Origin of the sequence: Paraburkholderia ribeironis (genome assembly GCF_900019265.1) — a bacterium.
Taxonomy (GTDB): Bacteria; Pseudomonadota; Gammaproteobacteria; order Burkholderiales; family Burkholderiaceae; genus Paraburkholderia; species Paraburkholderia ribeironis.
Genome location: NZ_CYGX02000026.1, coordinates 1 through 50,296 on the forward strand (window position 1 = coordinate 1; position 50,296 = coordinate 50,296).

Consider the following 50,296-nt stretch of genomic DNA (forward strand, 5'->3'; position numbering starts at 1 on the left):
TTTGCCTGACCGCAGACTCCCGAAAGAATCCGCCGTCGCATTCCGCATCAAGCGCCCACACTTATCGGCTGTTAGTTTTTAAAGATCGATCCGCTACCCCGCCGCACCCGGCTCAACCACCACCTGGCACTGCTTCGGTCTGCGTCGCTGCATCAGCAGCAGAGAAGCGAGATTATGGAGAGCCGATGTCAGGCCGTCAAGCCCATTTGTGAAATTTCTTTTAAACAACACAACCCGCGCGAGCGTGGATTGATGTCAGCGCATGCGCTCCCATATACGTATATATAGATATAGCGAAAGCGTGGGAACTGATCCCGTCTGGTGCAGACGAGGGAGATCCTCCGCAATATGGACGGCGCGCGCCAAGGACCGCGCAAACCGAGCGTGCGAGCCGCCATGGCGGACTCGCAACCGGCTTGCGTGATTAATTGATGTGCCCCCGTGAGCGCGAAGGCGCAAGCTCGTATATAATGCGAGCCGCGCGAATTTCGCATATTTCTATCGGCCCGCTTCGAGCGGGCTCATCTTTTTGCTCCCCAGAGCACAGCCAAACAACCGCGTTGAGTCACTCAGGTGATGTTGAGCCATGCTCGAAACGCCTGACGGTAGCGTCCTGCGTCTCATAGCGAAGCCTCTAGAGGAAAATACGTGAACCCTTTTGATCGCGAAGATTCGCAACACGAAACTGCCAGCTACACCGCCAAAGCTCCATCCGGCCGCGCGGCCAAAGGCAAAGGCGCCGGCAAAGCGATCCCGGTGGCGGCCGAGTTGCCGCCGCAACAAGCCGAAGAACGTCAGCGCCTGATGCGCGCGCTGATCCAGTTGGGTAAAGAGCAAGGCTACCTGACTCACGCGCAGATCAACGATCACCTGCCCGACAACTTCACGCAAACCGCGGCGATCGACAGCATCGTCAGCGCGTTCAGCGACATGGGCGTGCAGGTCTACGAGCAAGCTCCCGACGCGGAAACGCTGCTGCTCAACTCGAACACCCCCACCGTGGTGTCGGACGATCAGGCCGACGAGGAAACCGAAGTCGCGTTGTCGACCGTCGATTCCGAATTCGGCCGCACGACCGACCCGGTGCGCATGTATATGCGCGAAATGGGCGCAACCGAACTGCTGACGCGCGCTGGCGAAATCGCGATTGCAAAGCGCATCGAAGACGGCCTGCACGAAATGGTGCAGGCGATCGCCGCTTGTCCGCTCGCGATCTCCGCGATTCTGGCGAGCGCCCAACAGGTCGCCGACGGCGAGTTGCGCATCGACGAACTGGTCGACGGCCTGAATGAAGACACGGTCGCCGCGGAAGAACACGCGAGCGCGGATGCGGATGCCGACGAAGACACGGACGCCAGCGAAGACGACGCAGAAGATGAAGACGACGACGTCGGCGCGGCCGACTCGTCGGCCGCGGACGAAGCGCGCCTGAAGCAACTCACGAGCGACTGCCTCGAAATCTTCGCCCAGGTCGGCATACTGTCCGATCAGATGAACGCATCGCATACGCGCGGCGACGTCACCTCAAAAGCCTATCTGCGCGCACGCGAAGAAATCCAGCAGCACCTCGCGAAAATCCGCTTCACCGCACGCACGATCGACCGTCTGTGCGGCGACGTGCAACACCAGGTCGCACAAGTGCGCGCGATCGAGCGCAACATCCTGCAAATCGTCGTCACGAAGTGCGGCATGCCGCGTGAGAAGTTCATCGAGTCGTTTGCCGGCCACGAAGCCGAACTCGGCTGGACGGAACGCGCAGCGCGCGGTGCGTCGGCATACGGTGCGGCGCTGGAGCGCCATCTGCCGGCGATCCAGTCCGAACAGCAGAAACTGATTGAAATTGAAGCCACGGTTTCGCTGCCGCTGAAGCATCTGAAAGAGATCAATCGCCAGATGGTCGCGGCCGAATCGAAGATGCGCAAGGCCAAGAGCGAGATGATCGAGGCGAATCTGCGTCTCGTGATCTCGATCGCGAAGAAGTACGTGAACCGCGGCATGCTGTTCCTCGACCTGATCCAGGAAGGCAACATCGGCTTGATGAAGGCCGTGGACAAGTTCGAATACCGTCGTGGCTGGAAGTTTTCGACGTACGCCACATGGTGGGTCCGCCAGGCCGTGACGCGTTCGCTCGCCGACCAGGCTCGCACGATCCGCGTGCCGGTGCACATGATCGAGACGATCAACAAGCTCAACCGGATTTCGCGCGAAATCCTCCAGCAGACCGGTCAGGAAGCGCATCCGTCGGTGCTCGCCGAACGCATGGATCTGTCGGAAGAGAAGGTGCGCGGCATTCTGAAGATCGCCAAGCAACCGGTGTCGATGGAAACGCCGGTCGGCGACGACGGCGATGCCACGCTTGGCGACATGATCGAAGATTCGGCGGCATCGTCGCCGGCCGATGCCGCGATGCAAGCCGACCTGCGCGCCGCCATCGACGACGCGCTCGACTCGCTGTCGCCGCGCGAAGCAAAGGTGCTGCGCATGCGCTACGGCATCAACACGAAGTCGGACCACACGCTCGAAGAAGTCGGCAAACAGTTCGACGTTACCCGCGAGCGGATTCGACAGATCGAAAGCAAGGCCATGCGCAAGCTGATGCATCCGAGCCGCGCCGATCGCCTGAAGTCGTTCCTCGACCGCTAAATCAGCGATCGCGCTTGCCGTGCGCTCTGCACGGCAAGCGCAACTCCCTCCTCAAGCAAGCAGCGAGATGATCCCGCCGATGGTCATTCCCGCTGCCAGCCAACGTCCAGCCGTGTAGAACGCATCGCGATCTTCATGCGACTGATCCGGCCGCTCGAGACCGAGCGTGCCGTACGCAAACGACTGCACTGCCGAGGCGCCCGATTCCGGCGCGCTCTCTCCCGCTGAATCGCTGCCCGCGCCGTCCTGCGCCGTCGTACTGCCATCCTGAGCCGCCGCTGCCGCGCCCTCGGCGGAAATTTGCACCGCGTCATCCTGCGCGGATGTTGCAGACGTCGCGGTCTGCGCGACGGCGTCGTTCGCTGCGGATGCGCCGCTCGTCGTCGCGCGATCCGGTGTCGGCAATGTCGGCGACATCGCACTGTCGATTTGCATAGCTACCTCCGTTCGTTTCCCTCGACGCATGCGCTGCGCCATCCGTCGGCTACGGCAATTCAAGCCGCTGGGTATGTCACTTTGTTCGCGCCGTACACGGCGATTCGACGCACCGTCGGTCACCAAACCTATCGACGCCTATGAGCCCGAACTTGAGAGCCTGTAAGGGGCGGTAAGCGCAATCCGCTTCACTCGCTGGTTCGCGGCGTCGGAGAGTTATCTGCATGAAAATAGCGGCGCGCCGCCGCGGCTAAAGAACGCCTGCAACTGATTCAGAGCATGGACCGGAAAACCAATTCGCTCAATGAGTTGGGTAAATCATGCGCAAGTTGTCCACAGACTTGTGCCCAGTTTCTGTGGACAAGCCGAACAGCACGGCAACAATCGGCCGAGCGCCGCCCGTTGCTGCGTCGTGAACGTGCGTCAACCTGGACCGGAAAGACTTTCGAGCGCCACTTGCATTCTTCGCACGCCGGTTTCGATATCCGCCACACCAGGCGCGGCGAAGGACAGGCGCAGTGCCGCCGCGTCGATATTGTCTTTGTAGAAGGCGACGCCAGGCACGAACATCACATTGTGTTCGATACACGCGCGCAGATAATCGGACGCATTGTGTCCGGACTTCAATCGCGCCCACACGAACATGCCACCGGCCGGACGATGAAACGCGATGCTGTGCGCCATATGCGCATCGAGCGCATCGCATAGCGCCCGGCACTTCACGCCATACGCATCGACGATACCCGGCAGATGACGCTCCAGCGCGCCGCTCGCGAGGTAGGCCGCGGCAATCGCCTGGGTCCACGGCGAGCTGCACAGGTCGACGGTCTGCTTGGCGACCACGCAACGCCGCAGAATCTCCGCATGCGCGACCATCCAGCCGACGCGCAGGCCCGGTGCGACGATCTTCGACAGGCTCGAGAAATGCACGACCCAGTCGCGTGACCCCGGCACCTGATCGCTCAATGCAAGCAACGAAGGCAACGCGGCGCCGCTGAAACGCAGGTCGCCGTAGGGATCGTCCTCGACGACCACGAAGCGATAACGCGCCGCCAGTTTCAGCAGCGCGGTGCGGCGCTCGAGCGACAGGGTCGCGCCAGTCGGATTGGCGAAGGTGGGCACCGTGTATAGCAGTTTCGGCGCAGCGCGCAGCGTGCCGGCTTCGAGCAGCGCGGCGAGCGCCGCGACGTCGAGCCCATGCTGATCGACAGGCACCGTCACCACGTCAGCCTGTTGCAGCTTCAGCGCCTGCAACGTCGCCGGATACGCGGGCTGTTCGACCAGCACCACGTCGCCCGGCGCGACCATCACGCGAAGCAGCAGATCGAAGCCCTGTTGCGAACCGGTCGTCACGAGCAGATCGTGCGGCGCGCACTGCGCGCCGCGGCGTGTCATCAGGCTCGCGAGTTGTTCCTTGAGGATGGCAAGGCCGTCGGTCGGACCGTATTGCAGACACTGTGTGATCTGTTGCGATGCACGCGCCGCCGCCGCGTCGAGCCCTTCACGATCGAACAGATCGCTGGCCGGATAGCCGCCGGCAAACGAGATCATGCCGGGCTGCGCCAGATACTTGAACAGCTCGCGGATTGGCGAGCCGGTCGGCGCTTCGAATGCGGAATTGAACTTGAACATGGTGGCGGGCCGCTTATCTGTCGATGTCTCTTTCTAAGGAAGTTCGGCGTCGATTGTGGCCATCGCGCGAATGGGTGGCAAAAGCTATCTACGCACTACGTATTGCGTTTTTTGCACCACTCCGACGCGTCGTTACACCACGTTCTTCTCCACGATCGGCCGGTTTTCGAGTACGCGCGCAAAGCTCAACGCACCCAGATCGAGTGTCGTGTAGCGGCCCTGCAGAATCAGTTCGCTGATGCCACGCCCCGTCGCCGGACCTTGCTGCAAACCGTGCCCGCTGAACCCATTGGCGAAAATGCAGTTGTCGACGTCAGGGTGATAACCGATGATCGCGTTCTGATCGAGCAGGTTGTACTCATAGTAGCCGGACCAGCAATTCTGCACGCGCAGCGCTTCGAATTGCGGCACGCGATGCGCGAGCGTCGGCCAGATCACATCGTCGAATAGCGCATGATCGACTTCGTCGAGCGGCAGATCGTCGGGGTCATGATCCGCCGAAGGCGACGTGCCGCAAATAAACGAATTGCCTTCGGGCCGAAAGTACACGCCTTTCGGATCGATCAGCAACGGACACCGTTCGAGCCGTGCGGGCGACGTGACATTGAAAATACTGCGCCGCCGCGCGTAGACCGGCAAATCGATGCCGACCATCTGCGCGACTTTGCGCGACCACGCGCCGGCGGCGTTCACGACCACGTCGCACGCATAGCTTTCGCCGTTCGCGGTCCGCACCTGCGTGATACGGTTGCCATCGCGATCGAGCGCGGTGACGTCGGCGGCGACATAGCGCGCGCCGAGCGCGTGGGCCTTCTTGCGTAGCGCCTGCACCAGACCGTAACCGTCGAACCAGCCCTCGCCGCTTTCGCCATACGCGCCGGCGACGAGGTCCTCGGTGTTGAGCCAGGGAAAGCGCGCCTGCAGTGCGTCCTTGTCGAGCAGACTGATATCGGCGCCGAGGCGCTTTTGCAGCGCGTGATTCTCGCGCAGGGTGGCTTCACCGGCGGGCGTCGCGAGGAACAGGTAGCCGCCTTCGTGAAGATCGATCGACGGCTGCATGCCGTCGATTTCGAGCCGTTCGCCGATCGAGCGCAGAAACTCGATGCCGAACAGCGACATCTGAATGGACAGCGGCGTGGAGAATTGCTGACGGATCGACGCCGCCGACAATGCCGACGACGAACGCGCATAGGTCGGATCGCGCTCTATCACCGTGACGCCGACTGTCGGGTCGGACAGCCGCAGAAAATACGCAATCGAGCTGCCGATCACCCCACCGCCGACGATCACGACTTTGGAACTCACGTCTCACTCCACGGGTAACGTGGCCGCTCTGAAACGCCGGGCGGCGCAAACGGATTGCTAAAGCGGATTGCCGAAGAGCGCTGGCGCGCACGGCGGCAACGTCAACAGCAACAAGCAACAACAACGGCAACGGCAACAACAACGGCAACGGCAACAACAACGGCAACGGCAACGGCAACAACAACGGCAACGGCGCGCGTGCGCGCCGCCACCATGCACGAAATCGCGCTAACGCGCCTAGCCGATATTGAAGTCGATGCCCTGCGCGAGCGGCAACGCCGACGAGTAGTTGACCGTGTTGGTCGCGCGACGCATATAGGCCTTCCACGCATCCGAACCCGACTCGCGGCCGCCGCCGGTTTCCTTCTCGCCGCCGAACGCGCCGCCGATCTCCGCGCCGCTCGGTCCAATGTTGACGTTGGCGATGCCGCAGTCGCTGCCCGAGTCCGACAGGAAGCGTTCCGCCTCACGCAGGTCGGTGGTGAACACGCACGACGACAGACCGTGATGCGCCGCGTTGTTCGCCTCGACCGCATCCGCGAAATCCGTATAGCGCAGCACGTAGAGAATCGGCGCGAAGGTTTCCTTCAGTACTACCGATGTTTGCGACGGCATTTCGACGATCGCCGGGCGCACGTAGTAACCGCCCTCGTAACCCTTCACCTCGACGCGCTCGCCGCCGAACACCTTGCCGCCTTCGGCCGTGGCCTGCTGCAACGCCTCCTGCATGCGGACATAGGCTTGCTTGTCGATCATCGGCCCCATCAGGGTCCCTGTTTCGAGCGGGTTGCCAATCGGCACCTTGCTGTACAGCTGCTTCAGACGCTCGATGGTCTTGTCGTACACGCTCTCGTGCACGAACAGACGCCGCAGCGACGTGCAACGCTGCCCCGCCGTGCCCACTGCCGAGAACAGGATGCCGCGCATCGCGAGTTCGTGGTCGGCGGTTTGCGCGACGATGCCCGCATTGTTGCCGCCAAGTTCGAGCAGCGAGCGTCCAAAGCGCTTCGCCACTTCGACGCCGACTGCGCGGCCCATTTCCGTACTACCCGTCGCACTGACGATCGACGCACGCGGATCGGTCACCAGCTTCGCGCCGACGTCGCGTCCGCCGTTGATCAGCGCGGTCAGGCCGGCCGGCGCATCGCCGAATTCCTTGAGTGCGTCGTTGAGAATCTGATTGACGGCAAGCGCAGTCAGCGGCGTCTTTTCCGATGGCTTCCAGATCACCGCGTTGCCGCAGACCAGCGCGAGCGCCGCATTCCACGACCACACCGCAGCCGGAAAATTGAACGCCGAGATCACGACGCAGGTGCCCATCGGGTGCCATGTCTCCGCCATCCGGTGACCCGGACGCTCCGACGCGATCGTCAGGCCGTACAGCTGGCGCGACAGACCGACCGCGAAGTCGCAGATGTCGATCATTTCCTGCACTTCGCCCATGCCTTCCTGCAGGATCTTGCCGGTTTCCAGCGTGATGATGCTGCCGAGCGACTGCTTCTTTTCCCGCAGACGGTTGCCGAGCAGCCGCACCAGTTCGCCGCGTCGCGGCGCCGGCACGTTGCGCCACGCGGTGTAGGCGGCTCTCGCCTGGGCGAGGGCCGTGTCGACGTCCGCCACGGTGCTGCTGGCCACACGGCCGATGAGCTCGCCGGTGATCGGCGAATGAACCGCGAGATCGCCGGCCTGCGCCGCGTGGGCGATACCGAGGTCGGCGAGGATGGTGGAAGCGTCCATGTGAACCCCTTTAATTTCCGATACGAAACAAGAGTAAGTTCGGAAACTATACACGCGGGTTTTTGTGGCGACAAGGCTATTTGCCCTGGGCCGCGTGCCCAAGACCGTGGACGGGCTTGCTGCGTCTAATTTGTAAGTGTGAAGGAATCGTCGCTTCCGGCTAGCGCCCGCGCTCGGCTGGCACGCTGCGGCGCGAAGCAGGCGCAGTCAGGTTCGTTTCTTATTGGAAATGCGGTTCGCGGCTATCGACGCTCTGAATACTGCCTGACGCGCGCCAACGCGCATTGTCAGCGTTGCGTTCACACACCGGCCATCAATCTGTCGACCAGCTCCCGCGCGAACGGCGGCAAGTCCTTCAGGCTGCGCACGCAGATCTTGAGCTTGCGTTCGGCCCACGGATCGTTCAATCCGACGATCGCAATCTGCGTCGTCTTCCTGTGCCGCAGCGCGGCCGACTCCGGCACGATGCCGATACCGACCGCTTACCGGCTCGCCATGATGCTGCGTGCCTTCAGAATCACTGGCATATCGACCATCTTGCCGTCCACCGCGACCGCTGCGCCGTTGCTGGCCTGCACCGCTGCCAGCACACGTTGCGCCCACGCCTTGTCCGCGTCGCTCCACGCATAGGCGCGATGCACCGCTTCGATCTGCTTCGGATGAATGCACAGCTTGCCGCCGAAACCGAAGCGCCGACCGCGTCGCGCATCGGCTTCGACGGCATCCGTATCGGTGATGGTGGTCGACACGCCATCCACCGGCGCGCCGATGCTGGCGAGCCGTGACGCCAGCATCGGCGCGCGGAATAGATGCAATTCCTCGCCATCGCCGTCGATGCCGAGATCGATCTGAAAATCGAGCGTGCCGAACACGATCCGCTGCACGCGCGGCGCGGTGCACAACACCGACAAGTTCGCCATGCCGCGCGCCGTCTCGACGATCGGCAGCACGCCCAACGCAGGATGCGCGTGCGCCAGCACAGTCTCGATCTGCTCACGAGTCTCGGCCTTCGGCAACACGATTCCGGCGACACCTGCCTGTCCGGCCAGCGCGGCGATGTCGTCGTTGAACCACGCCGTATCCGAGCCGTTGACGCGCACCCACGCGGCGCGTGATGCCTCGCCGGATACAGCGGCCAGCACGGCCGCCCGCGCCGCCGGTTTGTCGTCCGGCTGCACGGCGTCTTCGAGATCGAGAATCACCGCGTCCGCGCCGGCAGCGTGCGCTTTCTCGAACCGCTCGGGCCGATTGCCAGGCACGAACAGATACGAACGAGGCAGCGCGGCGCTCATGCGTCGACCGTCGCGTTGGATTTTTCGTCGCACACCGCTGCGAACACCGCTTCAACCTGTGCTTGCCCCGCGATCTGCCACGCGCGATCGAGCAGGAGCGCCGCCTCGCCTTCGGTGGCCGCGCCCGAAAACGCCGCCAGCCGATGCAGCTTGGTCGCGATCTCGTCGCGCGAAAGCGTGTTGCCCGGGTCGCCCTTCGGTTCGTCGACGCGGCCGTCGAAGACGCGGCCGTCGGTGGTCGTCACCGTCACCTTGCCGATCCAGCGCGCGGGATAGGCGGCATCGACTTCGGCGTCGAACGCCATCGTGACCTTGTCGCGGAACGCCGCAATCGAAGCCGCGTCGAAGCCCTGCTCGAATTCCGTCACGCCCGCATAGCCGTGCTGCGCGACGAGCGCCAGCACCGTGCCCATGTTGAACTTCGCCTGATGCACGGTGCGCGGTGTGACGACCGCGCCGAGCACGTCGATCGCGCCTTGATGAACGTGCGCGACGACCTTCGCGATATCCGTCGGTGCGAGACGGTGTGCCTGCACCACGGCGAGCAGCGCATCCGCGGCGGGATGCGTATGACGGCACGCCGCGTGATACTTGAACGATGTCTCCACGGTCGCCCAGCGGTTGCCCAGGCGGTCGACGAGGCGCGCCGGATCGGCGTCGCTCGACATGCCGGCCGCCATCCCTTGCGCGCCTTCGAGAATGTGCGTCGCGCCCTTGAAACCATCGGCGGCGAGTTGCGCGGCCATCAATCCGTTGGCGGCTGCCATCGCGGTGTGCAGTTGCTTGGAATCGGCGGCGTCGCGCAGGAACTCCCACAGACCGCTTGCCTGCGTACCCGCCGAGCCGAACGCGTCGAGCATCTGCGACGGCGACAGACCGAGCAGCCGGCCAGCGGTGGCCGCGGCCGCCACCGTGCCGACCGTACCGGTGGTGTGAAACACCTTGTAGTGCGAACGGCCAAGAAACTCGCCGATGCGGATGCCGACCTCGTAGCCTGCGACCGCCGCCGCGATAAAGTCGCGTCCCGACGCGCGCTGGGCTTGCGCCAGCGCGAGCGCGACCGGAAACACCACGGTCGCCGGATGAAACACCGAGCCGTTGTGCACGTCGTCCTGTTCGGCAAAGTGCGATGCCGCGCCGTTGATCATCGCCGCGAAATACGGCGTGGTGCGGCTGCGGTCGATCAGCACTTCGCAGGGCCCGCCGTTCGCCGCGCCGCCAGCCTGGCGCGCGAAGCGCGCGATCGTTTCGACTGGCCGCGCACCCTTGCCGGCCAAGGCCGAGCCGAGCCAGTCGACGTACAGGTTGACGGTGCGCTCGACCACCGCGGGTGGAATGCTGTCGAAATCGAGTTGCGCGGCGAAGGTGGCGAGCGTGAGACTGGGATGATCGTTCATGTGAGTGTCGCGTCGGGTTTGTTCAGATTGCCGGCATGGCGTCGTTCACACGCCGGCACGAAAAAGGCGGTTCAGATCGTGCCGGACGCACGCAACGCGTCGATGCGCGTGCTGTCATAGCCGAGTTCGCGCAGGATTGCTTCGGTGTGCTGACCGAGCGCGGGCACCGGGTCCATGCGCGGCTCGAAGTCGGTGGGCAAGCCCGGCGGCAGCAATGCGGGCACCGCGCCCGCCGCCGTGCCGACTTCCTGCCAACGCTCGCGCGCCTTGAGTTGCGGATGCGCCCACACGTCGGCGAGCGTGTTCATCTGCGCGTTCGCAATGCCCGCCTGGTCGAGCCGCTCGATCACTTGCGCGGCGCTCAGCTTCGCAAACGCCGCGACGATCACCGCGCGCAGTGCCTCACGCGCGGACGTGCGTTTCGAGTTCGAGGCGAAGCGCTCGTCGATCGCGAGTTCCGGTTGTTCGAGCACGCGCTCGCAAAACAGCTTCCATTCGCGCTCGTTTTGCAGACCGAGCATCACCGTTTTGCCGTCGCCGGCGGGGAACGGTCCGTACGGATAGATCGTCGCGTGCGCCGCGCCCGCCGACGCGGGCGGCGCTTGACCGTCGATCGCGTAGTAGAGCGGATAGCCCATCCACTCGACCATGCTCTCCAGCATCGATACATCGATGCGGCAGCCGCGCCCGGTGCGGCCACGCAATAGCAGTGCGCTCAAAATGTTCGAATACGCGTACATGCCGGCGGCGATGTCCGCGATCGAGCAGCCCGCCTTGGCGGGCGCGCCCGGCGAACCGGTGATCGACAGAAAGCCGGATTCGCTCTGGATCAGCAGGTCGTACGCCTTCTTGTCGCGATAGGGACCGTCGGCCCCATAGCCCGAAATATCGCAGACGATCAGCTTCGGATACTTCGCGCTCAACGCGTCGTAGCCGAGACCGAGCCGTTCCGCTGCACCAGGCGCGAGGTTCTGCACCAGCACGTCGGCGTCGGCGACCAGCGCGTCGAGAATTTCCGTTGCAGCGGGCTGCTTCAGGTCGAGCGCGAGGCTTTCCTTCGAGCGATTGGTCCAGACGAAATGCGACGACAGTCCATGCACGCGTTCGTCATAGCCACGCGCGAAATCGCCGACGCCAGGGCGTTCGATCTTGATCACCCGCGCGCCGAGATCCGCCAGTTGACGCGTGCAGAACGGCGCGGCGATCGCGTGTTCGAGCGTGACGACCTTGATCCCGTCGAGTGGTCTCATGTGCATGTCTGCCCGAAAATCAGAACGAACGCGGCAACCCGAGGATGTGCTCGGCCACGTACGACAGAATCAGATTGGTCGAAATCGGCGCCACCTGGTAAAGACGCGTTTCGCGGAACTTGCGTTCGACATCGTATTCGCACGCGAAGCCGAAGCCGCCGTGAAATTGCAGACATGCGTTGGCAGCTTCCCACGATGCGTCGGCCGCGAGCAGCTTCGCCATGTTCGCCTGCGCGCCGCACGGCTGATGCGCATCGAACCGGCGCGCCGCCTCGAAGCGCATCAGGCTCGCCGCCTCGACGTTGATGAACGAGCGCGCGATCGGAAACTGCACACCCTGGTTCTGGCCGATCGGACGGCCGAACACAACGCGCTCTTTCGCGTACTCGGTGACCTTGTCGACGAACCAGTATCCGTCGCCGATACATTCCGCGGCAATCAGCGTGCGCTCCGCGTTCAAACCGTCGAGTATGTATTTGAAGCCCTGCCCTTCCTCGCCGATCAGGTTCTCGGCGGGGATCTCGAGGTTGTCGAAGAACAGTTCGTTGGTTTCGTGATTGACCATGTTCAGAATCGGCTGCACGGTCAGGCCGTGGCCGATCGCTTCGCGCAAGTCGACGATAAAGATCGACATGCCCTCCGATTTCTTCTTCACATCCGCGAGCGGCGTGGTGCGCGCGAGCAGAATCATCAGGTCCGAGTGTTGCACGCGCGAGATCCACACCTTCTGGCCGTTGATCACGTAGCGGTCGCCGCGCCGCTCGGCGGTGGTCTTGATCTTGGTGGTGTCCGTGCCGGTGGTCGGCTCCGTCACGCCCATCGATTGCAGACGCAGATCGCCGCTCGCGATCTTCGGCAGATACTTGCGCTTCTGCTCCTGCGAGCCATGACGCAACAGCGTGCCCATGTTGTACATCTGCCCGTGACACGCGCCCGAGTTGCCGCCGGCGCGGTTGATCTCTTCCATGATGACCGACGCTTCCGTGAGCCCCAGCCCCGAGCCGCCGAAATCCTGCGGAATCAGCGCGGCCAGCCAGCCGGCCTTGGTGAGCGCCTCGACAAACTCTTCCGGATAGCCGCGTGCTTCGTCGATCTTGCGGAAGTACTCACCGGAAAACTGCTGGCACAGATCGCGCACTGCTTCGCGAATGTCCTGGAAGGAATCATGCTGCGTGGTTTGCATAATCGAATCTCTTGGAGTTCTAACGACGTTCAGGCAAGCGCGGCCGTGGCGCGCATGGTCAGATAACCTTCGTGGTCTTTGGCCCACAGGTCGATGGTCTTGCCTTCGGTGGACGGCTGGCCGCACACGGTGAATGGCTGGCCGGCGAACGTGGGGCGCAGCGCTCGGAACGCGAAGCTTTGCAGCGTGGCCTCCGGTTGTTCGCGGCGCACCAGATCGACCAACAAGGTGGCGATCAGCGGACCGTGAACGATCAGGCCGGGATAGCCCTCGACCTGCGTGACGTACGGGTAGTCGTAGTGAATGCGATGGCCGTTGAAGGTCAGCGCCGAATAGCGGAACAGCATCACCGCGTCGGCGTCGATGGTGCGGCGCCACGTTTCGCCCTCGGGCGCGGGCGCTGGCTGCTGCGGTCGCGCGCCTTCCTGCGGCGCGTCGCGATAGACGATGTCGTGCTCTTCCTCGAGCTTCAGTTCGCCGCCCGCTTCGATCGTGTGCTGCACCGTGACGAACACGAGGCGGCCCGAACGGCCGGTCTTGTCTTCGATATTGGCGATGGTCGACGTGCGCGTAGCGTGCTCGCCCACTTTGAGCGGCGCATGAAAGGTCAAGCGGCCGCCGGCCCACATGCGGCGCGGCAGCGGCACCGGCGGCAGAAAACCACCGCGCTTCGGATGACCGTCCGCACCGATCTCGGACATCGGCGCCACCGGCAGAAAATACAGCCAGTGCCATAACGGCGGCACCGTGGTGCCGCTTTCTTCGCGATCGAGCGTGGCGGCCATTGCCGTCAGCGGATAGGCGGTGATGTCGTCGTGAGCCACCGCCTCCCTGTTGAGCCAGTCGTCGAGTTTCTCTGAGGCGGTGGACATGGGCGAAGTCTCCGGAGATGCGTGTTGAACCTGTCAGTGCCCTACTATGAACGACGCGCGACGTTGCGCGAAGTTTCTATTTTCGAAGCGGGCCTTCGATTTTGCTTAAGGCGCGCGGCTTGCCCGTGCGGCGGGCGTGGCGGCTAGGCTTCGCCGCGCAGGTGGGCCGACGCTTCGTCTTCGATGCGTTGCCAGATTTCGATCGCCATCGGCTTTTCGCCTTCCTCCATGAGGTGGCCGACGAGTCCGATGGCCCGCGCCATCACGCCGAAGCCGCGCACGATGCGCCACGGAAAGCCGAACTCGCAGCAGATCGCGCCGATCGCGCCGGTCGCATTGATCGGCAGCGACTTGCCCGACACGCGCTCGGCCTCGGCGCCGATCAGTTGCATCAGCCGCACGTAAGCACCGGACATGCCATTCTCGGCAGCGAGCTGGAACAGACGCGGTGTGCGCGGATCAACCGGCTTGTGCAGCGGATGACCAAGCCCCGGCACGCTGGCGCCGCGAGCGCGATAGGCGGCAACGGTGTCGCGTGCGATTTGTTCGAGATCGGCGTGCGCCGCGCCACCCTGTGCATCGGGCAGCGCTTCGGACAACATCCGGCACGCGCCCTCCATGCTGCCGACGAACACCGAGCCGAGTCCGCACAGCCCCGCCGCCACCGCCGCCTGCAACGATTCCGGCGCGCCCGCGTAGGTCATGCGCGCGGCGATCGCGCTCGGCGTCATGCCATGCTCGACCAGCGTGATCAGAATCGCGTTGAACATCGCGGACTGTTCGCGCGTCGCGGCCTTGCCCGTCAGTTGCAGAAACGCGAAGTCGCCGAGGTTCATGTGGCCCAGCACTTCGTTGGGCAGGTCTTTGCCGCGCACGACGATGCGATCGGGCGTGCTATAGGCGATGTCCGTGCGGATCAGGGGTTTGGGTGTTCTGGCCATGATGAGCGTGAATCCTGTGATCAGTGATCGATTCGATGAGAAGCGTTGCGCGACACAGCGCGCGCCGGTCGAAACCTCAGTGCAATTCCGCGTGTCCGTTGTTGAGTACCACCACATCGCGCTCCAGCGCACGCGAGCGAAAATTGACCACGCCGTCGTCGAGCCAGAGTTCCGTGCGGATCGTTTCGCCCGGATAAACCGGCGCGGTGAAACGCGCGTACAGCGATGCCAGTTTCTCGGGCCGGCCCGCGCAGGCCGTCTTGAGCACCGCATGGCCCGCCACGCCCCATGTGGCCAGTCCGTGCAGGATCGGCCGCTCGAAACCAGCCGCGCGTGCCACGGCCGGGTCCGCATGCAGAGGATTGTCGTCCCCGGATAGCCGATAGATCAATGCCGTTTCCGGACGCGTTGGCAGATCGCAGAGCGCATCCGGCGCGCGCTCGGGCATCGGCGGCGGGCCCGGCAACGGTTCGTCCGAGGGCTGCCCGTTGGCGCTGAAGCCGCCGTCGCCGCGGCAAAAATTCAGTTGCTCGACGGTGGCGAGCAGCTCGCCACTGGCCTTGTCGGTGACGGTGCGCTCGATCAGCACCAGCGCGCCCTTTCCCGGCCCTTTGTCGACGATGCGCGCGACCCGCGAGCGGCCGACGATGGTCGCCGCAACTGGCAACGGCCGATGAATCCGCAGCCGCTGCTCGCCATGCAGCAGCTTCACCCAGTCGATCCCGGTGCCGGGATGACGGGCCCAGAAGCCCGGATAGCCGAGCACGACGGCGAAGGTCGGCGGCACTCGCAGCGCCTTCTCGTAGACGAACGGCAAGTCGTCGGGATCGAGCGGATCGTTGCCGTAGCCGAGACCGAGGCTGTAGAGAATCGCATCGCGTTGGGTGTAGGTTTGCTCGATGTCCTCGAACGGCCAGTTGCGCAGCGTGTGATAGTCGATCGTCATGATGGGCTCAGGCAGCGGGCCACTGGAACAGCGGCGTGGTTTTGTCCTTGAAGCGCTGTACGGCTTCGCGATGAAAGTCAGTCGAGAACGCGATACCCTGGGCAGCCGATTCGAGTTCGAGCATGCCGCGCAGATCCGCGCCCAACGACTGGTTCAACGCACGCTTGGCGAGCCCGAACGCCACCGGCGACGCGCTCGCGAGACTGCCGGCGATCTGCATCGCACGCGCGTGCAAGCTGTCCTGCGCGACGATTTCGAACACCGCGCCGATGCGTTGCGCTTCCTCCACCTGAATCTCGCGCGCCGTGAACACGAGGTCTTTCGCGCGGGCCATGCCGATCACGCGCGGCAGCGTGTAGAACGCACCGCAATCCGGTACCAGGCCTACTTTCATGAACGGCATGCAGAAACGCGTGCGCGGGTGGCGAGCACGAAGTCGGCGGCGAGCGCGAGGCTGAAGCCCGCGCCGTAGGCAACGCCATCCACCGCGGCGATCACCGGCCGGTCCAGATCGAGCAGCATGCCGACCCAACCGTGCAGATCGTCGAGGCGGTTGCGCCCCTCCTCCGCGCTTTGCACGTTCATGCTGCGCAAGTCGCCGCCCGCGCAGAAGTCATGGCCCGCACCGCACAGCACGACCGCGCGGATCGACCGGTCCTGGCGGATCGCGTAGACCGCCTCGCGCAGCGCGATACGCATCGACATGTCCAGCGCGTTCTTCTGCTGCGGGCGGTTCAACGTCAGTGTCGCGATGCCGGTATCGGCATCGACGTCGTACAGCAACGTGTTATCGCTCATACCATCACCTCCGCCTGATCGAGACTGGCCAGCGCGAGATCGAGCGCCTTCAGCAGGTGCGATGCTTCCACGCCGGCGAACTCGACATCGCCGCGCGCTAGAAACGCGCTGATATGGCGCTCGCACGCTTCGTGCGTCGCGGGCAAACCGGTGAAGCCTTGCTCCAGCCAATCGACCGAGCGAAGCGGCCGCGGATGCCAGTCACCGTTGACGATCGCCCGCATCACCAGCCCGTCGCGCACCAGCAGACTCAACCAGATCAGGCCCGCCGGCGCTTTTTCGCGGCCTCGGCCGATGCGGTCGCCAGCGCGCATCAGCGGACCGTAACGCACGTCTTCGCTCTTTTCGTAGAACCAGGCATCGCTCGTCAATTCGCACGCGAACTCCTGCGCGAACTCCCTTTCCTGAGGCATCAGCGCGCCACCCTGCAGCGGCGCGCCGCCGAACGCGCGCCACATGCACGCATCGACCCATGCGATCAGCTCCTCATGCGTGATCGCGCGGCCGAGCTCCTTTTCCAGAAACGTATAACGCGAGCCGAGATCCTTGTGCTTCTTGTCGCGCGTCTTCTCGGGCGCGAGTGGCATGGCGCGCGCAGCGATGTCCGTGTTGATCGCCTTGATGTTCAGCAGAATGCGGAATGTCAGCACGCCACCCTCAATCTTCAACGACGTCGCGACCAGTTTGCGGCCGTCGATTTCGACGTCGTTCAGCGGACGATACGACGCCGACAGATCGAACACGTCGCGCAGGCTGTCCGCGACATGGCCGAGTATGGTCGGAAAGGCAGCCGCCGCGGTGGGCGGCACGCCGGGCACGCTGGTGGGCAAATAGAGCGCGAGAAACGCCGAACCCTTGCCCGCGTAGATCGCGCCACCGCCGTTCACGCGGCGCCGCGTCAGCACGCCGTTGCTGCGGCAGAACGCAAGATCCAGCACCTGTTGCGGGTCTTCGTTGACGCCGATGGTGACGCTGTCCTCGCTGAAGATATTCAGGTACACGGTGGGCGGCGCGGTCCCTTCGGCCACCGCGCGCTCCACGGCCGGCGAAACCGAAATCGAAAAGTCCGCATAGCTGTCGTGGCCGACGATAAAACGCCAGGGCGTGCGGTTCGCTTCACTGCTCATGCTGTGCTCCTTTGATCGGTGACGAGATGTGTGCCTTCGAGCTTCACGACCGCCTCGATGGCATCCGCGCTGATGAGGGTCTGCTGTTTGAAGCGCATGGCGATCGCGTCGATCGCGGCGGGCGCAGGCGTGCCTTCGACCTGCAGGCTCAGACGGTCGCCACCATGCGCATTACGCGACACCACCAACCGGTATGCGCCGCTCAGACCCTCGACGCCGAGCAGCACGGCGCGCAACTCGGACGGATAAATCTTCACGCCCTTGATCTTCAGCATCGAATCGGCGCGGCCGAACACCACGCGCGGCAGCGACACCGTGCGGCCGAACACTGGCTCGGTGTGGCGCAACACCGTAAGGTCGCCGGTGCGATAGCGCACGAGCGGCTGGAGTTCCTTCGTCAGATGCGTGAGCACGAGTTCGCCGCGCTCGCCGTGCGCGACCGGTTGCCCGCTGTCCGGATCGATCACTTCCGCGTAAAGCAATTCCTCGAACACGTGCACGCCCGTCCCGCCCGGGAAGGTTCGCGCCACCGGCAAACATTCGGACAACGAAAAACTGTCGATCAGCAGCGTGCCGGGCATTGCGTCGTGCACGCGCTGATATAACGCCTGATTGCCGGTAAACGCTTCGCCGCCCGCAAAAAACACGCGCGGCACCGGACAACCCGCTTCGATCAGCTTGAGCGCATGCGATGGATTACCCGCCAGCACCGTCACGCCGCAGCGCCGCGCAATGTCGGCGGCACGCTCCGTTTCGCCGGGACCGTGCGGAATGCACGCGACACCGCGCGCTTCCATCTGGCTCTGATAGAACAGCCCCGCGACGAACAGGTGATAGCCGAACGTGACCATGCACACATCGCCGGGGCCGATGCCGCACGCGTCGAGATGTTGGCCGCACGCGGCTTCGATCGCGCGCAGGTCGGCGGCGCTGTTCAGGATCGGCACCAGCGCGGCGCCCATCGGCGTGAGGTGCACGCGGACCGGCGGCACGTGCGGCGCAAACGCGCCGTAGCCGGGGCGGCCCATCTCGGCGACCAGATCGGCACGCGACATCAACGGTGTGCGCGCGGCAAACTCTTCGGTACTCATCACGTGAGAAGGCAAGCGTCCTGCGTAGAACGGATGCCGCCGCAGCCGCTCCAGTTGCGCGTTCAATCGATCGAGCATGTCTGCTGCTCCTGTTCTGTTTCGATGGCTCTCGTATGACCCGGTGCATTGCGCATGTCGACGCGGAGGGCACCGCATGCGCGGCCTATGGGCAGCCGCGCTCAGGCCCGCTCGAAGATCGCCGCAATACCTTGCCCGCCGCCGATGCACATCGTCTCCAGTCCATAACGCCCTTGACGGCGCTCCAATTCGTGCAGCAGCGTGGTCATGATCCGCACGCCGGTTGCGCCGATCGGGTGCCCGAGCGAAATGCCGGAGCCGTTCACGTTCAGCCGCGACTCGTCGTGCCAGCCCCAGCCCTTCAACACAGCCAGCACCTGGCAGGCGAACGCTTCGTTCAGTTCGACCAGATCGAGTTGCTCGAACGACAAACCGGTTTTCTGGAGCAGCTTCTGCACGGCAGGCACGGGGCCGATGCCCATCGTCGCCGGCTCGCAACCAGCGGCGGCCCAGCCGACCAGATAGCCGATCGGCGTGAGACCCAACTCGGCAAGCTTGTCTTCGGCGACGATCAGACAGGCCGCCGCCGCATCGTTCTGCTGGCTCGCGTTGCCTGCCGTCACGGTGCCGTCCTTCATCAGCGGCCTCAATTTCGCGAGCGATTCCATCGTCGCGTCGGCACGCACGCCTTCGTCGCGCGTGAAGTTCAGCGCGTCGCCCTTGCGTTGCGGCACCTGCACGGGCACGACTTCGCGGGAGAACTTGCCCGACTCCCACGCGGCCGCTGCGCGTTGATGACTGCGCAGCGCATACGCGTCCGCTGCTTCGCGCGTGATGCCGTACTGCTTCGCGAGATTCTCGGCCGTCTCGATCATTCCGGAGATGTAGCCAAAGCGCGCTTCAGGCTGCGAACGTTCACGGCCGCGCTCGAGCCGGTCATGCAGTTTCACCGAGCCCGCACGCGAACCCCAGCGCATATCGGTGCTGTAGTACTCGATGTTGCTCATGCTTTCGACACCGCCCGCGATCACCGCATCCGCGGCGCCGCTTTGCACCATCATCGCGGCTGTGACGATGGCCTGCAGTCCGCCACCGCAACGCCGGTCCAGCTGCATGCCGGGCACGTGCACCGGCAGTCCCGCTTCGAGCGCGGCCCAGCGGCCGACGCATGGCGTTTCGCTGTTCGCATACGACTGCGCGAACACCACGTCTTCGATACGTGCCGGATCGATGCCGCTCTGCGCCAGCGTCGCGCGAATCGCGGTGGCCGCGAGGGCTTCGACCGATACCGGTCGCAGGCTGCCACCGAAGGTGCCGACAGGAGTCCGAACCGGTGCGACGATCGCTGCTCGTTTCATGAGAATGTCCTTGTAAGTTGGGATGTTATGAGGAAGTCGCCTCACGCCGCGCGCTGCCGCCATGCGATGCGGCGGCGAGCGCGTCGCGCGCTTCGGGCGGTGCGATGTCGAGCATGCGCCGCACGCGCTGCGTTAGCGAAAGACCGCGCAGATCGGCCACGCCGTATTCGGTGACCACCACGCCGACATCGCTGCGCGGCGTGCTGACCGGCCCCGATAGTTGCGCGACGATCCGGCTACCGTGCCGCGAGCGGGCGGGCAATGCGACGATCGGCAAGCCGCCGCGCGAACGGGCCGCGCCACGCAGAAAGTCGACGGCGCCGCCGACCGACCCGAGGTATTGGCCGCCGGCCACTTCGGCGTTGACCTGACCGGTGAGGTCCACTTCGATCGCCGAGTTGATCGCGACGAAGCGGTCGATCGCGGCCAGCACGCCGATATCGTGCGTATAGGCTGTCGAACGGAATTGCACGGCGCTGTTGCGATGCGCGAACCCATAGATCTTGCGGGTTCCCATCATCGTGCCCGCGATGCTCACGCCGCGATCGGCGCGCTTCTTCGCGTTCGTGATAACGCCGCGCGCCATCAGACTCGCGACCGCGTCGCCAATCGCGCCGCTATGAATGCCGAGATCCCGCCGGTCCGCGAGATGCGCGAGGATCGTCTCGGGCAATGCGCCGAGACCGAGTTGCAGCGTCGCGCCGTCTTCGATCAGCGTCGCCACGTGCCGCGCAATACGGGTTTCAATGTCGCCCGGCGTCGTGCGCGGCGTTTCGAGCGGCATGCGATCGGTGTGAATCAGCGCGTCGAAATCGGTCTTTCGTAGCGCGCGCTCGCCATAAGTCCACGGCGCCGCGTGATTCACTTCGGCGATCACCACGCGCGCCGAATCGATCAGCGGCACCAGATATTCGTGCGCGATTGAAAGGCTGTAGTGGCCTTCGGCATCGGCCGGCGCGACTTGCAGCAACAGCACGTCGACCTTGAATGGGCCGCTCGCCAACGTGCGGCCGAACGCGGAGTAATGCGCGGGCACGATGTCCAGATGACCCGCTGCGGCCAGCTGCCGATTCGTGCCCGAACCGCAATACGCGCTCAGATCGATCACGTCCGCGTGCCGCGGTTGCAAGGTCTGCGACCACGACGCGCCGACGAACACCCTGAAGCGCCCGCCGATCGACGTCCGTTGCTCGACCAGCGCCTCGGTCAGCGTGCAGGGTTCGGCGCCGCCTTGCCCCCAGCAGACCGTGTCGCCGGGACGCACATAGCGTGCGAATTCGAGCCGCGCGGGGTCGAGTTCGAGCGCAGCGCGCATGCTTACACCGGGTCCCAGCTGAACACGTCGGCGGACACGTCGAGCGAGTGGAACGCCGAGCGCAGTGCCGGCATCGCATGCTCGGCGATGCTCGCGGGCGTCCAGCCTTCGCCACGATGGACCGACCGTACCGGGCGCGGCTGGCTCATCACGAAGATTTCATTGTTACGCACCGCGAAAATCTGGCCATTCACTTCGCGTGCGGCATCGCTCGCGAGGTAGACCGCGAGCGGCGCGATCTTCGCGGGCGTCATCTGTTTGATCTTCGCAACGCGCGCTTCCTGCTCCGCCGAATCGACCTTGATCGAACTGATCATGCGGCTCCACGCGAACGGTGCGATACAGTTCGAACGTACTCCGAACTTTTGCAGGTCGAGCGCGATCGATTTGGACAGACCCGCAATGCCGAGCTTCGCCGCGCTGTAATTGGCCTGCGCGAGATTGCCGATCAATCCCGAGGTCGACGTCATATGCACGAATGCGCCGCCGCCCTGTTCCTTGAAATGCGCCGCTGCGGCGCGCGATACGTTGTATGTCCCGTACAGATGCACTTTGAGCACCGCGTCCCACTCGTCGCTGCTCATCTTGTGGAAGAAGCGGTCGCGCAGAATGCCCGCGTTGTTGACCACGCAATCCACGCGGCCGAACACATCCAGCGCGTTTTGCACGATATGTTCGGCGCCTTGCGCGTCGGCGACGCTATCGGTGTTGCTCGTCGCGCGACCGCCGAACGCCGCGATTTCGTCGACCACGCTTTGCGCCGGACCCGCATTGCGGCCCTCGCCCTCGAGCGTCGCGCCGATGTCGTTGACCACCACCTGCGCGCCCTCACGCGCCATCAGCAGCGCGATATCGCGGCCGATTCCGCCGCCCGCGCCGGTTACGATCACCACCTTGCCTGCCATCATCTGCTGCGTCGTCATGCGTGTCGCTCCTCGCTGTCTCGTAATTGCACGGTTTCCGATCTGATCGTGAACCGATTTCGACGCAGCTTGACGCATCGCTCGCGCGAGGACAATTTGGATATGCCGAAACCCCAATTCGGCTAGCATTAACCCGTAGTTCGCCTAATGTCGTAAAGCGGGCGACGGCGCAATAATGGCCTTGCCCTCCATCGGACTCCTCCATGCATTTCGATCTCGTCGATCTCAAGCTCTTCATTCACATTGCTGAAGCAAGCAGCCTGACCCGCGGCGCGGAACGGGCACACCTGTCGCTACCGGCGGCCAGCACGCGAATCAAGAATCTCGAGGAGCAGGTGGGCGTGAAGCTGCTGAGCCGCACGAGCCAGGGCGTCACGCTCACCGCGCCGGGCGAAACGCTGCTGCTGCATTCCCGGCGCGTGTTCCAGCAACTCGAGAAACTGACCGGCGATCTGCAGGAATACGCGGAAGGCGTGAAAGGCCACGTGCGCGTGTTCGCCAACACCACCGCGATGAGCGAGTTCCTGCCTGCGGTGCTGCGCACGTATCTCGTGAATCACCCGGACGTGTATGTGGACATGCACGAACGTCTGAGCCCGGATATCGTGAAGGCGGTGCAGGAAGGCACCGTCGATATCGGCATCGTCGCGGGCAACGTGCGCACCGACGGGCTCGAAGTGATGCCTTACCGGCGCGATCGGCTGGTGCTGGCGACCGCGTTGAGCCATCCGCTCGCGCAACACAAGAAGATCGATTTCGGCGCGACGCTCGACTACGATTTCATCGGACCGCCCGAAGCGAGCGCGATCCATGGTTTCCTCAAGCGGGCATCGGCCGACCTGCAGCGCGCGATGCGCTGGCGGATTCAGGTGAGCAACTTCGAAGCTGCGTGCCGGATGATCGAAGCGAACATCGGCATCGGCGTGTTGCCCGAGGGCACCGCGCGACGCCACGCGCAAACCATGGCGCTGCGCATCGTGCCGCTCACCGACGAATGGGCGGTGCGCAAGCTGCAGATCTGCGTCGCCGATCGCCAGGCGCTGCCGCTATTTGCGCGCAAGCTCGTCGACTTGCTGGTGGCCGACGGCATCGGCCGGCTCGAATAGCGTCGGCCATCGGCAACCTCGAGTTCAGCCTTTGCAGTTAGCGCTCCGCAGTTAGCGCTCCGCAGTTAACGCCCCGCAGTTAAAGCCCCGCAGTTAAAGCCCGATACTCAGCGCGCGAAATACATATCGTGCAGCGTCTCCACGTCGACATCCGCCGCGCGTGCGGACAACGTGACCTTGCCGCCTTGCATCAGATACACCTGATCCGCCACCCGCAACGCCATATTGGTGTTCTGCTCGACGAGCACGATAGTGCGGCCTTCCGCCTTCAGACGCGCGAGAATCTCGAACACTTCCTGCACTACCACGGGCGCAAGTCCGAGCGATGGCTCGTCGATCAGCATCAATTGCGGCGACGACATCAGGCCGCGTCCGAGCGCCAGCATTTGCGCCTGCCCACCCGATAGCGTGCCGGCCGGCAACGCACGCCGCTCCTTCAGAAGCGGAAACAGCGCGAACACCTCTTCGAGCTGGTTCTTCGCCGCAGCGCGCCGCGCTTTCGGGAACGCGCCGAGCATCAGGTTCTCCTCGATCGACATGTCGCGGAAAATCATCCGCCCTTCCGGCACCATCGCGATGCCGCGCTCCGGCAGGTCCCAGGTCGGCACGCCGGCGAGCGGCGCGCCGTCGTAGACGATCTGCCCGCGCTGTAGCGGCAGCAAACCCATGATCGCGCGCAGCAGTGTGGTCTTGCCCGCGCCGTTGGGTCCTACGATGGTGGTCACTTCTCCACGCGCCACGTTCAGTGACACGTCCCACAGCACGTTGATCGCGCCGTAGCCGGCTCGCACTGCATTTATTTCAAGCATCGATCACTTCTCCGGTATAGCTCTTCACCACGGCCGGGTCGCGGAACACTTCGGCCGGCGGACCATCGGCGATCAACTGACCGAAGTTCAGCACACACACGCGCCGGCACAGATTCATCACGGTTTCGATGTCGTGCTCGATGATCAGGATGCCGACTTGATAGCGCTCATGCACGTCCATCAGCGTTTTCATGAAGCGGCGCTTGCTGGCGGTCTCGAGTCCGCCGAGTACTTCGTCGAGCAGCAGCAGTTTCGGCGCGGTCGCCAACGCCTTCGCGACTTCGAGTGCTTTCAGCTCGGTCAACGCGAGTTCGGTGGCCGCATTGCGCTCGGCTTTAGCGCTCAGATCGAGAAACGCCAGAATCTCGTCGATGCGTGCGTGATCGACCTGTCCCGCGCCGAAGCGTTGCGCGACGAGCAGATTCTCGCGCACCGTCAGCTCATGCATCGGCTGCGGCACCTGAAACGTGCGGCCGATGCCAAGACGCGCACGACGATGCAGCGAGGTCTTCAGCATGTCCTCGCCTTCGAAGCGGATCGACCCTTGCGTCGGCCGCACGAGTCCCGAGATCGCGTTGAACAGCGTGGTCTTGCCCGCGCCATTCGGGCCGACAAGTCCGACCAGATCGTTCTTGCCGACTTCCATCGACACGTCGCTAACCGCCGTGATGCCGCCGAAGCGGATCGTGACGTTACGCAGTTGCAGTTCAGCTTGCGGCATACGCACCTCGCCGTGTCTTTCTGAACGCCATTGCAGTGAGCCCGGCCGGACTGACGATGATCATCGTCACCAGCAGCATGCCGAGCACGATCTGATGCCCGGTGGGCAACAGGCTCTTCAGGACCAGTTGATCGACCAGATACACGACGACAGCACCGACCAGCGGCCCGACTATCGTGCGGTAGCCGCCGAAGATTGCCGCGATGATCGGCACCACCGCCCATGACGAGTTGAACGCGTAGTCGGGTTCGAGAAAGTTGATGTAGTGCGCGTTGAACGCGCCGACCAGTCCTGTCATCAACGCCGAGAGCATCAGCATCGACAGCTTGAGCATCACGCTGTTCACGCCGACCACGCGCGTCGCGTCCTCCGATTCGTGCATCGCCCGCAACGCGAGGCCGATATAGCTGCGCCGCAGAAAGTGATACGCGAGCGCAAAGACCAGCACGAGCGTGAGGATCACCAGATAGCCGCCGGTCTTCGAACCGAAATCGAAGCCCGCCATCGTCGGCAAGCTGGGGATGCTCGACAAGCCGCCCGAGCCGCCGGTGAGACCGGAAAACTGCGTCGCGAGAATGCGGAAGATCTGCGCATACGCGAGAATCGCCAGCGCGAAATACGGACCCTTGAGGCGCAGCGCGGGCAGCATCGCGAGCGACGCGATCACCGCGCCCGCCCCGCCCGCCAGCATCGCGGGGAACACCGGCCAGCCCGCCTTGAGCGTCAGCAATGCGGAGATATACGAGCCGACGCCGAAGAACGCGCTATGCCCGAAGCTCACCATCCCGCCGAGATTGCCGAGCAGCGCCCAGGCAAGCGCGACGCCGGCGATCGTCAGCGAGGCGACGGCGAGGCTCATCAAGTACAGATCGTGGCCGAACACGAGCGGCACGCCGACATACAGCGCGATCACCAGCATGGCGAGCGTGAGAGTGCGAGTCATCCTCTTCTCCTGGCAACGCCGAACAAGCCGTTCGGCAGCACATACAGCACCAGCAGAAACAGCAGCATGCCGGCCAGTTCCTGCAACGCCGAGCTAAACAGCGTGACGGTCAGCGCCTCGGCAATGCCGAGCAGCATCGCGCCGAGCAGCACGCCCGGAATCGAGCCGACGCCCGCGAGCACGGTGATGATGAAGGCCTTCACCGTCATCGCTTCGCCGATCGAAGGCTGGATCGCGCTGCTCGCGTACATCGCCACGCCCGCGCACGACGCCAGCACGCCGGCCACCAGGAACGACACGAGTTCGGTCTTGCGCGGATTGATGCCCATCAGCCGCGCAGCGTCGCGATTGCTCGATATAGCCCGCACCGCGCGCCCATACCACGAGTGCGACAGCCACCACCACAGCGCGCCCATCAGCACGACGCTGATGCCGAACGACAGCAGTTCGCTGCGCATGCTCAGCACGTTGCCGAGCATCACGCTGTCCTGCAGCCACGCGGAGTTGGTGGAACGGACGTCGGCGCCCCATATCAGCAGCACGGCATTGGTCAGGATGATGCCAAGACCGTAGGTGAGAATCAGCGAGTTCAGCTCACGGTCGCGCGCAATCTTGCTGACCAGAAACCATGCGGCGCCGGCCGCCGCGCACACCACCGGAATGGCGGCCGGAATCGCGAGCACCGGGTTGATGCCGAGACGCGTTTCAAACGAATACGCGATATACGCGGACAACAACACCAGTTCGCCGTGCGCGAGATTGATGACGCGCATCGCGCCGAACACCAGCGCGAGGCCGAGCGCGACCAGCGCATAGGCGCCGCCGACCAGCACGCCGGAGTAAAGCGACTGCAGGATCAGATCGGTCATGACCACTCCTCGGTCGGCATGAAGGCAAGCAAACGCGCGGATACGCGCGGCGGTATATACGATCTCACCACGGCTGGGCCGGATAGTTGAGCTTGCCGGTGGCTTTGTCCTTCGGCCAGATCACGACCACCTTGCCGTCCTGGATCTGCGCCATGTTGTTCAGGAACGCGGGGTTGTCGCCCTTGCTGTCGAAATGGACGGTGCCGATCAGCGTGTCGAACGGCTGCGCGCGCAACTCGGTGGCCACGCCGCCTTTCTTCAGCGTGCCCTTGTCCGCGGCATTCGCGAGTGACTGGAACAGCACCATCGATTGCACGTAGGAGAACTCGGCCAGGTAGTCCGGGTCCTTGTTATAGGCCTTCTGATACGCGGCGACGAACGCCTTGCCTTCCGGCGACGCGAATTGCACCGGATGCGGCAGCATCGCATTGCCCACCGCATTGTTCACGAGTTCGGGAAACTCGCTCGCCATCTTCGGCGTGGCGAGCGACCAGCAGCCGACCACCGCCTTCAGTTGCGGCTTGAGCACTTTGGCCGCACGCAGAATGCCGATGTAGTCGTTCTCGTAGCCCATCATCACCATCACATCGGGCTTGTCCTGCAGCTTGATCTTGTTGACGATCGGCTTGAAGTCGGTCATGGCCGGATCGAACTCGTGCACCGTGACCTTGATGCCCTTCGCGGCGAGTGCGGCGGACACGTCTTTGGAGAGATCGGTGGTTGCCTGTTTGGTCGACGACACGATCGCAACCGACTTCACGTTCATATCGGTCAGGAGTCCGACCATCGCTTTCGAATAGCCGGAAGCGGGGCCGATGCGAAAGAAGTTCTTCAGGCCGCGCGAGGTCATCGCACTATCCACGCCGCCCGACGTGATGTACACGAGGCCGGCTTTATCGGCCGCTTCGGATGCGGGGCTCACCGAGTTGGAACCGTAGCCGCCCGTGATCGCCAGCACGCCTTGCGACGCGAGTTTTTCCACCGCCGACACGGCTTTGGCCGGCTGCGCTTCGTCGTCGATGACCGTCAGCTTGACCGCGTGTTTGGCGTCGCGCTGATTGAACACGTCGACGGCGACCTTGATGCCTTCGAGCTGCGCGTTGCCGGCGCGCGCCATGCTGCCGGTCAGCGGCAATTCCACGCCGACTGGCAAGTCGGCGGCCTGCGCCCACGACGCGAGCGCAAGCGCCGACACCACGGCCAGGGTTTTGATCGACGCGGCGAGCGGCGCGCGAGAGTTGCGTTTCATGCGTGTCTCCTTTTGTTGTGTCGGGCGCGGCTGGCCGCGTCAGCGGGCCGCCGCGCGCATCATGTTGCGTGCGATCAGGATCTGCTGGATCTGACTGGTGCCTTCGTAAATGCGGAAGATGCGCACGTCGCGATAGAAACGCTCGATTCCGTAATCGGCCATATAGCCCGCGCCACCATGAATCTGCACGGCGCGGTCGACGACACGTCCGCACATTTCGGAGGCGAACAGCTTCGCGCACGACGCCTCCGTGCTGACGTTCTCGCCGGCATCACGCTTGCGCGCCGCGTCGAGCACCATGCAGCGCGCCGCGTACAGTTCGGTCTGGCTGTCGGCGAGCATCGCCTGAATCAGTTGGAACTCGGCGATTGGCTGACCAAACTGCTTGCGCTCCATCGCGTAGCGCAATGCGTCGTCGAGCATGCGCTGCGCGACGCCCACGCAGATCGCCGCGATGTGAATGCGGCCTTTGTCGAGCACTTTCATCGCGGTCTTGAAGCCGACGCCTTCCTTGCCGCCGATCACATTGCGAGCCGGCACGCGGCAGTCTTCGAAAATCACGTCGCAGGTATGCGCGCCCTTCTGCCCCATCTTGCGGTCACGCTTGCCGAAGCTGATACCCGGCGTGTTCGCCTGGACGATGAACGCGGTAATGCCGCCGGCGCGCGGCTCGTCGGGATTGGTGCGCGCCATCAGCGTGAAGATGCCCGCTTGCGGCGCATTGGTGATGAAGCGCTTCGTGCCATTGACCACGTAGTGATCGCCGTCGCGCACGGCGCGCGTTTTCAGCGACGCCGCATCCGAACCCGACTCCGGTTCCGTCAACGCGAAGCTCGCGATCGTCTCGCCGCTCGCGAGCTTCGGCAACCATTGCGCCTTCTGTTCCTCGGTGCCGTCGATCACGATGCCTTGCGAGCCGATGCCCACCGTCGTGCCGATCACCGAGCGAAACGCGGGCGACGTCTTGCCGAGTTCGAACATCACCAGCACTTCTTCTTCCATCGTCAGATCAAGACCGCCGTATTGCTCGGGAATCGTCAGGCCGAAGAGACCGAGTGCCTTCATATCGTCGACGATATCGGCGGGAATTTCGTCCGTTTCGGCGACGTGCTCTTCGTTCGGCACCAGACGTTCGCGCACGAAGCGCGCCACGTTGTCGAGCAGAACGTTCATGGTTTCCTGATCGCGGATCATCGCTGCTTTACCTCTTTCATTGATTGCGTGTGGGACGGTGCGCGGCTTACCACGGCACGCCGGGATAGACGGGTTTGGCGGTCGCGTAGTCGGCGGGCCACACCACGGCGAGCTTGCCGTCGTGCGAGAACTGACCCATGTGCGCGACGTAGCCGGGGTTGTCGCCGCGGGCGTCGAAGCTGATCTTGCCGAGGAAGGTGCCGTCGCCCGCACTCTGGCGCAGGCTCTCGGCTAGACCGCCTTTGTCCAGCGTGCCGGCTTTCTGCGCGCGGGCAATCGCGTCGAACAGCAATTGCGCGTAAGCGAACGACGTCTGCGACTGATAGTTCGAATCGGTCTTGAAGAGGCGCCGGTACGTGTCGGAGAACTCGCGTTGATCGGCCGAGCGGTAATCGGCAGGTGATGCGAGCACGGTCGCGCCGTACACGTTCGGCACCAGATCGGGAAACGACGCGGCCATCTTCGGACTGGCGAACGCCCACGGCGCGGCGATCGCCTTCAGGTTCGGCCTGAGCACTTTGGCGGCGCGCAGAATGCCGACGTAGTCGTTCTCATAGCCAATCATCGCCATCGCGTCGGACTTGTCCTGCAACTTGACCTTGTTGATGATCGGCTTGAAGTCGGTCATCGACGGGTCGAATGCGTGCAGCGCGGTCGTCATGCCCTTGGCTTTGAGCGCGCTGTCGAGTTGTTGCGCGAGGTCGCTGGTGGCGTCCTTGGTCGAGTAGACGATCGACACCGATTTCACGCCGAGTTGCTCGAACAGGCCGGCCATCCCCTTCGTATAGCCCGGTGTGTTGCTGACGCGAAAGAAGTGTTTCAGGCCACGGCGCACCATGTCGTCACTGGTGCCGCCCGAGGTCATGTACACGATGCCGGCCTTGTTCGCCGCCTCGGAAGCCAGGCCCGCGCAATTCGAATTGGCCGCACCGGCGATTGCCACCACGTTTTGCGACGCGAGTTTTTCGACGGCGGCGACGGCCTTGGCAGGATTCGATTCGTCGTCGATCGCGACCAGCGTGACGTGGTTCTGTGGATTGCGGCGGTTGTAGACATCGGTGGCGACCTGGATGCCGCGATACATTTCGGTGCCGGCTTGCGCGAGCGAGCCGGTCAGCGGCAACTCGACGCCGATGCGCCACTCGGTGGCGCTCGCCTGCGTGGATGCGCCGGCGAACAACAGGGCGCTGGCGAGAAAGCTCGCGGCCAGCCGGCCGCGCAACGCGAACTGCTTCATGTCTCCTCCGTGGCCTTCCGGCCTGTTTTGCGGGGCTAGGTGGTCGCCGCCTGATGGTGCCGCCTGATGGTGCCGCCTGATGGTGCCGGGTCGTGCGCCGCGCGGCGTGACGGGCTCGCGCTCACTCGCTCATTGATGCACCTGCAACTCGCCGGCGAGCGCCCGCAGGTTCTGTTTGAGCAGCTTGCCGCTCGCGGTGGTCGGAATCGCATCGATGCGAACGATCTGCGCGGGCCGCTTGTAAGCGGAGAGCCGGTCGGCCAGATAGTCCCGCAGTTCTTCCAGATCGAACTCGGCGCCCTCCTTCAGTTCGACGAAGGCGATCACTTCCTCGTTGCCGTCGCCGGCCACCCGGCCCACCACTGCGGATTACCTGATCGAATCGTGTGTATTGATCACCGACTCCACTTCGATCGGATAGACGTTGAAGCCCGAGCGAATGATCAGGTCCTTGGTGCGGCCGACGATGAAGAGCGCGCCGTCGTCGCCCAGCCGGCCGATATCGCCGGTATTCAGCCAGCCGCCTGGCCGCAGCGCCTCTTCGGTTTGCTCCGGCGCGCGATAGTAGCCGTGCATCACGCCGGGGCCGCGTACCCACAACTCGCCGGGTGCACCGCGTTCGACATCCGCGCCGTCGGCATCGACGATGCGCAGTTCCGCGCCCTCGACGATCTCGCCCGACGAGCAATCCTTACGCGGCCGTTCCATGCGCGTGATGAACAGCGAGCCCGCGTATTCCGTCATCCCGTAGCCGTGATGCAGGGGCTGATCGAACAGCGCCTCGACGTCCTTCTTCAAGGTCGGGTCCAGCGGACCACCACCGGTGTACAGATAACGCAGCTTCGATGTGAAGCGCAGGCCGCCTTGCTCGCGCACCAGGGCGACGATTCGCGTGAACATGGTCGGCACGCCCTGCAGGATCGAGATTTCATCGGCGGCGAGCGCGGCGAGTACTTCCTCGGCGCTGAAACGTGCGGCGAGCAGCAGACTCGCGCCGGCCTGGAACGTCGCGAGCAGCAGCGTGGCGAGACCGAAGATGTGCGAGATCGGCATCACCGCGTACGCGCAATCGGCGGGCGTCATGTTGCGCGAGCTCGCCGAGACGCGTGCGAAATGCAGCAGGCCACGATGCGTAGCCATCACGCCCTTCGGTTGACCGGTTGTGCCGGACGTGTAGATCAGCAAGGCCACCTCGCGCGCCAGTGCTTGCGGCTCACGGATGGCGTCGGCATCATGCGCACCGAGCATCAACGGACCGAGCCCTTCCGGCGCGATTTCGCGCGCACGATAGCGCACGCCGTGACGCACCGCATCGGGCGAGGCCGAGTGCGTGAAGATCATCAGACGCGGCGTGCAATGTTCGCGGATCGCCTCGATCTCGCGCTCGGACAAGCGCGCGTTGACGATTGCGGGCCACGCGCCCAGCTCCGACAACGCGAACAGCAGCGTGATCACCGCCGTGCAGTTCTCCGCGACGATCATCACGCGGTCGCCACTGTCGACGCCCTGCTCACGCAGGAAACGCGTTGCGGCTTCGACGTTGTGCCACAGACGTCCGAAGCTCAACGACGCGCCGTCTTCACGGATCGCGATTGCGTCGGGCGTGGCCGCGGCCCAATGGCGCGCAATGTCGCTGATCTTGTGCGGCTCCGGTCCAGCCAATGTCATGTTCGCTATCCTCGGTGTCGACCAGAGTTGGCGCTTTAGCGCCTACTCTGGTCCCATGCTGAGGTCTGACTGGAGTTAGCGCTTTAGCGCTTACTCCAGGCCCTCAGCGGTCGACCAGAGTTAGCGCTTCAGCGCTTACTCTGGTCCCATGCAAGATGGTTGCTGTGCTGCGACGCCTGAAATGCGCCGCTCGACTGAATGCCAGTGTGTTCGAGCCGCGCAGCGCTCACAATTTGTTTTCAGCGAAGTGGGGATTCGGCGTGGCTTAACCTGGGAGTTTTACTGACGTGTCAGCGGGGAGTGCAAGCGCGTGTGCAAGAGGGTGAGCGCGGCGGTCATTTGAGGCCGAGCCGTTTGGCGAGGCGATTCAGATTGGCCCGATCGAGGCCGAGTTCGCGTGCGACAGCCGCCCAATTCTGGTTATGACGCGCGAGTGAGTCGACGACGAGGGTTCGCTCGAACTCCGTCACCGCGCTGCGGAAATCTTGTGGCGCGCTCTCTTGCACGTGTGTGGATGGCGGATTTTTTTCTTGCGCCGGCGCGTCCGACAGCGTGATATCCGCAGCGGTCAAGGTGAGAATCCGGCGGCGCTCGCGATTGGCGGCCAGCGCCTTTAGCGCGCTACGCCCAATCAGATGCTCGAGTTCGCGCACATTGCCCGGCCATGAATAGTGCAGCAGCGCGGCTTGCGCATCCGCCGAAAGACGCAGACTCAGCAGGCCGAGCCGCGAGCGATTTTCTTCGAGGAAAAAGCCGGCGAGCAGCAGCACGTCGCGCCCTCGCTCGTGCAACGGCGGCACGCGCAGCGGGTAGACGCTGAGACGATGATAGAGGTCCGCCCGAAAGCGTCCCGCTCGCACCTCTTCGGCAAGGTCGCGATTGGTGGCGGCAATCAGCCGGACGTCAACTTTATGTTCGTGGTCCGAACCAATTCTTTGCAGCTGGCCGTTCTGCAGAACCCGCAGAAGCTTTGCCTGCACGGCGAGCGGCAGTTCGCCCACTTCGTCGAGGAAGATCGTGCCGCCGTCGGCGAGTTCGAATTTGCCACTGCGATCCGCCGACGCACCCGAGAACGCGCCACGCACATGGCCGAACAGTTCGCTCTCGACCAGCGTATCCGGCAACGCCGCGCAGTTCAGGCTCACCAGCGGCTTGTTCGCCCGTGGCGACAGCGCATGAATCGCATTCGCCACCAACTCCTTGCCGACACCGGTCTCGCCGGTGATCAGCACGGTCAGGTCGCTGCCCGCAACGACCTCGATTTCCTTGATCAGATGATGATGAGCGTCGCTGCTGCCGATCAGCTCACGGTGGCTCTGGCCGCTCGCTTGCCGATAGGCTTCGGCGCGGCGTTGCGCTTCCTCGCCGTTGCGAGCCAGCGCGTCGATCCGCTCGACGACGCTCACGGTGGCAGCGGCAAGGCTGAGGAAGGCCTGCAACGAGGCCATGTCGATCGTGTCGAAGCGTGCTGGATCCAGTGCGTCGAGCGTGAGCAAGCCCCAGGGACGACCGCTGATAAACAGCGGACAGCCGAGACAGTCGTGGACTTCGAGATGCCCGGCCATGCCCTGCACCAGACCGTCGTAAGGGTCGGGCAGATCGGAGTCGGCGGCGAAGCGGGTCGGCTCGGGCCGTGACAGGAGTTGTTCGAAGCGCGGATGATCGGCGACCCGAAAGCGCCGCCCGAGCGTGTCGCTGCTCAGGCCATCGATCGCCAGCGGCACGAGCGTGTCGCCTTCGAGGCGCAACAAGGCCGCGGCGTCGCCCGGAAACAGCGTGCGCAGACTGCTCAGCAAGCGGCGATAGCGTTCGCGGTCGGACAGGTCGCGCGACAGATCGAGGATCAGCGGCGTCAGGACGTCGAGCAGCGCCTCCGCAGTCAAATTGACTCCGGTTAGAGTCTTTTCGACTAGGGTCGGATTGACCATTGAAAATACCAGATCATTGATTTAGCTGCATTTTATACCTGGCACGAATCGTGGATACTCAGTCCTGCTTGCCGTAACCCGGCTTGATATCACCCTGTATCCACTGACAAACCAGGACCTTTTATGCTATCAGCTGAACACCGCGCCATCGTCAAAGCAACTGTTCCCCTTCTCGAAAGCGGCGGCGAAGCGCTGACCACGCACTTCTATAACATGATGCTGAGCGAACATCCGGAAGTGCGTCCGATGTTCAACCAGGCGCACCAGGCAAATGGCGCGCAGCCACGCGCGTTGGCCAATGGCGTGCTCATGTACGCGCGTCATATCGATCAGCTCGAACAACTGGGCGGCCTGGTCGGGCAGATCATCAACAAGCACGTGGCGCTGAATATCCTGCCGGAGCACTATCCGATCGTTGGAAAGTGCCTGCTGCGCTCCATTCGCGAAGTGCTCGGCGCGGAAATCGCCACCGATGCGGTGATCGAAGCATGGGCCGCGGCCTATCAACAACTCGCCGATCTGCTGATCGGTCTCGAAGAGCAGATCTACGCACAGCGCGAAGCGGCGCCGGGCGGATGGCGCGGCACGCGCCTTTTCCGGGTCGCGCGCAAAGTGCGTGAAAGCGACGAGATCACGTCGTTCTATCTGCGCCCGGACGACAACGGCGAGCTGCTCGCATTCCATCCGGGGCAGTACATCGGCGTGCGGCTGGTGATTGATGGCGAAGAAGTGCGCCGCAATTATTCGCTGTCGGCAATGGCCAATGGCCGTGAGTACCGCATCAGCGTGAAGCGTGAACCGAATGGCAAAGTGTCGAATCATCTGCACACTCAGGTTAACGAAAACGGCACGGTCGAACTGTACGCGCCGGCTGGCGACTTCAAGCTCGAACACAACGACAAGCCGCTGGTGCTCATTAGCGGTGGCGTGGGTATCACGCCGACGGTAGCGATGCTGGAAGCCGCGCTGGATACCGATCGTCCTGTGCACTTCATCCACGCTGCGCGTCACGGCGGCGTTCATGCGTTCCGCGACGCGATTGAAGCCCTGGCTGCGCGTCATCCGCGCCTGAAACGCTTCTATTGCTATGAGCAGCGACGCGCGGGAGATGCCGACGCACATGGCATCGGCTATCTCGACGAGGCACACCTCAAGAAATGGCTGCCGGAAACGCGCGATCTCGACGTTTACTTCCTCGGCCCCATCGCGTTCATGAAGGCCGTCAAGAAGCATCTCAAGGCGATCGGCGTGCCGGAATCGCAAAGCCGTTATGAGTTCTTTGGGCCGGCCGCCGCGCTTGAATAAGGCAGTTAGTGGTCGCCTTTTTTGAGTGGTAGGGAAAGCGGTAGTGCGAGGTTCTTTCTGTCGGAAGGGCCTTGCGCTATCAGACGACATGCTGGCTTCCGAGAAGCAGAAGTCTCTACGATCTATGACTGCATAAGGCGCACAGGGAGGGTGTGAAACATACCTACGATATCCAGCTCGCGTTCACGCGCAAGCCGTTCCCGCCCGGTCCGTGCGATGTGTAAACAACTGAACAGACCAGTCCGCTTCCCTGTTGAACAATAGCCTCGGCACCCATGCCAAAGGACTGGGGGTCCTTTGAGCGTTCAGAGGGTCCCTCACGAAATTGACTACAAGCCTGAACCTGGCTGATACCCGAGGAATCAAATAATGACCAAGTCGATTCAGTACATGAATCCCGCGCCGTTGGCGAAGCCCAACGGTTTTTCGCACCTGACAACGCTGGATTCGGTAGCATTCATCTCTGGCCAAGTGGCCTACGATTCAGAGGGAAATATCGTCGGCCCAGGGGACCTTGCCAAACAGACCCGGCAAGTATTGACCAATCTGAAGCATGCACTCGCTGCCGCGGGATCAGACTTCAGCCACGTGCTCAAAATGAATTTCTACGTACGGAACATCTCCGAAGCTGTAGTCGCGCAGATCCGCGAGGTACGCAAGGACTTTCTGGTAGAAACAGCCCTCCCCGCGAGCACCATGGTTGGCGTTGCTGGCTTGGCCAAAGAAGCCTTGTTGCTCGAGGTCGAGGTCTACGCTCATATTCCCTGAGCCCTGCGGTGCCATACCCAGGTTATCCAGTATTGCAGTGCACATCTGATGGCAGCTTCATCTAACATCAAATAGAGCGCCGCCCTGAACGGTGCTCGATCACGGAACGCACCGGACCATCGAATCACACCTGAAGCGCAAGGAGCTGTCAGCGTTGTCGCCCCTTGGTTGTCGCCCCTTGTCTTCCAGCGGCGGCAACGCTGAAAGTCAGTACATCATCGAAAGCGGGGGGCGCATCGAGCTGTTTCAATATGCCCCCAGCGCAAAGAAATACAGCTCAGGCGGCTGGGGCGATCCGGATCGGAAACTTCGCTTGCAGCCAGTGTCCCAGCGCCAGCAAGTGCGCTTCCCGGCTGCGCCCAGCGACCAGCTGCACCCCGACGGGTAATGCGCCGTTCTGCGGCCAGACCGGATACGACAGGGCGGGCACCTGCGTGCTGTTGAACGCCGGCGTAAATGGATTCCAGGCCATCCAGTCATCGCTGTGATATCCCCGCGGGACATTACGCCCGGTCTCGAAGGCGCAAAGCGGCAGGGTCGGAAGAATTAGCACATCGACGTTGCGGAAGATTTCTGCCAGCCGGTTGGCGTGTTGGTCGCGCAACTGGCACAACTGCTGGAACTGCGCGATGTCCCAGTCGCTCGCACCGCGCACGAAATCCAGCAGGCCGGGGTCGAGCTGCGCATGCAGCGCCGGATCAATGTTGCGCACCGTAGCCGCGCATCCCAGGCGATAAAGATCCCGCCCGACCCTCGATGCGGATTCGATGTCGAAATCAATTTCCATCAAATCGAAGCCGTCAGCCTGCAGGGCCGCCAGCACCTGCTGCACCGCGTTCGTGACGGCGGCTTCGCTTTGCGGCTGCCAGCGCGCCGGGCGCAAAATGCTCAGGCGCAATGCATGCGCATCGATGTCCGCACCTTCCGGCATGCTGCAAAATGAGGTCCAATCTGCCGGCGCGGGGCCGCTGATAGCTCGGTAGACATCGGTCATGTCCCGCATGTCGCTGGCTAGCGGCCCCGCATGAGCGATGTTGAAGAATGCGCTGGGGCTGGGCGACAGCGGTATGCGCCCGTGGGTGGGCTTAAGGCCGATGACGCCGGTGAACGAGGCCGGGATCCGCACGGATCCCCCAGCATCACTGCCGACCGAAACGCGCACGACCCCTGAACTGACGGCCGCGGCACAGCCGCCGCTGCTGCCGCCCGTTGTCAGGCCCGGATTCCAGGGGTTGCGCGTGATGCCGAACGCCGGACTGTCGGTGACGCCCTTCCAGTTGAATTCAGGCGCCCGGGTCTTGCCCAGCAGCACGGCGCCTGCATCTTCCAGGCGCTGCACGAACACGGTGCTGGTCCGGTCCGGCTCGCGCGAGGTCACGGCGGATCCCCGCGGGCACGGCCATCCAGCCACCATTGCAAATTCCTTGACGCTGACGGGCATGCCATCCAGCGGGCCGGCGGGAGTCCCATCCTGCCAGCGCCTTTCAGAAAGCCTGGCGTGACGCAATGCCCGGTCATGGTCGATCAGGACAAAGGCGTTCATCCTGGCGTTGACTTCTTCCGCGTGGTGCAGGGCGCTCTTCACCACGTCGACGGGCGAAAGGTCATGATTCCGGTAAAGCTCACGCAGTTGCGCAAAGGATTTCTGATGCAGCATGATGGGACTCCGGTAGGTCTTGATGATCCGGATCAGTGGACCAGCGTCCAGTCACCGTTCCGGATTTCCAGCATGCGCAGCGATTCAAGACCCAGTCCAAGGTGATTCTCAGGCGTCATGTTGAAGATGCCGGCGGTGCCGATCACGCCCTTCGTGTGCTCCATCGCGTCGCGGACCTTGGCCTTGTCGGTCGTGCCGGCACGTTCCACGGCCGCTTTGTAGATCATCAGCGCGTCGTAGGCGCCTCCTCCAAAGGCAGAGACTTCGGAATGCCATTTGGCGGCATAGGCCTTGGCGTAGCCCGTGACGACCGGCTTTTGCGGGTCGTTGTCCGGCAGTTTTGCGCCAACCAGGATGGCGGCGCACGGCAGGCGCACGCCCTCGGCCGCATCGCCCGACAGGCGGATATATTCGTCAGAGCAGACCCCGTGCGTCTGGTATAGGGGGACCTTGAGGCCCAGTTGCTTGCGGTTGCGCGTGGCGACGGCCGGGCCTTGCCCCATGCCGAAGACCAGCACGGCCTGCACGTCCGGATTGTTCTTCATCTTGGTCAGCTGCGGGCTCATGTCCGTATCCTTCGGGTTGTAAGTCTCGTTAGACACGATCTGGATCCCGTACCTGGGCGCGGCAAGCTCGGATTCCTTCTTTCCGGACTGTCCCAGGCCGCTGGTTTCGCTCAGCAGACCGATCTTCGAGATGCCGTGCTTCTTCATGTCGTCGAAGATCCGCTCGGCGGCCATACGGTCCGTATGGGAAGTCTTGAACATCCATTTTTTCACCGGCTCGATGATGACGACGGCGCCGCCCAGGGAAACGAAGGGGACTTGCGCCCTTTCGATCAGGGGGTCCATAGACATGGTGGCCCCGGTCGAGGTGCCGCCGATGACCACATCGACCTTGTCATCGAACAGCAGGCGGCGCGTCAGAGTGTTGGCCTGATTGGCGTCGCTGCCGTCGTCGTAGGACACGAGTTCCAGCTGGCGGCCCAGCAGGCCGCCCTCGGCATTGATCGAATCGACGTACATTTTCAGAGTCTTGTATTCCGGGTCTCCCAGGAAGGACGCCGCGCCGGTGGTTGACAACACCGCGCCGATCTTGATGCGCTCGGCCGCTCCCGAATGCATGCTGGTCAGTGCCAGGCTGGCTGCAATGATCGCCAGTTTGAGTTTCATGTGACGTCTCCTGAATATGAAGTTATGTGGTGGGAGGCGGATCTTCTATCGTCGGCGCACGCGCTGTAGACGCGCGGGCACCCAGGCCAGCGTCAGACTCCCAGATACGCTGCCCTGACGGTTTCGTCCTGCCGCAGTTGCGCGCCGGTGCCTGAAAGCACGATGTTGCCGGTCTCCAGCACGTAGGCTCGATCCGCAATTCCCAGCGCGGCATATGCGTTCTGCTCGACCAGCAGGATGGTCATGCCCTGCTGCTTCAGCGTCCTGATCACGTTGAAGACTTCTTCCACCAGCAGCGGCGCCAGCCCCATGGACGGTTCGTCCAGCAGCAACAGGCGCGGTGCCCCCATCAGGGCGCGGCCGATGGCCAGCATCTGCTGTTGGCCGCCTGAAAGCGTCCCGGCCGGCAAATAGCGCTTCTCGTGGAGAATGGGGAACATCTCGTAGATGCGGCCGAGCTCCTGGGGATTGCTCCTGGATGGCCTGCCATAGGCGCCCAGGCGCAGGTTGTCTTCGATGGTCAGCGGCGCGAATACCTGGCGGCCTTCGGGGCTGTGGCAGATGCCGGCCCTCGCGCGGAGATCGGCGCGCAGCCTGGAGATGTCTTCGCCGGCAAAGGTGATCTGGCCTGCAGTCAGCGGCTGGATCCCCGAGAGCGTGCGCAGAAAGGTGGTCTTGCCGGCGCCGTTGGCGCCGATCAGCGCCACCAGCTCGCCCTCGCCGACGGCCAGATCCAGGCCCTTGAGAGCCTGGATGCGTCCATAGCCGGATTCCAGGCCCTTGACGATCAACAGGGGCTTGCTGGGGACTGCGGCCGCGTCCGGGCGGGGGAAATTGCCGGGCTGGGCCGCTCCCAGGCCGATGGGTTCCGGGGCCAAGGCTGCGATCTGATGGTACAGGCTGCGGTATTTCGCCATGACCTCCTGACCGAATAGCGGATCTTCGTTGTTCCCGAAGGCGGCAGCGATGCCTTCCCAGTCCTCGGCTAGCAGGACCTCGCGCGCCAGCGGAAACATCTCGTGGTCTTCGGCCATAAGGTGCTTGCGCAACATCTCTGTGTATTTCCGCAATGCCGCGACGAAGGTGGCCCGCTGCGCTGTGCTGGACTGGCCGGCGGCCGGCGGCTGGAGCAACGCCTGGTGCTGCCGCCGCAACGTCTGCAGGTGATCTGCGGCGCCATAGTGCTCGCGTTCGAGTCGGTCGGCCAGCGGGACGGTCTGCTGCGGCGCGCGCTCGCGCATGGCTGCAAGAATGTATTGGTCTTCTTTGGCGTGGTGACAGACATCCATGAATTCGTGGATGTAATCGAACAGCGCGACGAAGAAGCCCCCGTCGATGGCGCTGCCGGCCTCCATTGCGTCGGCTACGGCATCCATGCTGCCCGCAATGCGCAGCAGGCTCCGGTGTTCGTCCTGAATCATGTCCAGTACGTGCATGTGTCCTCCGCTCAGGCGTGGCCGCCGAGATAGGCGGCGATCACGTCCGGATTCTTCCTGATCTCTTCCCCGCCGCCTTCGGCCAGCCGCTTCCCGTAATCCAGCACCAGTAGGCGGTCGGAGAGATCCATCACGAGCTTCATGTCGTGTTCGACCAATACGATCGTGACCCCGGTTTGGGCGATGCGGCGGATGAGTTCGGCGATGTGCAAGGTTTCCCTAGGGTTCAGGCCGGCCGCCGGCTCGTCCAGGAACAGCAGGCGCGGTTTCATGGCCAGGGCGCGTGCGATTTCCAACCGCTTCAGCGCACCGTAAGGCATGCTGCTGGCGTGCGAATCGACGTAGGTTTCAAGCCCCACGAACTGCATCAGCGCCGCCGCCTGTTCGCACAACAGGCGGTCGCTGCGGCGCAATGACGGGACGTGGAAAACCGCTTTCAGAAAGCTCGTGTCCAGGTGCTGGTGCGCCCCGACCATGACGTTTTCGATGGCGGTCATGTTCATCCAGACCTGCAGGTTCTGGAAAGTGCGCGCGATGCCGGCGTGCGCCAGCTGGTAGGGATCTTTGCCCTGGATTTCCTTCCCGGCGAAGCGGATCTTGCCGGCGGACGGCAGGTAGACCCCGGTGATCAGGTTGAACAGTGTGGTCTTGCCTGCGCCGTTTGGGCCGATGACCGAATACACCATGCCTTCGTCAACGCAGAAGCTGACGTCCTGCACGGCGCGTACGTTGCCGAACCGGATGGACAGCTGATCGACTTCAAGCAGAGCCATGGTTCAGGTCTCCAGACGCATGCGGGCGGCCAGCGTCGGTACGACCCCGCGTGGCAGAAAGATCATGGAAACAATCAGGATCACGCCAAAGATCACGGTTTCCCAGCCTTCGATGGACGCCAGCAACTGCGGCAGCATTGTCAGCAGCACGGCCCCCACGACGGAACCGAAGACCGATGCCATGCCGCCCACCACGACCATGGTGATGAGCGCGACCGCGTGATTGAAGTCGGCAAGGTCTGGAGTGACGAAGCCGGCATAATTGGCCAGCAGACTGCCCATGAAGCTGGCTACGATGGCCGACAGGACAAAGACGCGGGTCTTGTAGCGCGGCACGTTGATGCCGACGACCTGTGATGCGATTTCGGAGCCATGCAGGCCGCGCAGGGCCCGCCCGAAGGGAGAATCGATGAGATTGAGCGCACCCCAGACATTGAGGAACAGCACGACCGCCACGATCCAGTACCACTTGGTATCCTGGACCAGGTCCACGCCAAACAGGCTCAGGGGTTGCACCGGCATACCGTCCGGGCCGCCAGTCAGGCTATTTTCATTGCGGATGATGTAACTGATGATGATGCCCAGGCCGAGTGTGGCCATGGCCAGGTAGTGGCCCTTCAGCCGCAGGATGGGCCGGGCGACTACCTGGGCAATCACCCCAGCCGCCACAGCGCCCAGCACAATGGCCAGCAGCGGATGAATGCCAAAATGCGTGGGTAGCACGGCGGAAGCGTAGGCACCGATGCCCACGAAGCCGGCATGCCCCAGGCTGATCTGTCCGGCGTAACCCATCAGCAGATTCAGACTGAGCACGATCACCGCGTTGATGCTCATGCGGATCGCGATGTCCATGTAATAACTGTTCGGCGCGATGAAAGGTACGACGCACAGCACGAGCGCCAGTATGGCCAGGCCGGAAAGTGACTTTTTGCGCATGGCTATACCCGTTCGGTTGAGCGCCCGCTCAGCAAGCCTTGCGGCCTGACGAACAGGATCAGCAGGATAAGTACGAAAGGAATCGCGTCTTTATAGGCCGACGAGATATAGCCCGCGCCCATGGCTTCCAGGATGCCCACCAGCAGGCCGCCCAGCACCGCGCCCAGGCCGTTGCCCAGACCGCCGACGACCGCAGCGACGAAGCCTTTGAGGCCCAGCATGATGCCCACGTCATAGCTCGTCAGCGTGATGGGCGTGATGATGATGCCGCCCAGCGCGCCCAGCGCGGCGGCCATAGCGAAACTGACCATCAGCACCCGGCTGGTGCTGATGCCAACCAGCAGTGACGCGACCTGGTTGTACGCCGTCGCCAGGATGGCTTTGCCGGCCAATGTGCGGCTGAAGAAGAACCACAGCAGCAGCACGACGACAGCAGTGATGAGCAACACCCAGACGCTCTGTATGACCAGGGTGGCGCCCAGAATCGAGATCGGCGCATGATCCGAGAAGGGCGGCAGGCTGTGCACGTTCTTGTCGAGCCCGACCTGCACCAGTCCCCGGATCACTAGTGAAACCCCGATGGTGATGATGATCAGCGTGACCGTATCAGCGTTCTTGACAGGTTCAATGGTCAGCTTCTCGATCAGGATGCCGATGAGGGTAGGGATGATGACGGCCAGTGCAAATGCCAGCGACCAGTGCAGGCCCGCCTCGGTGAAGAACACCGCCAGCATGCCACCCAGCATGATGAATTCACCCTGCGCGAAATTGATCACATTGCTGGCGTTGTAGATCAGATTGAAGCCAAGTGCCGACAGGGCGTAGGTTGCACCGACGGTCAGGCCGGAAAACAGGAACTGCAGGAACTGCAGGAACTCAGGGAGCATGTCGCGCCTTACCGGTTATTCGGTGCCTTGTCGTCTGACCACGGTCTGGTCGATGACGCCGAAAATGTCTGCATTGTGTTCATCGAGCATGGAGATCCGCACGCGGTCGCCAAAACGCATGAAGGGGGTGATGGGCTTTCCGGTCTCGATGGTTTCGTACATGCGCACCTCGGCGATGCAGCAGTAGCCGACCCCGCCGTTGTCGATGCTGGATCCGTGCAGGCTGCCCTGCTTGTTGGAGATCGTGCCCGATCCGACGATGCTGCCGGCGCCGAGTTCGCGAGTCCGGGCGGCATGGGCGATCAGTTGGGCAAAATTGAACGTCATATCGATTCCTGCGTTGGGGCGGCCGAACTGTTTGCCATTGAGTTCGACCCGCAACGGCAGGTGCAGGGTGCTGTCCTGCCAGGCGCTGCCCAGTTCGTCGGGCGTGACGGCGACGGGCGAGAACGCGCTGGCGGGCTTGGACTGAAAGAAGCCAAAGCCTTTGGCGAGTTCGTTGGGGATGAGGCCGCGCAGAGAAACGTCGTTGACCAACATGACCAGGCGGATCTGCGCGCCTGCTTCTGCCGGCCCGATCCCCATCGGAACGTCGCCGGTGACGACGGCGATCTCCGCCTCCATGTCGATTCCCCAGTCTTCACGGTCGGCGATGATGGGGTCGCGCGGCCCGATGAAGCGGTCGGAACCACCTTGGTACATCAGAGGATCGGTCAGGAAGGAGGCCGGCACTTCGCTATTGCGCGCCCGGCGCACGAGCTCGACGTGGTTCAGATAGGCGGAACCGTCCGCCCACTGGTAGGCGCGCGGCAGGGGGGAGTGGCATTCGCGCGCATCAAATGGGCGAATCCCGTTCAGGGTGCCCGCGTTGAGTTCGACGTAGGCCCGCTGCAGTGCGGGTGCGCAGGCGTCCCAGTCATCGAGCGCCGCCTGCAGCGTCGGCGCAATCCCGGGTACGGCGGCACAGCGAAGCAGGTCGCGGGAAACAACGACCAGGCAGCCGTCTCGGGTATGGTTCTTAAGTGTTGCAAGCTTCATTGTGGGTTTCTTCTTTCCCTGATCTGCCGGCTCGCGAATCTGACTTCAGCCCGCAGAGGTTCACGTGTCCGGGCGCAAATTTCTCCCGCAGGCCCTGCGGAGCTGGGCCCGGAAGCAGAAGTGCACAGCGGGCTAATCTAGATCTGCGCGGGTTCGAACCCCTTCCAGCAATTGGTGTAGTTCCCGTCGAGCTCCGGCCAGACCAGGACTTCTGGATTTAGATACAGGGGAAGTTTGGTCTCGAACATGAAGGCCATCGTGCCCGTGAGCTTGTTCGGCACGGACGGCTCGTTGGTGCCGTTCAAAAAGGTATTGCGGTCGGGGCCATGCGGCGCCATGCAGCTATGCAGGCTGAACCCGCCGGGCATAAAGCCGTCGGTCTTGCCTTCATAGATGCCATAGACCAGTCCCATGAATTCCGTCATGACGTTTCGGTGGAAGAACGGCGGGCGGAATGTGTTTTCCGCCACCTGCCACCGCGTCGGGAACGCCACGAAGTCGATGTAAGCCGTGCCGGGCTGCGAACTCGGCGATGTCAGGATGGTCGAGATGCTGGGGTCCGGGCTGTCGTAGCTGACCGAGCCGAACACATTGAAACGCTCGATGTCGTATTTGAACGGAACCAGATTTCCATGCCAGGCGACGACATTGAACGGTGTGCAGGGCATCTTGCGCGACCAGAAGCGTCCGCCGAACTTCGTAATGATCAGGCAGTCGCTGTCTTCTGCATCAAACGCAGCGACCGGGCACTGGAAATCGCGCGGATTGGCCAGGCCGTTGGAGCCGATCGGGCCCAGTTCGGGCAGCCTGAGCATGGGCCCGTAGTTCTCCAGCACGTAGCCACGCGCCGTGGCTTCCAGCAGGATCACGCGGAAGCACAGGCCGCGCGGAATGACGGCAAATTCACCTGGGTGGATGGTCAGCCAGCCCAGTTCGGTCTGGATATCCAGGCCGCCTTGCTGGGGAACGATGAGCAGTTCGCCATCGCTGTTGCAGAAGGCCGTGCCTTCCATGGACTGGCTGGCATGGTAGATGTGCACGGCGCAGCCCACCTGGTCCGGGGCACTGCCGTTGGCGCCCACAGTGCACATGCTCGTCACGAAATCCTGTTCGCCCCGCAGAGCCATAGGGCGCCAGCGCAGGGTTCGTGGGTCAAGCACGCCGCTGGCGAGAGGCGCCGTCAGCCAGCGAGTATTCTCGTGATGCTGCTGCTCTACCTCGTTGATTGATGGCCGCTTGCGATACAGCCAGGTCCTGCGATTTTCAGAACGAACGCTGGTGAATGCGGTGCCGGACAGCTGTTCGGCGTACAGGCCGTGAGACAGCTGCCTGGGACTGTTCATACCGGTCGGCAATGTTCCTGCCACGGCCTCGCTTTCAAACTGGTGACCGAAACCATGCATGTAATTGCGGTTATCCCGCACGGCATTTGTGCCTGTTTGGTTCATTTTTTACCTCCGGGTCATCAGTTCGCGCCGTGAATGACGGCATCCGGCTGCTGTTCTGGGCTTGCCTTTGCAAAGGCCGGCAGCGAACAGCAGTTCTGTTCGATCTTGCAGATCTTCGGAAAGGCTTCCATGGGAGTATCGAAACGACGCGCGTTGTACACCTGCGGGATCAGGTAGACATCCGCCAGTGTCGGCGCATCACCGAAGCAGAATCCCCGGTCGCCGACCATGCCTTCAATGACCCGGAAGTTTTCCTCGATCCAGCGGCGGATCCAGGCTTGCACGAAGTCCTCGTCATGACCGGCGGCGCGCAGGACCCGGAGGATGCTGACATTGTTCAGAGGGTGAATGTCGCAGCCGATGATGGCGCAGATCGCCCTCACCGTAGCCCGGTCCTCCGGGGCGACCGGCAGCAGAGGCGGCTGCTGGTGGCATTCCTCGAGATACTCAAGGATGGCGGGTGACTGGATCAGCACCCGGCCGTCATCCAGCATCAGCGACGGAATGCGCCCGTGCGGGTTGACCGCCAGGTATTGCGCAGCCAGGTTCTCCCCGCCGTTGCGGGCCAAGTTGACGGCAACCCGTTCGTAGTTCAGTCCCTTCATTTCGAGTGCGATGCGCACGCGATATGCGGTCGAGGAGCGCCAGTAATTGAACAGCTTCATCACAGCCTCATGTCCTCGTGGCTGCCGCCGTCGCAGTGTGGCGGGCGATCTGCAGGATTTCCTTGAGCGTGTCTTCTTCCACATGGGCGGCCAGCAGGAACAGTGCGCAGGCATTGGCGAGGTTGCTCTGGGTGGAGTCCAGTCCCTCGTGCGCCTTGGTCAGCATGGAATACATGTCGTCGATTTCGTACTGATTCAGCGTGCGCGGCTTCATTGCATGCCTTCCTTGATGTGACCTTGTGCGCGGAGCAGGGCGTTTTCCAGTTTGCCTTGTCGCGGAGCCTGCCAGCGGGCGCAGATGTGCATGTCGGGCCGCACGAGCACCATGGCCCCTTCTCCCGCACCCAGCACGGCTGCGAGATCCGAGCCGGGGTCGCAATCAAGCAACCTGATATCCCCGCGAGCTTCCATGTCCTGCAGCCATATCGGTGCAGGCTGAGCGCTGACCCGCACGACCACGAAATCATCGTTGAACTGCTTGTAGAGACCCTCGCTTCCGAGGGGGGTGTCGATGCGCACGGCAGGCACGATGGCGCCGGGCATCGGGGCACCCTCTGGCCAGTGGTCTTCGTCCGGCGTGTTCAGTGGGCTGTCCGCATACAGCATGGGCTCCGACAGCCGCCCGGTGTTGACGGCCAGCCTGGCCAGCGGCTGTTCCTTGGCCATCAGCAGCACGGCCTGGCGCAGCAGGTGGCTGCCAAAGCTGTGCGGGGTGATGAATTCTGTGCTCTGTGAGGACCGCGTCACATTTTCCCGCGCTGCTGCGACACGCTCGTCGGAATAGCTGTCCAGGATCTTTTCTGGGGCCTTGCCGGTCAGGACCCGTTTCAGTTTCCAGCCCAGATTCTCGGTATCCGGCACGCCGGAATTCCCTCCGCGGGCGCCGTACGGCGATACCTGATGGGCAGAGTCGCCAATGAAGATGATGCGGCCATGGCGGTAGTCCGACATGGTCTTGCTCTGGACCGCATACTGGCTGGTCCATTCGACTTCGATGTCTTCGGTGTCACCCACCAGGCCGGTGATGCGTACGGCAGCGTCGGCGATGTTTGTGGCGACATCGACTTCGTCGTCGCGAAGTTCAAAGTCGATGCGCCACAGGTTGTCGGCCTGCTGGTGCATGAGGATCGTGCCGCCTGGATGGCTGGGGTGGTCGAACCAGAACAGCCTTTCGGCAGTGCGGCCGGGCGGCAGGCGTACCGACGTGTTCAGAAAGCGGTCTTCAAAGCGGATGCCTTCGCACTCCAGCCCCAACTCGGTGCGGATGGCGCTGCGCGCGCCATCGGCGGCAATCAGCCAGTCGGTCGTAACCTGATAGGTGCTGTGCGGGCCCTCGACCTCGATGAGGACATGGTCAGCATCGACCTTCAGCAGACGGGCCTTGCTGTTCCAGCGCAGGTCGATGTCGTCGTGTTGGGCGATGGCATTGATCAGAGCTTCTTCCACGTAATACTGCTGCAGGTTGATGAACGGCGGCAGGCCGTCCGCGCCGGTGGTCCCGACGCTGAATTCCGTGATCAGTTCTTCAGCGTGAAAGATCTTGCCCTGGGACCAGCAGACGCCATTGGCCAGGACCGGCTCCAGGCAGCCCAGACGGTCCCAGACCTGTAGTGTCTTGTGTGCGTGGCAGATTGCGCGTCCACCGACGCTGACGGTATTGTCATCATCCAGCACCAATGCCGGGATGCCCCGGCATGACAGGTCTAGCGCCATCGTCAGTCCGACCAGTCCGCCGCCGACGATGACCACGGCGCGCTGTATGGGGGTGCCCTCCAGTTCCAGCCTGTCTGGTGTGTGCTTATAGGTTTGTCTCACGAACATGCTTGCCCCTTGTTTGGATGGCCTAGCGTGTTGACCGGTACCGTGCCCGGTTCCGTGGTTGTCTCCACGGCAAGCAGTTTGACAAAACGGGGGAGGCCTGTATGTAAACTACATGACATTGGCCCCAGCTGATTTTCCAGATCAGTCAAATGCTCATAAGACTTTGATAATAAATACAAATTTCCCCCTACTATCTTCCTGCCTCGATAGTCGAGGTTTTGGCCAGCCAGGCCCGGCATGATTCCCGCCCCCATTCGCACTCATGATCCGGGGGGTGTTGTCACCGGGTCTGGTGGGTGGCTGGCGATCGCTGATAGGGGTTTGGCCTGGAAATTCCAAAGCCGTCCGTAACGTGGATGCCGAGACTTCCGGCGGCGATCATCAGTTGTGCGGTGTGCTGGTACCATCGCTTCAATCTGAGCCTTCGCGACATCGAGGAGTTGCTGCTCGAGCGCGGCGTGTCGGTGACCTACAAGTCCGTGCATAACTGGTGTGACCGGTTCGGTGCGCAGTTTGCGCGTCGGGCGAAAGCGGCACGCGACAGGCCCGGCTCGACGTGGCATATGGATGAGCTGTTTGTAAATCTGCGCGGTGAGCCGTACGTGCTGTGGCGGGCCGTGGATGAGCATGGCACCGAACTGGATGTGCTGATGCACAAGCGGCGCGACAAGGCTGCGGCAAAGCGTTTCTGGCGGTTATTGCGCTCGAACCCGGTGCCGCGCAGGATCGTCACCGACCGGCTGCGCGGCTACCCCGCGGCAAAGGTGGAGATCCCGGAACTCGCCGGCGTGAAGCACGTGTTCGTGAAGGCCGCCGCGCGGGTCAACAACCGTGCGAAAAACAGTCATCAACCCACGCGCCGACGCGAGCGCCAGATGCTGGGCTTTCGCGATCCCCGGCGCACATAAGGGTTTCTCTCAGGCTTCGGTCCGATCCGGCAGCATTTTGCTTTACCGCGACACCGGATGAAGGCCGCCTGTCACCGGGCAGTTCTCAAGGAACGGGGCATCGCGTGGCATCAGTGGTTGATTACGGCCTTGATCGTCACCGCGTAATCATGAGGATACCTATGTTAATCACAATGTTCGGCTTGTCTACAGCAACTTGACAATGCCGCGCGTGATTGTCCCCCGCTTTTCTGAAGTTGAGACTCTACGATGACCGTCGAATTGAACCAGCAATTGCGTGCTTTGGAAGCGCGATATGCGAACAGCGTTTGATCAGATGCTCGAGCTCATCTCCTTTGTTCGCAAATCTCCGAGTCCACCGTTGCTAAAATCCGAGAGGTACGCAAAGATTGCTTGTCGGAGTCCGCACTTCCCGCGGGCACAATGGCCGGGGTCGCAGGCTTGGACAAAGAAGCGCTCCTGCTTGGAATTGAGGCCATGCGCCATGGCCCGCCCCTAATCAAAGCAGGATCCAGCGCAACGCCTGCCTGCTTATCGTGCTATGCTAAAAACGAGGGGCGGACGCCCCTTAGTCTCATTAGGGCGCACGATGGAAACCTCCTCCGACATCAACTGGGCAAGCGCGCTAAATGGCCTGCATGCCGACGACATACGGAAAATTGAAGAATTTTTAGCTCAGAGAGAGGTACCTGCGCGCAGTCCAATTTTTTTTCAAGATGAGCCTGCCGATGCGCTCTTTATCATTAGATCGGGTCGCGTGCGTTTGGTGCGTCGGACAGAGGCTGGCGAAGAATTCACCACCGGCGTTTGGTCATCTGGGTACGTCATCGGACTGATCAGTACGTTCCTGGGGGAACACCGCCTCCTCGGTGCTGAGACCATCGAGCGCGCAAGCTTTCACGTACTGCGCCGAGATGCCCTGCTACGCTGTATGCAGACCATCCCCCAATTCGCTTTAAACATTGCCAATCTCCTGGCATTGCTCGCGAGCGATAGCATTCGTCGCACAGCACCGCTGGCCTTAGAACCCGTCGAAGCAAAGTTAGGACGAGTGTTAGTGAAGCTGGCTGTCCCTGCGCAACAGGACAGCCAACTGGACGGCGACGTTGTACAGGGCATTACCCAAGATGAGCTCGCCAGGATGGTTGGCGCGAGCAGACCTTGGGTGAATCGCGCGCTAGCATCGTACGAGAAGCGCGGCCTGATTCGTCGACACAAACAGTTCATCTCAATACCCGACATTAAGGCCTTTAAAAATCTATGGACTGACTAAGCCTATAGGTACGACAGCATGCTTTCGGCGAGTATGGGCTGTCCATGGTCAAAACCGGACTCGGCGTCGATCTTGCGTCCGCTACGCTGCCTCTTTTATCGAAGGTTACGTACACAAGATGTTCCTGGTCATAGGACCCGCGCCGGGCCTCTGCCAATAAAAGAGTTTCTTCAGTCGGGATCCGCCGGTACCGCTTCGCACCGCGCGCCCGGCGCGCGTAAA

40 protein-coding genes and 5 pseudogenes are annotated in these 50,296 nt (G+C 63.1%); 6 read left to right on the plus strand and 39 right to left on the minus strand.

The features are described 5' to 3' along the window. Nucleotides 1–648 precede the first annotated feature (648 nt). Nucleotides 649–2,643 carry an RNA polymerase sigma factor RpoD gene (gene rpoD / locus BN2475_RS12725; protein ID WP_094779879.1) on the plus strand — a complete coding sequence of 665 codons (1,995 nt, stop codon included), beginning with the start codon at nt 649–651 and terminating at the stop codon, nt 2,641–2,643. A 51-nt stretch (nt 2,644–2,694) separates the two neighbouring features. On the opposite strand, the gene BN2475_RS12730 is transcribed toward rpoD, so the two are convergent. From BN2475_RS12730 to BN2475_RS12815, 18 genes and pseudogenes are all read right to left on the minus strand, one after another. Further along, nucleotides 2,695–3,078 (minus strand): hypothetical protein, encoded by a 384-nt coding sequence (locus BN2475_RS12730; RefSeq protein WP_094779880.1) that lies wholly within the window; start codon nt 3,076–3,078, stop codon nt 2,695–2,697. A 423-nt stretch (nt 3,079–3,501) separates the two neighbouring features. Then, nucleotides 3,502–4,710, minus strand: a complete 1,209-nt coding sequence (locus tag BN2475_RS12735) for an aminotransferase-like domain-containing protein (protein ID WP_094779881.1) — start codon at nt 4,708–4,710, stop codon at nt 3,502–3,504. A 132-nt stretch (nt 4,711–4,842) separates the two neighbouring features. Then, a complete protein-coding gene (locus BN2475_RS12740) occupies nt 4,843–6,015 on the minus strand; it encodes an NAD(P)/FAD-dependent oxidoreductase (protein ID WP_094779882.1) in 1,173 nt (390 codons plus the stop codon). Between the two features lie 237 nt (nt 6,016–6,252). Beyond that, entirely contained in the window at nt 6,253–7,752 is a 1,500-nt protein-coding gene (gene amaB, locus BN2475_RS12745) for an L-piperidine-6-carboxylate dehydrogenase (RefSeq protein ID WP_094779883.1), read from the minus strand. Nucleotides 7,753–8,051: 299 nt separating this feature from the next. After that, nucleotides 8,052–8,231, minus strand: a pseudogene (locus tag BN2475_RS12750) (LysR family transcriptional regulator); the annotation flags it as partial. Between the two features lie 3 nt (nt 8,232–8,234). Then, entirely contained in the window at nt 8,235–9,044 is an 810-nt protein-coding gene (locus BN2475_RS12755) for an HpcH/HpaI aldolase/citrate lyase family protein (RefSeq protein ID WP_094779884.1), read from the minus strand. Further along, on the minus strand, nt 9,041–10,441 hold the full coding sequence (locus BN2475_RS12760; RefSeq protein WP_094779885.1) for an MmgE/PrpD family protein: 1,401 nt from the start codon (nt 10,439–10,441) through the stop codon (nt 9,041–9,043). The genes BN2475_RS12755 and BN2475_RS12760 overlap by 4 nt, the downstream gene beginning before the upstream one ends. Before the next feature lie 71 nt (nt 10,442–10,512). Continuing rightward, nucleotides 10,513–11,691, minus strand: coding sequence for a CaiB/BaiF CoA transferase family protein (locus BN2475_RS12765; RefSeq protein WP_094779886.1), 1,179 nt, complete (start codon nt 11,689–11,691; stop codon nt 10,513–10,515). A gap of 19 nt (nt 11,692–11,710) precedes the next feature. After that, complete coding sequence (locus BN2475_RS12770) at nt 11,711–12,874, minus strand: acyl-CoA dehydrogenase family protein (RefSeq protein WP_094779887.1); 1,164 nt, start codon at nt 12,872–12,874, stop codon at nt 11,711–11,713. 29 nt (nt 12,875–12,903) lie between these two features. Beyond that, on the minus strand, nt 12,904–13,746 hold the full coding sequence (locus BN2475_RS12775; RefSeq protein ID WP_094779888.1) for an HTD2 family dehydratase: 843 nt from the start codon (nt 13,744–13,746) through the stop codon (nt 12,904–12,906). 143 nt (nt 13,747–13,889) lie between these two features. Then, complete coding sequence (locus tag BN2475_RS12780; protein WP_094779889.1) at nt 13,890–14,687, minus strand: citryl-CoA lyase; 798 nt, start codon at nt 14,685–14,687, stop codon at nt 13,890–13,892. A 76-nt stretch (nt 14,688–14,763) separates the two neighbouring features. Continuing rightward, entirely contained in the window at nt 14,764–15,633 is an 870-nt protein-coding gene (locus tag BN2475_RS12785; protein WP_094779890.1) for a MaoC/PaaZ C-terminal domain-containing protein, read from the minus strand. 7 nt (nt 15,634–15,640) lie between these two features. Further along, a pseudogene (locus BN2475_RS12790) lies at nt 15,641–16,431 on the minus strand (enoyl-CoA hydratase/isomerase family protein). Further along, a complete protein-coding gene (locus BN2475_RS12795) occupies nt 16,428–17,558 on the minus strand; it encodes a lipoate--protein ligase family protein (protein WP_094779891.1) in 1,131 nt (376 codons plus the stop codon). The pseudogene BN2475_RS12790 and the gene BN2475_RS12795 overlap by 4 nt, the downstream one beginning before the upstream one ends. Next, nucleotides 17,555–18,727 (minus strand): phenylacetate--CoA ligase family protein, encoded by a 1,173-nt coding sequence (locus BN2475_RS12800; RefSeq protein WP_094779892.1) that lies wholly within the window; start codon nt 18,725–18,727, stop codon nt 17,555–17,557. Before BN2475_RS12800 ends, BN2475_RS12795 begins: the two co-directional genes overlap by 4 nt. A gap of 101 nt (nt 18,728–18,828) precedes the next feature. Further along, complete coding sequence (locus tag BN2475_RS12805; protein ID WP_094779893.1) at nt 18,829–20,025, minus strand: acetyl-CoA C-acetyltransferase; 1,197 nt, start codon at nt 20,023–20,025, stop codon at nt 18,829–18,831. A gap of 25 nt (nt 20,026–20,050) precedes the next feature. Then, the gene (locus tag BN2475_RS12810) at nt 20,051–21,340 is read right to left on the minus strand and encodes an acetyl-CoA hydrolase/transferase family protein (RefSeq protein ID WP_094779894.1); all 1,290 of its coding nucleotides are present in this window, start codon (nt 21,338–21,340) and stop codon (nt 20,051–20,053) included. Nucleotides 21,341–21,342: 2 nt separating this feature from the next. After that, nucleotides 21,343–22,248 carry an SDR family NAD(P)-dependent oxidoreductase gene (locus BN2475_RS12815; protein WP_094779916.1) on the minus strand — a complete coding sequence of 302 codons (906 nt, stop codon included), beginning with the start codon at nt 22,246–22,248 and terminating at the stop codon, nt 21,343–21,345. A 218-nt stretch (nt 22,249–22,466) separates the two neighbouring features. Between BN2475_RS12815 and BN2475_RS12820 the strand changes: the two genes are divergently transcribed. Next, nucleotides 22,467–23,369: a LysR substrate-binding domain-containing protein gene (locus BN2475_RS12820; RefSeq protein ID WP_094779895.1), complete on the plus strand. Its 903-nt coding sequence runs from the start codon at nt 22,467–22,469 to the stop codon at nt 23,367–23,369. Nucleotides 23,370–23,476: 107 nt separating this feature from the next. Here BN2475_RS12820 and BN2475_RS12825 read toward each other — a convergent pair whose 3' ends face one another. The 9 genes and pseudogenes from BN2475_RS12825 to norR form a co-directional block, all read right to left on the minus strand. Beyond that, a complete protein-coding gene (locus BN2475_RS12825) occupies nt 23,477–24,178 on the minus strand; it encodes an ABC transporter ATP-binding protein (protein WP_094779896.1) in 702 nt (233 codons plus the stop codon). After that, the gene (locus BN2475_RS12830; RefSeq protein WP_094779897.1) at nt 24,171–24,899 is read right to left on the minus strand and encodes an ABC transporter ATP-binding protein; all 729 of its coding nucleotides are present in this window, start codon (nt 24,897–24,899) and stop codon (nt 24,171–24,173) included. Before BN2475_RS12830 ends, BN2475_RS12825 begins: the two co-directional genes overlap by 8 nt. Continuing rightward, nucleotides 24,886–25,842 carry a branched-chain amino acid ABC transporter permease gene (locus BN2475_RS12835; protein ID WP_245841297.1) on the minus strand — a complete coding sequence of 319 codons (957 nt, stop codon included), beginning with the start codon at nt 25,840–25,842 and terminating at the stop codon, nt 24,886–24,888. Before BN2475_RS12835 ends, BN2475_RS12830 begins: the two co-directional genes overlap by 14 nt. Beyond that, nucleotides 25,839–26,711, minus strand: a complete 873-nt coding sequence (locus BN2475_RS12840; RefSeq protein ID WP_094779898.1) for a branched-chain amino acid ABC transporter permease — start codon at nt 26,709–26,711, stop codon at nt 25,839–25,841. The genes BN2475_RS12835 and BN2475_RS12840 overlap by 4 nt, the downstream gene beginning before the upstream one ends. Before the next feature lie 64 nt (nt 26,712–26,775). Then, a complete protein-coding gene (locus BN2475_RS12845; RefSeq protein ID WP_094779899.1) occupies nt 26,776–27,960 on the minus strand; it encodes an ABC transporter substrate-binding protein in 1,185 nt (394 codons plus the stop codon). A gap of 39 nt (nt 27,961–27,999) precedes the next feature. Next, complete coding sequence (locus tag BN2475_RS12850; RefSeq protein WP_094779900.1) at nt 28,000–29,154, minus strand: acyl-CoA dehydrogenase family protein; 1,155 nt, start codon at nt 29,152–29,154, stop codon at nt 28,000–28,002. A 46-nt stretch (nt 29,155–29,200) separates the two neighbouring features. Further along, complete coding sequence (locus BN2475_RS12855) at nt 29,201–30,391, minus strand: ABC transporter substrate-binding protein (protein WP_094779901.1); 1,191 nt, start codon at nt 30,389–30,391, stop codon at nt 29,201–29,203. 129 nt (nt 30,392–30,520) lie between these two features. Then, nucleotides 30,521–32,059: pseudogene (locus BN2475_RS12860) on the minus strand (class I adenylate-forming enzyme family protein). Between the two features lie 335 nt (nt 32,060–32,394). Further along, the gene (gene norR, locus BN2475_RS12865; protein ID WP_094779902.1) at nt 32,395–33,987 is read right to left on the minus strand and encodes a nitric oxide reductase transcriptional regulator NorR; all 1,593 of its coding nucleotides are present in this window, start codon (nt 33,985–33,987) and stop codon (nt 32,395–32,397) included. A 123-nt stretch (nt 33,988–34,110) separates the two neighbouring features. Between norR and hmpA the strand changes: the two genes are divergently transcribed. Both hmpA and BN2475_RS12875 read left to right on the plus strand, forming a co-directional pair. Further along, nucleotides 34,111–35,292 carry an NO-inducible flavohemoprotein gene (hmpA, locus tag BN2475_RS12870; RefSeq protein ID WP_094779903.1) on the plus strand — a complete coding sequence of 394 codons (1,182 nt, stop codon included), beginning with the start codon at nt 34,111–34,113 and terminating at the stop codon, nt 35,290–35,292. 369 nt (nt 35,293–35,661) lie between these two features. After that, the gene (locus tag BN2475_RS12875; protein ID WP_218023693.1) at nt 35,662–36,060 is read left to right on the plus strand and encodes a RidA family protein; all 399 of its coding nucleotides are present in this window, start codon (nt 35,662–35,664) and stop codon (nt 36,058–36,060) included. Nucleotides 36,061–36,337: 277 nt separating this feature from the next. On the opposite strand, the gene BN2475_RS12880 is transcribed toward BN2475_RS12875, so the two are convergent. The 12 genes and pseudogenes from BN2475_RS12880 to BN2475_RS12930 form a co-directional block, all read right to left on the minus strand. Continuing rightward, nucleotides 36,338–37,717 (minus strand): amidase family protein, encoded by a 1,380-nt coding sequence (locus BN2475_RS12880; RefSeq protein ID WP_094779904.1) that lies wholly within the window; start codon nt 37,715–37,717, stop codon nt 36,338–36,340. A 32-nt stretch (nt 37,718–37,749) separates the two neighbouring features. Then, nucleotides 37,750–38,889, minus strand: a complete 1,140-nt coding sequence (locus BN2475_RS12885) for an ABC transporter substrate-binding protein (RefSeq protein WP_094779905.1) — start codon at nt 38,887–38,889, stop codon at nt 37,750–37,752. A 92-nt stretch (nt 38,890–38,981) separates the two neighbouring features. Beyond that, nucleotides 38,982–39,683, minus strand: a complete 702-nt coding sequence (locus BN2475_RS35485; RefSeq protein WP_245841299.1) for an ABC transporter ATP-binding protein — start codon at nt 39,681–39,683, stop codon at nt 38,982–38,984. Between the two features lie 219 nt (nt 39,684–39,902). Further along, a pseudogene (locus BN2475_RS35490) lies at nt 39,903–40,325 on the minus strand (hemerythrin domain-containing protein); the annotation flags it as partial. Nucleotides 40,326–40,336: 11 nt separating this feature from the next. After that, on the minus strand, nt 40,337–41,098 hold the full coding sequence (locus tag BN2475_RS12895; RefSeq protein ID WP_094779907.1) for an ABC transporter ATP-binding protein: 762 nt from the start codon (nt 41,096–41,098) through the stop codon (nt 40,337–40,339). 3 nt (nt 41,099–41,101) lie between these two features. Beyond that, complete coding sequence (locus BN2475_RS12900) at nt 41,102–42,034, minus strand: branched-chain amino acid ABC transporter permease (protein WP_094779908.1); 933 nt, start codon at nt 42,032–42,034, stop codon at nt 41,102–41,104. 2 nt (nt 42,035–42,036) lie between these two features. Further along, complete coding sequence (locus BN2475_RS12905) at nt 42,037–42,921, minus strand: branched-chain amino acid ABC transporter permease (protein ID WP_094779909.1); 885 nt, start codon at nt 42,919–42,921, stop codon at nt 42,037–42,039. Nucleotides 42,922–42,936: 15 nt separating this feature from the next. Continuing rightward, on the minus strand, nt 42,937–43,959 hold the full coding sequence (locus tag BN2475_RS12910; RefSeq protein ID WP_094779910.1) for a fumarylacetoacetate hydrolase family protein: 1,023 nt from the start codon (nt 43,957–43,959) through the stop codon (nt 42,937–42,939). 137 nt (nt 43,960–44,096) lie between these two features. Continuing rightward, nucleotides 44,097–45,407, minus strand: a complete 1,311-nt coding sequence (hmgA, locus tag BN2475_RS12915; protein WP_094779911.1) for a homogentisate 1,2-dioxygenase — start codon at nt 45,405–45,407, stop codon at nt 44,097–44,099. A gap of 17 nt (nt 45,408–45,424) precedes the next feature. Next, a complete protein-coding gene (maiA, locus tag BN2475_RS12920; protein ID WP_094779912.1) occupies nt 45,425–46,072 on the minus strand; it encodes a maleylacetoacetate isomerase in 648 nt (215 codons plus the stop codon). 7 nt (nt 46,073–46,079) lie between these two features. Further along, a complete protein-coding gene (locus BN2475_RS12925; RefSeq protein WP_094779913.1) occupies nt 46,080–46,286 on the minus strand; it encodes a DUF2783 domain-containing protein in 207 nt (68 codons plus the stop codon). Next, nucleotides 46,283–47,893, minus strand: a complete 1,611-nt coding sequence (locus BN2475_RS12930; protein WP_094779914.1) for an FAD-dependent monooxygenase — start codon at nt 47,891–47,893, stop codon at nt 46,283–46,285. Before BN2475_RS12930 ends, BN2475_RS12925 begins: the two co-directional genes overlap by 4 nt. 356 nt (nt 47,894–48,249) lie before the next feature. Here BN2475_RS12930 and BN2475_RS12935 point away from each other — a divergent pair. Continuing rightward, nucleotides 48,250–48,948: pseudogene (locus BN2475_RS12935) on the plus strand (IS6 family transposase). 442 nt (nt 48,949–49,390) lie between these two features. Next, nucleotides 49,391–50,074 carry a Crp/Fnr family transcriptional regulator gene (locus BN2475_RS12940; RefSeq protein ID WP_159444551.1) on the plus strand — a complete coding sequence of 228 codons (684 nt, stop codon included), beginning with the start codon at nt 49,391–49,393 and terminating at the stop codon, nt 50,072–50,074. Nucleotides 50,075–50,296 lie beyond the last annotated feature (222 nt).

Excerpts from the sequence above, each read along its gene's own strand:
- BN2475_RS12875 (WP_218023693.1), top strand. The coding sequence starts at position 35,662 with ATGACCAAGTCGATTCAGTACATGAATCCCGCGCCGTTGGCGAAGCCC.
- BN2475_RS12810 (WP_094779894.1), bottom strand. The coding sequence starts at position 21,340 with ATGCGCGCTGCGCTCGAACTCGACCCCGCGCGGCTCGAATTCGCACGC.
- BN2475_RS12925 (WP_094779913.1), bottom strand. The coding sequence starts at position 46,286 with ATGAAGCCGCGCACGCTGAATCAGTACGAAATCGACGACATGTATTCC.
- amaB (WP_094779883.1), bottom strand. The coding sequence starts at position 7,752 with ATGGACGCTTCCACCATCCTCGCCGACCTCGGTATCGCCCACGCGGCG.
- BN2475_RS12730 (WP_094779880.1), bottom strand. The coding sequence starts at position 3,078 with ATGCAAATCGACAGTGCGATGTCGCCGACATTGCCGACACCGGATCGC.
- BN2475_RS12780 (WP_094779889.1), bottom strand. The coding sequence starts at position 14,687 with ATGGCCAGAACACCCAAACCCCTGATCCGCACGGACATCGCCTATAGC.
- BN2475_RS12795 (WP_094779891.1), bottom strand. The coding sequence starts at position 17,558 with ATGAGCAGTGAAGCGAACCGCACGCCCTGGCGTTTTATCGTCGGCCAC.
- BN2475_RS12760 (WP_094779885.1), bottom strand. The coding sequence starts at position 10,441 with ATGAACGATCATCCCAGTCTCACGCTCGCCACCTTCGCCGCGCAACTC.
- BN2475_RS12755 (WP_094779884.1), bottom strand. The coding sequence starts at position 9,044 with ATGAGCGCCGCGCTGCCTCGTTCGTATCTGTTCGTGCCTGGCAATCGG.
- norR (WP_094779902.1), bottom strand. The coding sequence starts at position 33,987 with ATGGTCAATCCGACCCTAGTCGAAAAGACTCTAACCGGAGTCAATTTG.
- BN2475_RS12820 (WP_094779895.1), top strand. The coding sequence starts at position 22,467 with ATGCATTTCGATCTCGTCGATCTCAAGCTCTTCATTCACATTGCTGAA.
- BN2475_RS12830 (WP_094779897.1), bottom strand. The coding sequence starts at position 24,899 with ATGCCGCAAGCTGAACTGCAACTGCGTAACGTCACGATCCGCTTCGGC.
- BN2475_RS12900 (WP_094779908.1), bottom strand. The coding sequence starts at position 42,034 with ATGCGCAAAAAGTCACTTTCCGGCCTGGCCATACTGGCGCTCGTGCTG.
- BN2475_RS12825 (WP_094779896.1), bottom strand. The coding sequence starts at position 24,178 with ATGCTTGAAATAAATGCAGTGCGAGCCGGCTACGGCGCGATCAACGTG.
- BN2475_RS12885 (WP_094779905.1), bottom strand. The coding sequence starts at position 38,889 with ATGAAACTCAAACTGGCGATCATTGCAGCCAGCCTGGCACTGACCAGC.
- BN2475_RS12840 (WP_094779898.1), bottom strand. The coding sequence starts at position 26,711 with ATGACCGATCTGATCCTGCAGTCGCTTTACTCCGGCGTGCTGGTCGGC.
- BN2475_RS12815 (WP_094779916.1), bottom strand. The coding sequence starts at position 22,248 with ATGATGGCAGGCAAGGTGGTGATCGTAACCGGCGCGGGCGGCGGAATC.
- BN2475_RS12895 (WP_094779907.1), bottom strand. The coding sequence starts at position 41,098 with ATGGCTCTGCTTGAAGTCGATCAGCTGTCCATCCGGTTCGGCAACGTA.
- BN2475_RS12880 (WP_094779904.1), bottom strand. The coding sequence starts at position 37,717 with ATGCTGCATCAGAAATCCTTTGCGCAACTGCGTGAGCTTTACCGGAAT.
- BN2475_RS12785 (WP_094779890.1), bottom strand. The coding sequence starts at position 15,633 with ATGACGATCGACTATCACACGCTGCGCAACTGGCCGTTCGAGGACATC.
- BN2475_RS12765 (WP_094779886.1), bottom strand. The coding sequence starts at position 11,691 with ATGAGACCACTCGACGGGATCAAGGTCGTCACGCTCGAACACGCGATC.
- BN2475_RS12770 (WP_094779887.1), bottom strand. The coding sequence starts at position 12,874 with ATGCAAACCACGCAGCATGATTCCTTCCAGGACATTCGCGAAGCAGTG.
- BN2475_RS12800 (WP_094779892.1), bottom strand. The coding sequence starts at position 18,727 with ATGCTCGATCGATTGAACGCGCAACTGGAGCGGCTGCGGCGGCATCCG.
- BN2475_RS12855 (WP_094779901.1), bottom strand. The coding sequence starts at position 30,391 with ATGAAGCAGTTCGCGTTGCGCGGCCGGCTGGCCGCGAGCTTTCTCGCC.
- BN2475_RS12940 (WP_159444551.1), top strand. The coding sequence starts at position 49,391 with ATGGAAACCTCCTCCGACATCAACTGGGCAAGCGCGCTAAATGGCCTG.
- BN2475_RS12735 (WP_094779881.1), bottom strand. The coding sequence starts at position 4,710 with ATGTTCAAGTTCAATTCCGCATTCGAAGCGCCGACCGGCTCGCCAATC.
- BN2475_RS12845 (WP_094779899.1), bottom strand. The coding sequence starts at position 27,960 with ATGAAACGCAACTCTCGCGCGCCGCTCGCCGCGTCGATCAAAACCCTG.
- maiA (WP_094779912.1), bottom strand. The coding sequence starts at position 46,072 with ATGAAGCTGTTCAATTACTGGCGCTCCTCGACCGCATATCGCGTGCGC.
- BN2475_RS12930 (WP_094779914.1), bottom strand. The coding sequence starts at position 47,893 with ATGTTCGTGAGACAAACCTATAAGCACACACCAGACAGGCTGGAACTG.
- BN2475_RS12775 (WP_094779888.1), bottom strand. The coding sequence starts at position 13,746 with ATGTCCACCGCCTCAGAGAAACTCGACGACTGGCTCAACAGGGAGGCG.
- hmgA (WP_094779911.1), bottom strand. The coding sequence starts at position 45,407 with ATGAACCAAACAGGCACAAATGCCGTGCGGGATAACCGCAATTACATG.
- BN2475_RS12850 (WP_094779900.1), bottom strand. The coding sequence starts at position 29,154 with ATGATCCGCGATCAGGAAACCATGAACGTTCTGCTCGACAACGTGGCG.
- BN2475_RS12905 (WP_094779909.1), bottom strand. The coding sequence starts at position 42,921 with ATGCTCCCTGAGTTCCTGCAGTTCCTGCAGTTCCTGTTTTCCGGCCTG.
- BN2475_RS12805 (WP_094779893.1), bottom strand. The coding sequence starts at position 20,025 with ATGAAACGAGCAGCGATCGTCGCACCGGTTCGGACTCCTGTCGGCACC.
- hmpA (WP_094779903.1), top strand. The coding sequence starts at position 34,111 with ATGCTATCAGCTGAACACCGCGCCATCGTCAAAGCAACTGTTCCCCTT.
- BN2475_RS12835 (WP_245841297.1), bottom strand. The coding sequence starts at position 25,842 with ATGACTCGCACTCTCACGCTCGCCATGCTGGTGATCGCGCTGTATGTC.
- BN2475_RS12910 (WP_094779910.1), bottom strand. The coding sequence starts at position 43,959 with ATGAAGCTTGCAACACTTAAGAACCATACCCGAGACGGCTGCCTGGTC.